This window comes from Nocardia sp. NPDC055165 (assembly GCF_053606985.1).
Map to the genome: position 1 here is coordinate 1 of NZ_JBSGSS010000025.1, position 51878 is coordinate 51878.

Here is a 51878-nt window from a genome sequence, read left to right on the forward strand (position 1 = left end):
AGCTGGCGGAGATGCGACGAAGGAGCGATTCCGCGGCGCCTGACCGGCGGCCCCTCAGGGCCGCGGACACGCGCGCGCCAGCGCGCCAACAAACACAGCGTCAAACCGTCCAGGACTACCTATCCCCTGTCATCCCCACCACTACCACCCCGCACGCCTACCACCCCGCAGCCAGGCAATCACACCCGCAACCGCAACCGCACCAACCTGCACAGCCCCCGACATCCGCACCGCACGCCGCAGATCCGCGGCAGTGGGCGCCGGCCCGTCACCCAGGGTCGGCCGAAGTTCGGTCCCGTGCCGATACTGCGTGCGTCCACCCAACCCGATACCGAGAGCTCCCGCCATAGACGCCTCGACAACCCCCGCATTGGGACTCGGGTGCCCGGCAGCATCACGCCGCCACGCGCGCAACGCACCCGAAGGTCTCCCGCCGACCAACGGAGCGAGGGCCGCCGTGAGCAGCCCGGTGACCCGGGCAGGAACAAGATTGGCAACATCGTCGGTACGAGCAGCAGCCCAGCCGAACCGCTCGTACCGCTCGTTCCGGTACCCGACCATCGCGTCGAGTGTGTTGACCGCGCGGTACCCCAGCACCCCCGGCACACCCGCGACCGCGCCCCACAGCAACGGCGCGACCGCCGCATCCGAGGTGTTCTCAGCGATGGATTCGAGCGCGGCGCGCGCAAGCCCCTCGGCATCGAGCACCGACGGGTCCCGCCCACACAGCGAAGGCAACAGTTCGCGGGCACCGACGAGATCGCCGGCGTCGAGACGATCGGCCATAGCGTGTCCAGCACGAACGAGGCTGCGACCGCCCAACGCGGTCCACGTAGCCAACGCGGTCAGCAGCACAGCACCACCCGCGCCTCTCCTGCGGGTAGCGAGCGCACCGATCCCGACCACCGACCCGACCGCGATCACCTCGTGCACCACCCCGGCACGTCGATCGTCGGCATAGGTCTCGGCTTCCAATGCCACTGCCGCCGAACCGAACCCGGCTACCGGATGCCACCGCCGTGGATCGCCGAAGACCCGATCGAGCACAAATCCCAGCACCAGCCCGACCGCCGTCGGTGTCCCGTTCCGCACCGGCCGAGGGTAACCCTCGACCCGAATGTCACACCCGCGACCACTGCTTCGTCATCACTGTGACGGCACTTCTAGACTCGCCGGGACCGAGCAAGATCAACCGAACGGGCGCACACCATGACCGCATCGCAGCCTCTCGATCAGGCCGAACTGGCCCGCCGCTTCGAGGAACACCGCCCGTACCTGCGGCGTCTCGCGTACAGCACGCTCGGCAGCATCAGCGACGCCGAAGACGTGGTGCAGGACGCGTGGCTGCGCCTGCAACGGCAGTTCGACGCGGGCAAGGCGGGCGAGATCGACAACCTGCGTGCCTGGCTCACCACCGTCATCGGCCGCCTCGCCCTGGACCAGCTCGGGTCCGCGCGCGCTCGCCGCGAACAGTACGTCGGCGAGTGGCTGCCCGAACCCGAGGTCACTTCCTGGGACGATCCGGCCGACCGCATCTCCCAGGACGAACGCGTCACGACCGCGCTGCTGGTCGTGCTCGAGTCGCTCTCGCCCGCCGAACGCACCGCGTTCGTGCTGCAAGACGTGTTCGGCATGACCGGCCCCGAGGTCGCCGAGGTGGTCGGGCGTACGCCTGCCGCGGTCCGGCAGCTCGCCTCCCGTGCCCGCAAGCACGTCGAGAACGGCACTCCACGTTTTCCCGCTTCGCCCGCCGAACAGGAGAAGGTCGTCTCGGCGTTCTCGCTGGCCTGGCGCTCGGGTGATCTGAGTTCGCTGCTCGGCATTCTCGACGAGAACGTGGTCCTCACCGCCGACGGCGGCGGCAAGGTGCCCGCCATCCGCCAGCCGGTGCGCGGCGCGGAGCTCATCGCGAAGATGCTGCTCGGCTGGTACACCGCCGCGAACGGCTGGGGTCGTGCGGTGCTGGTCAACGGCATGCCGGGCCTGGTCGTCTTCGACGGCACCAACTTGGGCGTCTTCTCGTTCGTCATCGACGCCGGTCGCGTCGTCGCCATCAATGTGGTGCGCAATCCCGACAAGCTGCGCGACCTGCCCATCGACGGCGACCCGGACTGGTACCTGGGCGGCGGCCGGTAGCCGCGACGCGGCCCGGTTACGCGCCGAGGGAATATCCGTGCGCGGCCGCGACTTCGGCGGACAGCAGCTTGCCGTCGACGGCCGTGAGTCCAGCGGCCAGGCCGGGGTCGGCGGCGCAGGCTCCGCGCCAGCCCTTGTCGGCGATCACCGAGGCGAACGGCAGGGTGGCGTTGGTGAGCGCCACCGTCGAGGTGTGCGGCACCGCGCCCGGCATGTTCGCCACGCAGTAGAACAGGGAATCGGCCACGGCGAAGGTCGGATTCGCGTGGGTGGTCGGCCGGGTCGAGGCGAAACAACCGCCCTGGTCGACGGCGATATCGACGAGCACCGAGCCGGGCCGCATGCGCGCGACGAGTTCGTCGGACACGAGTTTCGGCGCTTTGGCCCCCGGCACCAGCACCGACCCGATCACCAGATCCGCGGCGACAACGGCTTTTTCGATCTCGAGCGCATGCGAGGCGAGGGTGCCGACCCGACCGGCGAAGCGAGCGTCGAGCTCACGCAGGCGCGCCAGGTTCGTATCGAGCACGCTCACCACGGCACCCATCCCGACCGCGATACTCGCGGCGTTCGTCCCCGCGACACCGCCGCCGAGCACCACCACATCGGCCGGTCGCACCCCGGGCACACCGCCGAGCAGCACGCCACCGCCCCCCATCGGCGCCATCAGGTGGTAGGCCCCGACCTGCGCGCTGAGCTTGCCCGCCACCTCACTCATCGGTGCGAGCAACGGCAGCGACCCGTCGGGCCCGCGCACCGTCTCGTACGCGATGGCGACAACTCCCGCGGACAGGATCGCGTCGGTGCACTCCTTCGATGCCGCCAGGTGCAAGAAGGTGAACAGCACCTGATCGCGGCGCATCAGTGAGTATTCCCGCGCGATAGGCTCTTTCACCTTCACCACCAGATCCGCTCGTGCCCAGACCTGATCGGCGTCGGCCACGATCCACGCACCCGTGGCGCGGTAGTCGTCGTCAGCGAAGCCGGACCCGGCACCCGAACCGGCCTGCACGAGCACCTCGTGCCCGTGCGCGACCAGTTCGGCGGCGCCCGCTGGGGTGAGCGCCACCCGGAACTCCTGCGGCTTGACCTCCGTCGGCACCCCGACGACTACGCCCGTTCGCGTCATCGGGCAAGCCTAGGACCTGGGCCGGAGCTCAGCCGTCGGCTCGATCGCGTGTCGCGGCAGCGCCGATTACGCCGGGGCTGGAGCCGGCGGGCTGGACGTCGTTTCCGGGGCCGTCGCCGGAACGGTAGTGGTGGTCGGCGGTGCTGTTGTCTGCGTGGTCGTCACCGCGGGTGGCGTGGTGGTCGGGGCGAGGGTCGTCGTGACCGGCGGGACCGTTTCACCACACTCGTTGTGGCCGCAGGAGTCTGTTCCGCAATCCGGGCCGGGCACACAGTTGTACCCGGGCGGGATACCGCATTCGTTGTGACCGCAGGAGTCCGTTCCACACTCCGGCCCCGGTACACAGGTGTACCCGGGCGGGATCTCGCCTTGCGCGGGCGACCCCGGCGCGGCCTGCGTGGGTGAGTGGTAATACGACGACTCCGGCGTCGATCCACCACCCGAACCTCCCGGAACAGTGGATGCCGCGGGCGAACTCGTCGGCGTCACCGACGGCGTCGCGGTGACCGACGTCTTCGAAACCGAAGTCGATCCGGAATCACCGGAGTCACCACCGTCCGACGAACAGGCACCGACAGCGAACACCACCACAGCCATCAGCACACCGAGCGCAATCCGGAACAGGTTGCCCCTCAGTAACTTCCGCAACATGTCTTCTCCTCAGCCCGCGGACCCGCACCTGGCAGGAGCAGGTGCGGGTCGCATGAAAGATGTTAGATAGCAGAACTATTCGTTGAATCGCCGCTCACACGGAAAACATTTCACCTCGCACCGGCACGATCAGCTGATGCGCCCGATCGGCGTAGGCGAAGGTGCGCTCGAGATAGTCCAGCGACTCACTGAAGTGACCCCATCCCTCCGCGTGCACGGCGACGATCACGGCATCGCCGAGCGCCGCGGCGGCCGCGACGGCGGTACGGGCGTTCAACGTGACGTCACTGTCGCCGAAGCGCCCCACATTGGCCCCGCCGATGTTCAGCACCGCGGCATCGATGCGCCCGACCCGCTCGACGATCCGCTCCACCAACTCCACCGAGGCGTTGTCGCCGGACACGTACACCGTGGGCTCGCCCGGCGCGCGCAGCACGAATCCGGTGACCACACCGCTGAGCGGCTCGCATCCCGGCGGCCCGTGCAGTGCGGGCACCGCGGTGACCTCCACCGCGCCGACGGTCACCGTCTCCCACGGCGCCAGGCCGCGCACACCCTCGATCCGGCTCGCGGCATCCGGTGTCGAGAGGACCGTGTCGACCTCGGCGAGAAGCGCACGGCCCGCGGTGTCGAGGTTGTCGGCGTGCTGGTCGTGCGACAGGAGCACGATGTCGATCGTCCCGATCTCCTCGACCGGTACGGCCGGGCCGCTGAGTTTGTGCAGGGTGATCGGACCCGGGTAGTCGCCGGGCTCGTCGAACGTCGGATCGGTGAGCCAGGTCAGTCCGCCGTAGCGGAAACGCAGGGTCGGGCCGCCGATGTGCAGGGCGGCTGCCAGGGCGGGGCGGGTGATCATCTCGGTCATGCCGATAACTTTCGCCGAGCGGGCCACCGCCCGACAGTGGCCTGCAGGCCGTACAACGCTAAGATCGGGCCATGACCTCGGTGGCCGTGATCGCGTTCGACGGAATCAGCCCGTTCCACCTGTCGGTGCCGAGCCTGGTGTTCGGCCGATCCGGTACCGGCGTCGACGACACGTCGCCCTATGACGTGCGGGTCTGCGCCGAGGAACCCGGAACACTGTCCACCGCAGCCGGTTTCGACATCACCGTCCGATACGGCCTCGATACCGTGAGCAGCGCCGACCTGGTGGTCTTTCCCGGATGGGTCCGTGACCAAGGGATTTCGCCCGCGCTGAACGAGGCGGTCCACACCGCCCACGCCCACGGCGCCCGGCTGGTCGGCCTGTGCCTCGGCTCCTGGGCGATCGCGGCGACCGGGCTCGCCGACGGCCGCGAGGTGACCACCCATTGGGCCGCCGCCGACGCACTGGCTCTGGCCTACCCCGACGTCCACGTACGCGCCGACACCCTGTGGAGCGACCTGGGCGACGTGATCACCTCCGCGGGCGTCGCCGCCGCGCTGGACTGCTGCCTGCACATCGTCCGCACCGACCTCGGCGTCCGCGCTGCCACCGAATTGGCACGATCATTGGTCACCGCACCGCACCGCCACGGCTCGCAGGCGCAGTACATCCCGATCGCGGTGCCCGACGACGACCCCGACGACCCGATCGAATGCGCGATGGCCTGGGCTCGCGCCCGCCTCGACACCGCCGTCGACCTCGACCACTGGTCACGCGAGGCGCTGATGTCGCGGCGTACCTTCACCCGCCGCTTCCGCGATCGCACCGGCACCAGTCCCCAGCAGTGGCTCCTGCAGCAGCGCATCGACCATGCCCGGCTGCTGCTGGAATCGACCGACGACACTGTCGACCGGGTCGCCCGCGACACCGGCTTCGGCAGCACGGTGAGTCTGCGCCACCACTTCCACCGGGTGCTCGGCACGTCTCCGGCGGCCCACCGTGCGCAGTTCCGCGGTGCGGCGCAATAATGACGTTCATGATCATCAAGGTGAGCGGGTTCACTCCCGAGATCGACGACACTGCCTGGATCGCGCCGAACGCGACCGTGATCGGGCGGGTGCGTCTGGGCGCCGAGGTCGGCGTCTGGTACTCGGCGGTGCTGCGCGGCGACCTCGAACAGATCAGCATTGGCGCGCGCACCAATATCCAGGACGGCTGCGTACTGCACGCCGACCCCGGTTTCGCGCTCACTGTCGGCACCGGGGTCTCGGTGGGACACAACGCGATTCTGCACGGCTGCACCATCGGCGACGATGTTCTCGTCGGCATGGGCGCGACCGTGCTCAACGGCGCGGTGATCGGCGCGGGCAGCCTGATCGCGGCCAATGCCCTGATTCCCGAGGGCGCGCAGATTCCGCCCGGCTCACTCGTGGCAGGAGTGCCGGGCAAGGTGCGCCGCGAACTCACCCCGGCACAGCAGGACGGCATCAAGCTGAACGCGGCGGTGTATCTGCACAATCTGACCAACCATCGCGACGCCGAGGTGTTGTGACCCGTCACACTGAGCAAGTGACCAGTAGGGAACCCTGATAGCATTTCTCCTGCGTATTGCGTCCGATCATAAGAGTGGCGATCGGCACCGGATACGCGAGGCAGGAGGTATCACGGTGGCTTACGTGCATTCCGGTGTGCGCCGAGCGGCGGGACGGCTCAGCGTGGCCGATATCGCGGCCCAGCCCGGCGGGGTCGAGGCACTCCAATCCCGTGTTCACGAGCTCCGTTCTCGCGGAGTACATTTCGCGGCCAATGCGATCGAGCAGGAGATGGCCGCCTTGGATCTGCCGCCGCGGGGATAATGGGGTAATGCCTACCGTTACGTCGATCCTCGCGCGGATACTCGAAAAGCCTGTCACCGACGGGGAGAAGCTGCTCGACAGCGCGCTGTCGGCATTTCTGGACTTCGGGATCAAGCGCACGAGCATGGGCGAGATCGCGCGGCGGGCCGGCATCAGCCCGGCCACCCTCTATCGGCGGTACGAATCCAAGAACGAGCTGGTCGAAGCCGTCGGCGTGCGCGAGGCGCAGCGCTATGTGGCCGAGATCGACGAGCGGGTGCGCGCGGTGACCGAACCCGGCGAGCAGCTCGTCGAGATCTTCGTCGCCTTCGTCACCACCATCGCCGGCAATGAACTGCTACGCCGGTTGCTCAGCACCGAGCCGGAGATCATCCTGCCCCGGCTCACCACCGACGCAGGGCCCATCCTCGCCGTCGGGCGCGCGTATCTGGCCGAGAAGCTGCGCGAGCTCCAGGTCAGCGCGCCGGTGCCCGAATTCGATCCCGATCTGGTCGCCGAGATCATGGCGCGGCTCGCGCTGTCGCTGGCGCTGACCCCCGACGGACTCATTCCACTCGACGACGCCGAAGCCGGGCGCGAGTTCGCGCGGCGCACGCTGCTACCGATGGTCGGTCTGCGCGACATCCACTGAGACGCCGAAGGCCGCCGCCACCACCTCGTCGATGCCCGAATCAGCCACCGGTACACCGTCTTCCAGCAGGGCACGCACCCTTCGCACGACCTCACCCGCCGCCGGACAGCCAGGATCGGGCACCGGCAGTCGCGCCACGTACTGGGTGATCCAGCGGCGCCTGCCCGAGTACAGCCGGTTGCCGCAGACGGCGTCGTAGAACCGCAGTCCCAGTGCCGAATTCGCCACGCCCATCAGCAGGTACGCCAGATCGATGGCCGCGCGGCCCGCACCGAGATCGGTGAGCGAGATCCAGTAGCAGTCACCGTTGACCACCGCACCCGATCGGTCGAGGGCGAATCGCGGACGTTCACTGATGTCGGGAAACACCAATTTCGGTGCGCCCCAGAGATGCGGACGCTGTGGAACCCAGATCTCGAACCACTTCCGGCCGCCGTCGAGTACGTAACGTCTGCCCGACAGAGCTTGTTCGTGTGATTGTAAATATGCTGCTGCACAAGGGAATTCGGAAAGGTCGATCGGGGTGCGGCGCGGCTGCAGCAGATCGTAGGGATAGAGCACCTTCGTGCCGCGTGCCATCGCGACTCGCCAGGGTTGCAGATCATGGTGAGTGATCAACTCCCGCAGCAGTTCCGGCTCCGGCGTCGGGTCCATCTGATCCCAGCGGTCGGAGATGAACACCCGATCGGCCGTCGTCTTGATCCCCACCCGGATCCGCGCGGCCTCCCCGAACGAGCGCCAGGTGCGATCGGCGATCCGGCCGAGCCAGTGATCGACAGCGGGGCGCGACATGCGCCACGCGGCGTCACCGTGACGGCCGGATCGGATCCCGCCTCGCGGGGCGAGCAGCCCTGCCGGCTCCGCACCCACTGTCGGCGGGGCAGTCACCGTGGCCGACGGCTGCGGCGACCGCACGTCTGTCACAGGCGCACGGGCCACCACGTCGCCAGTCGCCAGCACGCCGACCTCCACCGCGAACACCCGCCCCCCGGCGCCGACTCGGCAGGCATCGTCGCCCGCCAGCGCGTCGAAAAGCTCGGTGGTGCAGTCGGGTTCGATCCCTGATTCCTCATAGACCGAGACATAGCGGCAGTCGGGTGGTCCGGTGGCACGCAGGGCGACGGTGATCGCGGGCAGCACCGCGGCGGCGAAGAGTTTGGTGTCACCGAGGTCGTAGAGCTCGACCGGGGTCAGTTCATCGGTGAGAATTCGGCGCAGGTTCGATCCGGCCCGCGTGGTGAGAAAGCGGTTGGCACAGAGCAATCCGAGCACGCCCCCGGCCCTCAGCAGCCGCGGCGCGACCGCGACGAAGGGATGGGTGAGGTCGATCCGCCCGCGCAGGCCGAACTGTTTGCTCAGCAGCTGAGCGGTCGCTCCGCCCAGCTGCTGGGTCCGGACGTACGGCGGATTGCTGATGATCAAGTCGAAGGAGCCGTCGGCCAGTTGAGCGGAGGCTGCCAGGAAATCACCTGCACGGCAGTCTATTTCGACACCGAGCGCGTCGGCCCGCCCGGCGGTTTCGGCGACCGCCTGTCGATCCAGGTCATATCCGGTGAGGTGAACCGTCACATCCGGTGCGTTCGAAGCGATTTCCCGATGCACCGCCAGCAGCAGCTCGCCATCCCCGCAGGCCGGGTCGAGCACACGCAGCGTCGTGGCGCGTGGCGCGTGGCGCAGCGCCCGTCGCGCCAGGAACCGCGCGAGTTCCGGTGGCGTGTAGTGCCTGCCGTGCCGTTTGCGCTCCTGCGCGTCGCGGGCCTGCAAAGCCATGCGGTCGATTGTGCCCCGGAACTGCCCCGATTCGCCGCAGGCGCGAGCCGCCCCCGAGCGCAACGTCCTCACCTGCCCAAACGTGACCGATGTTTTCAAACGGTGGGCTGCACCACTTCAGCAGGGGTGGAGCGACCACCGAGCGATCGGTAACGTCTGTCCGGTTTCACCCCGCGACACCGAATCTAGGACGATGCCGAGAATCAGCACGCTGACCGCCGCACTCACCGCAGTAGCCCTCACCGTGCTGCCCGCATCGTTACCGGCCATGGCGCAGGCCGACCCCGCACAATACGCGCCGACCATGCTCATCCTCGATGCTTCCGGCTCGATGGAACGGCCCGATCAGGGCGGCACCATGATGGACTCCGCGAAGCGGGCCGTCCGCTCGTTCGTCGCCTCCGCACCCACCGAATCCTCGGTCGGACTCACGACCTACGGCACCGGCACGAGCAATTCCGAGGCGGACAAGGCGGCCGGTTGCCGCGACGTCCAAGTGCTGCAGCAGCCGAAGATCATCGACAAGCCCGCCCTCACCACCGCTGTCGACAGCATCCACGCGCGCGGCTGGACCCCGATGGGCACCGCGCTGCGCCGAGCCGCCGACGCACTGCCCGATTCCGGTCCGCGCTCGATCGTGCTCGTCTCCGACGGTGACGACACCTGTTCCCCGCCCGACCCGTGTGAGGTCGCCAAGGAGTTGAAGCAGCAGGGCGTCGACCTGATCGTGCATTCGATCGGCTTCGCCGTCGACGACAAGGCGCGCGCCCAGCTCACCTGTATGGCGCAGGCCACCGGCGGCACCTACAGCGATGCGGCCGACGGCGCCGCGCTGGAACGCATTCTGCCGCGGGTGAGTACGGCCGCACTGCGCGATTACCAGGCCACCGGCACGCCCATCACCGGCACCGGCAGCATCGGCACCGCACCGCTCGCGAAGCCCGGCCAGTACCTCGACACCCTCGGCCAGCGGGAGAAGCGGTACTACGCGGTCGACGTGCCCGAGGGCGCCACGGCCTACTTCACCGGGATCGTCTCGTTCCCCCGCGGGCGAAGCACCTCGACGACCGAAGACATGAACGCACTCGACCTTCGCCTCTTCGGACGCGAGAGCGTGGAGTGCGGCATTCGCGAGCGTGAACTCGAGACCAGATCGAGCGACGGCGCAACCCTCACCATCGCCAAGGCCTTCGACGGCGCGGCCAAACCGCTGTTCGAGTCCGACAAGTGCACCGGCGCCGGTCGCTACACCTTCGAGCTGACCTGGGATCTGGTGTCGGAGGGCTCCTCCGATCGGTTGCCCGTGGAGATTCTCGTCGGCATCGAACCCGGCGTCACCGATCCCGGCCCGGCGGCCTCGACCACCAAGACCGCGTTCGCCGAACCGACGTCGCCTGCCCGGCCGGTCGGCGGCAGTGGCTCGTTCACGACCGCCGCCACGCTGCCCGGCGGCGGCAGCTACACCGACACCGTGCAGTCGGGCGAGTACGTCTTCTACCGTGTTCGGCTCGAGTGGGGACAGGGCCTGGCCTACCGGGTGCGTTTCGCCGAGACCGGCGGCGCCAATCGCATCGCGGCCTCGAACGTGACGACCACGCTGTACTCCCCGCTCGGCACCGAAATCGGCTCCGACACCAACGCCTATACCGGCCGATCGGGCGCCGAACTTCGCCTGGCATCGGTGCCGGTCCGCTACGCCAACCGCGACAGCTACGACGTTCGCGCGCAGTCGGTGGCAGGTTGGTATTACCTCGCGGTGAAGGTCGGCATACCGACCGGCGCCGACGCTCTGCCCCCGACGCCGGTACAGCTCGACGTCACCGTGGCCGGTGCGGCGGAGCCCGGCCCGACCTATATCGGTGCCAGTGCGCAGCAGGCAGCGGAACAGCCTGTCGCCGTGAGCGGTCCGGCGACGATCGCCCGGCCGTGGGCCTGGTACGTCCTGATCGGGGCGGGTGTAGCGCTGGTCGCCGGCATCGGTATCGCGATCCTGGTCGTCGGCCGCCGACGCGGCTGATCCGCGCCCGCCGGCACCCGAACTCGTGGTGCCGGCGGGTTCCGCGGCAGCGGCGGAACTGCTAGATTCAGTCTCGAAATGAGACCAGTTCTCCGTACCCGAGGGAGCCACGCGATGGCGCAGACCGACCACGACAGCAGCGATTTCGCCACCCTCCAGCGGCTGGCCGACGAACGCTGGAGCTGCCGTCAGTTCACCGCCGAACAGGTCGACCGCGCGACCATCGAACAGCTGCTGACCCTCGCCCAGCGCACGCCGTCGTGGTGCAATACCCAGCCCTGGCAGGTCGTGGTCACCGCGGGCGAGGGCACCCAGCGGTTCCGCAAGGAACTCCTCGACCACATCCAAACCGCAGGCAGCACACCCGATTTCGAGTTCCCCGCCGCCTACGAGGGCATCTACCGGGACCGTCGCCGGGCCTGCGGGTTCCAGCTCTACGACAGCGTCGGCATCGTCAAGGGCGACCACGAGAAGACCATGCGCCAGATGGTGCGCAACTTCGAGTTCTTCGACGCCCCGCACGTCGCCATCGTCACCTCCGAAGCCGACCTGGGCATCTACGGCGCCGTCGACTGCGGCCTCTGGCTCGAGAACTTCCTCCTCGGCGCCCAAGCTCTCGGCCTGGGCGCCGCCCCCCAAGCCGCCCTGGCCTCCTACGCCCCCTTCATCCGCGACTACTTCGCCATCCCCGACACCCGCAAGGTCGTCTTCGGCATCTCCTTCGGCCACCCCGACACCACCCACCCGATCAACGCCTTCCGCACCGCCCGCGCCCCCCTCGACGACCAGGTCACCTGGCACACGTCCTGACCCACCCCGCGGATCAAGATCACCACGCGCTGGTGGCGGCCGGCTCTCGACCGATGCTCGCGTCAGAGCGTGGTGATCAATTGTCCAGCGTGCGCGCGGTCATTCCGGGGCCCGCTTCGGGCTCGATGTCGCGGGCGGTGACGTCGGCCGCGCAGGTGTCGCAGGTCAGGTGGGTGTGGGCTTCGCCGGCGCACCCTCGGTGCCGGTATTCCACCGGTGGTCCGTCTGGTGCCATGTATGTGTCGCCCCAGTCGCGGACAGCCATCAGGATCGGATAGATGGCGTGGCCTTTCTCGGTGAGGCGGTATTCCTCGTAGACGCCGTCATCGGCCGGACGTTTCACCAGGATCTCGTGTTCGACCAGACGATCGAGGCGGTCACGCAGCCGGCTTCGCGAAATACCGAGCGCGCTCTGGAACGCATTGAAACGGCGCACACCGGCGAAACTGTACTTCAGGATCAGCAAGGTCCAGCGATCACCGAAGATCACCAGCGGCCGCGTGATCGAGCACGGGACATCTGCGAGTTCCTCATAGCGCACCCTGCCATTATCCCCCGAACGAGCACGACAGCGGCGCGGTAGACCAGGTTCGACCCCGCACCGACTGCCACCCAGCACGACTTCGGGCCCCGGGATCGATCTCCCAGGGCCCGAAATTGCTGCGTCAGTTCAGATCACAGCGGGATGTTCTTGTGGTGGCTCTTGCGGGCCGGAGCCGCCGCGAGGGCCGCGGCGATGATGCTGCGGGTCTTGGCGGGGTCGATGACCTCGTCGACGACGCCGATGGCGACGGCGCGTTCGACGCCGCCCGCGAGCTGCTCGTGCTCGGCGGTGAGACGCTCGTGGAGCGCTTCGCGTTCGGATTCGGGGGCGGCGGCGAGCGCCTTCTTGTGCAGGATGCCGACGGCGGCCTTGGCGCCCATGACGGCGACTTCGGAGCCGGGCCAGGCGTAGACGGCGGTGGCGCCGAGGGCGCGGGCGTTCATCGCGATATAGGCGCCGCCGTAGATCTTGCGGGTCACCAGGGTGACGCGCGGAACGCGGGCTTCGGCGAAAGCGTGCAGCAGCTTCGCGCCACGTCGAACCACGCCCTCGAGTTCCTGGCCGACACCGGGGAGGTAGCCGGGAACGTCGGTGACCACGACCAGCGGGATGCCGAACGCGTCGCACAGTCGCACGAAACGTGAAGCCTTCTCGGCACTTTCGGAGTTGAGGCAGCCGCCGAGGCGCAGCGGGTTGTTGGCCAGGACGCCGACGGTGCGACCGCCGAGACGACCGAGACCGGTGACCATGCTGCGGGCGTAACCACCCTGGAGTTCCTCGAAGGAGGACTCACCGTCGACGTTGTCGAGCAGCTCGTGCACGATCGGCTTCACGTCGTAGGCGCGCTTGGCCGACTCCGGCAGCATCGCCTTGAGATCGACATCGCCGTGCTCGGCCGCGACCAGGTCGAACTCGCCCTGCTCGGCGAACATCGACACCAGCCGGCGCGCGCGGTGCATGGCGTCGGCCTCGTCATCGGCGGCGATATGGCAGACGCCGGACTTCTTGAAGTGTGTGGTGGGACCACCGAGGGTCGCCATGTCGACGTTCTCGCCGGTCACCGAGCGCACCACGTCGGGTCCGGTGACGAACACGCGGCCCTCCGGCGCCATGATCACCACATCGGTCAGCGCGGGACCATAGGCGGCACCACCGGCGGCGAAGCCGAGGACCACCGAAATCTGGGGAACGAGACCGGACGCGCGAACCATGGCCTCGAAGACCAGGCCTACCGCGTGCAGCGCCTCGACACCCTCGGCCAGGCGCGCACCACCGGAGTGCCACAGCCCGACGACGGGGATGGAGGATTCGATCGCGGTGTCGATCGCGTCGACGATGTGCTTGCAGCCCTCGACGCCCATCGCGCCGCCCATGACGGTCGCGTCGGAGCAATAGGCCACGGTGCGGACCCCGTCGACCTCGCCGATCGCGGCGAGCACGCCGGAGCGGTCACGCGGATGCAGCGGCAGGACGGTGCCGGGGTCGAAGAAGCGCTGGAGCCGACCCAGTGGGTCGCGCGGATCGGTGGTGGTGTCTTGAAACGCGGGAGCAATGATGGTCATCGCGCTCACTCCTTCGTAAAGATTGCCGCGGCGGCGGCTGCTGTGGCGAACCGCCGGTGGGAGTCGAACCATTCAGTTGGCACGACCCCCACCGGGGATCGGAATGCAGTCGGCGGCTTATGCCCGACCGAAGGCGAGCGCGACGTTGTGCCCACCGAAACCGAAGGAATTGTTGATCGCGTACTCGATTTCCTGGCGACGGGCTTCCCCGTGCACCACATCGAGATCGATCTCCGGATCCTGGTTGTCCAGGTTCAGTGTCGGCGGAACAATGCCGTCCCGGATCGCGAGCACGGTGAGGATCGACTCCAGGGCGCCCACGGCGCCGATCGAGTGACCCAGTGCCGACTTCGGCGCGTACACCGAAGCGTGCTTACCGATCGCCTTGTGGATCGCGTTCGCCTCGGCGGAGTCACCGATGGGCGTCGCGGTCGCGTGGGCGTTGATGTGGGTGATGTCGCTCTTGGTCAGACCAGCGGTCTGCATCGCGCGAGTCATCGCCCTGGCCGCACCGGTGCCCTCGGGATCGGGAGCGACCAGGTGGAACCCGTCGGAGGTGATACCGGCACCCAGCAGACGAGCGTGGATGGTGGCACCGCGCGCCTTGGCGTGCTCTTCGGTCTCGATGACCATGAGCGCGCCGGCCTCACCGAAGACGAAACCGTCGCGATCCTTGTCGAAGGGACGCGAAGCACCCTTCGGATCGTCGTTGCGGGTACTCATCGCGCGCATCATGGAGAACGCCGCGATCGGCACCGAGTCGATGAAGCCCTCGACACCACCGGTGACGACGATGTCGGCGTCACCCATCACGATCATCCGCCACGCGTTGGCGATGGCCTCCGAACCCGACGAGCACGCCGAGACCGGAGTGACCACTCCCGCCCTGGCCTTCAGCTCGAGACCGACGACCGCCGACGGACCGTTCGGCATGACCATCTGAACAGCCAGCGGCGAGATCTTGCGATAGCCGCCGTTCTTCAGCTTGTCGACCGAGTCGATCAGGGCGTCGCCGCCGCCGAGTCCGGTGCCGATCGCGACGCCGAGACGGTCGTTGTCGACCTCAGGGCTGCCCGCGTTCTTCCACACCTCACGACCGAGAACGGTCGCCAGGCGCTCGACATACGCCATACGGCGGATCTCGACCCGGCTCAACAGGGTGTCGGGGCTGACCTTCAGGTGACCGCCGATTCGCACCGGCAGGTCGTATTCCTCGATGAAGGAATCCTCGAGAACGTCGATTCCGCTCTCACCGTTGAGGAGTCCCTTCCACGTCGCATCGACATCACCAGCGATCGACGTGGTCGCCGCCATCGACGTGACGACGACGTTGGGGAAGTTCCCGTTCAAAGTACTGGGAGCAGGAGTGGTCAAAGTTCGGCCCTACTCGCCGGCGCTGTCGAACTTGGCCTTGAGCTCGGCGGCGACGTCGGCGTTCTCGGCCTCGAGCTTCTGGACGTAAGCGACGGAGTCACCGACAGTCTTCAGGCTGGCCAGATCCTCATCGGGGATCTTGACGCCGTACTTGTCTTCCATCTGCACAGCGATCTCGACCATGGACAGCGAGTCGATGTCCAGGTCGTCGACGAAGGACTTCTCGAGGGTCACCTCGGAGGGTTCGATACCCGTAACCTCTTCGATGATCTTGCCGAGTTCTTCGACGATCTGTTCCTGGGTCAGAGCGGCCACTTTGGTGGCTCCCTTCTTGTTGCTATTTGTAGGGTTCGTGAACGGCCTGCACTTCGCTGTGCACAACCGCCGGGGGAAAGCTAGCCCGAGGTGGTCAGTTCGGCCAACGCGGGGAGGTCTTCTGGGGTCTTCAGGGCCAGATTGGGCGTGCCCTTCAGTTCCCGTTTGGCGATGCCGACCAGCGTGCCCGCCGGCGGCAACTCGACCACGGCCGAGACGGCCGCGGCGCGAATGGTCTCGTTGCACAAGTCCCAGCGCACCGGGCGAGTGACCTGAGCGGCAAGTTTTTCGATCGCGTCGGCGCCCGAGGTGACCGGTTGTCCGTCGAAGTTCGACAGCAGCGTCCGGATCGGGTCGCTCGGCGAGATCTGGGCGATGGCATCGGCGACAGCTTCCTGTGCCGGGGCCATGAAGACGGTGTGGAACGCACCGGCGACGGGCAACGCGCGGACCCGTGCCTTCTCCGGCGGGTTCGCGGCGAGCTCCGCCAGAGCTTCCAGGCGGCCCGCTGCGACGATCTGGCCTACCGCGTTGCGGTTGGCCGGGACGAGATCGAGTTCGGCGAGCCGTGCGAGCACGGTGGCCTCATCGCCACCGAGCACTGCGGACATGCCGGTCGGCTCCAGCGCACAGGCCTTGGCCATCTCCCGGCCGCGGATGGCGGCGAGGGCGACTGCCTCGTCGGCGGTGATGACACCGGCGACAGCGGCTGCGGCGAATTCGCCGACCGAGTGTCCGGCGACGACTGTATCCGCCGGAATCGACCCGGGGGCGATTTCGGCGAACGCGAGAAGGGCGGCGGCGACCACGAGCGGCTGCGTCACCGCGGTGTCGACGATCTCCTCGGCCGTCGCGGTGGTACCGAGACGGACCAGATCGAGGCCTGCGGCCTTCGACCAGAGCTCGAGGCGATCAGTCGCACCGGGAAGTGCGAGCCACGGCGTGAGCATGCCGGGTGTCTGGGACCCCTGTCCAGGGGTGAGCAACGCGATCACCCCCTAAGACAACACTGTGACCCCCGCCGCATGAGATGTCGGCGCGAATGAAGCTTTCCGATCGCTTTTGTAGGGGTCCCACAAAATCCGAGGTGGGGTGTCGGGATCGACCGATTCCCCAATCCCGTTACAGGGGGTCGTGAGCCAATGGGGCAGACGGGGTTTCTGTGACAGAAGGAGACGATTCGTTATGCGTTCGTGTCAAACGGCCCACTGTTGCTGCGATTCGGAGCACATAGGCGTCCCGGGGATTCATCGGATCGCGGCCGGTGACCTCGCCGATTCGTTTGAGTCGGTACCGAACGGTATTTGGATGGACGTACAGCTGCCGAGCGCAAGTTTCTACTGCTCCGCCACAATCCAGGTAGGCGTCGAGTGTGTCGGATAACGAAGATCCGGCAGCAGCCAACGGGAGCACAAGATACTCGTTCAACGCCTCTATCGCAGCTCTATCGCCCAGCAACGCGCGCTCGGGCAACAACTCCGTGGCGTGAACGGGCCTTGGCGCCGCGCGCCAGCCCACCACGGCCTCCATTCCCGCCAGCGCCTCGATCGCCGACGCGTGCGCCGCCCCGAGGGTGCGCATCGTCGGACCGATCACCACCGGGCCGTCGGAGAACACCTCAGCCAGCAGATCGGTGAGGAACGGCGAGCCCATGCCCGACTCCCCCAGGTGCCCGCTGACCACCATCACCAGCCGCGCACCCTGCACCACCGCCAGCGCGGCCCTGCCGTGTTTGGTCGCGATGGTGTGCACCGCGCCGACCGTCGACACGCCCTGATCCAGCGGCGGTGTGCCGACCAGCACCGTGGCGGGCGCCGTGGCGTCCCAGTTCAACGTGGCGGCCCGGGAAAGCATGTCGGGACCCGTGTCGCCGCGGACCACCGCGTCGACCACCAGGGCCTCCAGGCGGGTATCCCACGCACCACGCGACTCGGCGGCGCTGGCGTACACCGAGGCGGCCGCGAAGCCGAGCTCACGCCCGTACCGCAGCACCGCCTCGGTGAGCGCCACCAGCTGCCGATCGTTGCGCGCCAGCGCGGGCAGCCACTGCTCGAAGAAGTCCATGGCCACCCGCACCATGTCCACGGTCTGGCGCAGCGTGAGCCGCCGCGCCAGATCCTGTGGAATCACCTGGAACGCGTCCAGGCTGAAACGGATATCGGAATCGGGATCCTGCAACCACTCCAGGAAGTTCACGACCGCCGTCTGCACCAGCATCTGCACGCCCGCTCGCTGCGCGGCGTCCAGATCGGCGAAGAACGGCAGCCGATCCTGCATCGACCCCACCGCCTCGGTGGACAGCCGGCCCGAAAACTGCTTGACCCGCTTGAGCAGCGTGTCGGGCAGCGGATCACGGGTCTGCCGATTCGGGGACAGAGCCCCCGTCGGCAGATAGACCTCGTGTTCGCTGGTGCCCTCGGTGATCCGACGGGGCCGCGGCGGTTTGCGCTCCACAGTCCAATAGTCCGCTACGCGAGTTCCTCTGCCGCGTCCGCACTCGGCTTCGGCGCGGCGGCCACGCTGTCGATGCCGTATTTCGCGGCCGCTTCCACCGCCTTGGCCTTGTCGAACGTGCCGTCCCGGACGAGACCCTCGAGCACCGCGACCACGATCGACTGCGCGTCGACGTTGAACACCCGGCGCGCGGCCGTGCGGGTGTCGGAGAAGCCGAACCCGTCGGTGCCGAGGGTGATGTAGTCGCCGGGCACCCACTGCCGGATCTGATCGGGCACCGCGCGCATCCAGTCCGTCGCAGCGACCACCGGTCCCCGCGCGGCCGAGAGCGCCTGGGTGACATATGGCGAGCCCGAATCCGCATCGGGGTGCTTGAGCGCCGCGATCTCCTTGTCGAGCGCCTCCCGGCGGAGCTCGCCGAACGAGGTCACCGACCACACGTCCGCGGCCACACCCCACTCCTGCGCCAGCACCTCCTGCGCGCGCAGCCCGTCGGGCACGGTCACGCCGGAGACGAGGATCTGGGCACGAACCTCGCCCTCACCGCCGCCCTGGTACAGATACAGACCTTTGAGCAGACCCGCGACGTCGAGGTCGTCGGGCTCGGCCGGCTGCTGATAGGGCTCGTTGTACAAGGTGATGTAGTAGAAGATGTTCTCCCCGCCGAACGTGCCGACCGCGGGCACCTCGGTGCCGGGCAGCTGACTGGCCGGGGCCTCGCCGCCGCCGTACATCCGGCGCAGACCGTCGCGCACGATGTGCGCGATCTCGAACGAGAACGCCGGATCGTAGGTCACCACGGCGGGATTCGACGATGCCAGCAGCAGCGACTGCCCGTCGTTGTGCTGCAGACCCTCACCGGTGAGGGTGGTGCGGCCCGCGGTGGCGCCGAGGACGAATCCGCGCGCGAGCTGGTCGGCCGCGGCCCAGAAGCTGTCGCCGGTGCGCTGGAATCCGAACATCGAATAGAAGATGTAGAGCGGGATCATCGGCTCGCCGTGGGTGGCGTAGGAAGTGGCGACCGCGGTGAACGAGGCGGTGGAACCGGCTTCGTTGATGCCCTCGTGCAGGATCTGGCCGACCGCGCTCTCCTTGTAGGCGAGCATCAGTTCCGCGTCGACCGAGGTGTAGAGCTGGCCGTTGCGGTTGTAGATCTTCAGCGTCGGGAACCACGAGTCCATGCCGAAGGTGCGGGCCTCGTCCGGGATGATCGGCACGATGCGCTTGCCGATCTCCTTGTCGCGCAACAGTTCCTTGACCAGGCGCACCAGCGCCATCGTCGTGGCGACCTTCTGCTTGCCCGAACCCTTGCGCACCGAGCGGTAGGCCTCGTCGCCCGGCAGCTTCAGCGCCTTGGCGGGCGAGCGACGCTCCGGCACGAAACCGCCGAGCGACGTGCGGCGGGCCAGCATGTACTCGATGGCCGGATCGTCCATGCCGGGGTGGTAGTACGGCGGCAGGTACGGGTCCTTCTCCAGCTCGGCGTCGCTGATCGGGATGCGCTGCAGATCGCGGAAGTCCTTGAGGTCCTGCAGCGCCAGCTTCTTCATCTGGTGGGTGGCGTTGCGGCCCTCGAAGTGCTTGCCGAGGGTGTAGCCCTTGATCGTCTTGGCCAGGATCACCGTCGGCTGGCCCTTGTGCGCCATCGCCGCCGAATACGCCGCGTAGACCTTGCGGTAGTCGTGTCCGCCGCGCTTGAGATTCCAGATCTCGCTGTCGGACATGTTCTGCACCAGCGCTTTGGTGCGCGGGTCGCGGCCGAAGAAGTGGTCGCGCACGTACGCGCCGTCATTGGCCTTGTAGGTCTGGTAGTCACCGTCGGGGGTGGAGTTCATCAGGTTCACGAGTGCGCCGTCGCGGTCGGCGCCGAGCAGCGCGTCCCACTCGCGACCCCAGACCACCTTGATCACGTTCCAGCCCGCGCCACGGAAGAACGACTCCAGTTCCTGGATGATCTTGCCGTTGCCGCGCACCGGGCCGTCGAGCCGCTGCAGGTTGCAGTTGATCACGAAGGTGAGGTTGTCGAGCGCCTCGTTGGCGGCCACCTGGATCAGGCCGCGCGACTCGGGTTCGTCCATCTCGCCGTCGCCGAGGAAGGCCCAGACGTGCTGGTCGGAGGTGTCCTTGATGCCGCGATCGGTGAGGTAGTGGTTGAACCTGGCCTGGTAGATCGCGTTCATCGGACCGAGGCCCATCGACACCGTCGGGAATTCCCAGAAGTCCGGCATCAGCCGCGGATGCGGGTAGGACGGCAGGCCCTTGCCCAGGCCGCCGTGGCTGTATTCCTGACGGAATCCGTCGAGCCGGTCCGTGCTGAGGCGGCCCTCGAGGAAACCGCGCGCGTAGATGCCCGGCGAGGCGTGGCCCTGGATGTAGACGTGGTCGCCGCCGCCGGGGTGATCCTTGCCGCGGAAGAAGTGGTTGAAGCCCACCTCGTAGAGCGCCGCCGAGGACGCGTAGGTCGAAATATGGCCGCCGACACCGATTCCGGGGCGCTGCGCGCGATGCACCATGATCGCGGCGTTCCACCGGATCCAGGCGCGGAAGCGGCGCTCGACTTCCTCGTCACCGGGGAACCACGGTTCGTTCTCGGTGGGAATGGTGTTGACGTAATCGGTGGAGGTGAGCGCCGGAATCGAGACACGGCGTTCGCCCGCTCGCTCGAGCAGGCGCAACATCAGATAGCGGGCGCGACCCGGGCCTTCCCGGTCGAGCATGTCGTCGAAGGATTCCAGCCATTCACTGGTCTCTTCGGGGTCGATATCCGGTAGATACGACGCCACTCCTTCGCGGATGACCCGTACCCGTTCACCGGTGGGTTTGGTGGTGGATTCACCGCCCCCGGTGGAGGTCGCTACTGGATCGTTGGAAGCTGCAGAGTGGATCAGGTCGGTCAAATCTGCTCCTCGTGATGGGGGCTGAACTGCTTGGTCGGCGTCGCTATCCCCGGGCCTGCCCGCTTGGTGTGCGGACCACCCGTTGCGAAAGGTTCGGGTGCACCCCCCATCCTTACCGAAACGGCTGCCGAGGTCATTACCTCAGCGCGAATACCATTAGGTAGGTTCTGCGGGGAAATACGAGTCACGCACGTGAGTGAGAGGGAACGCCGGACGATGAGGGAGCTGCACGCGCGCCGACTGGGGCTGATCTGTGCCTTTGTCGCCGTGACCGCGGGTTCGGTGGTGGCGGGTTGTGCCGAGCAGATCCCCGGCACACCGACGACCGACGCGGCCGAAGTGGCCGCGTACAAGACCACCGCCGCGGCGTCGTCCTCGGCCGCCGCATCCTCGCGCGCCGCGGCCGCGCGAGAGCGCGCGATCACCGACAACTGCGGCCAGTTCGCCACCACCACCGGCGCCGGCGTCACCGCGTACAACGACTTCGTGTCCGCCCACGACACCAACGCTCCCGACTACGCCGCCAAGCGCGAGTCCGCGGCCACCACCCTCGACAACGCGGCGACCAAAGTGGAGTCCGGCGTCGTCGCCGCGGCGGGCGCGTTGCCGACCGAACTGGCCGACAAATTCACCGCGTATGTCGTCGCGGCACGCGAGCTGGCCGTGCAGACCAGAAAGATGACCTACAACTCACCTGTCGGCAAGCTCAACGAGGCCAGCCGCACCATCAACCAGGCACGTACCGCCGTCCACGACGCCTGTTGAGACGGCCGATTTCGCCCTCCCGACACGCGGCATACGGTCCCAATTCATCCGATCAGCTTGCGCTGCGGCCGATAACCATGTTCGCTTGCACCTATCTTACTGTCGGAAGTTTAGGGAGGACACCACCGTGGTCGCCGCGGCGGACGCGCAGAACTACGCTCAGAAGCTTGGCATTTCTCACGGCTTGGTTGTTCAGGAATTGGGCTGGGACGAGGACACCGACGACGCATTGCGCGCCGAGATCGAGGAGGTCAGCGGCGGCGAAATGGTCGACGAAGACTCCGATGAGGTCGTTGACGCCGTCCTGCTGTGGTGGCGAGAAGGTGACGGCGATCTGGCCGACGAGCTGATGGATGCCATCAGCCCGCTGGCCGATGAAGGCTTCATCTGGGTCCTCACCCCCAAAACCGGTCAACAAGGCCATGTCGATCCGAGCGAGATCGCCGAAGCCGCACCCACGGCCGGCCTGACCCAGACATCCACCATCAGCCTCGGCAGCTGGACGGGCTCACGCCTCGTTCAGCCGAAGGCACCGTCCAAACAGCGCTGAATCCGCCGTTCGCTAGGGTCTCAGTTGGGCTCGCATGCCCGGCTGGGACCCAACACGACGGAGGATTCGTAGTATGCCGCTAGAGGTTGGCACTCTCGCGCCGGATTTCACGCTCAAGGACCAGAACAACCAGCCCGTCACCCTGTCGGATTTCCGCGGCAAGAAGAACGTGCTGCTGGTGTTCTATCCGCTCGCCTTCACCGGCATCTGCCAAGGCGAGCTGTGCAAGGTCCGCGACGAGCTGCCCAAATTCCAGAACGACGACGCCGAGATCATCGCGATCTCCGTCGGACCGCCACCCACCCACAAGATCTGGGCCGCGGAACAGGGCTACCTGTTCCCCCTGCTGTCGGACTTCTGGCCGCACGGCGCCGTCACCCAGTCCTACGACGTCTTCAACGAGAAATCCGGCTACCCCAACCGCGGAACCTTCGTCGTCGACAAGTCCGGCTACATCACTTTCGCGGAGATGAACGGCCCCGGACAGGCCCGTGACCAGGCGGCTTGGGAGAAAGCCCTCGCCGCGCTAGATTCATAACCCGACACCGCCGGTACTCCCCGGCGGTGCCAGGGCGTATAGCTCAGCGGTAGAGCACTGGTTTTACACACCAGCGGTCGGGGGTTCGATCCCCTCTGCGCCCACATTTCACGTTGCAGGTGGCAAGGCAATCGCCCTTGCACCCCTGCTGCCCCAGGATTCGGGGGCGGTTGGAATCTGTTGATCGACCGTACGATTCCGGCATGACTCTCACCAGTCGGGCATTGCGCACCGGCACCGCGGCCCTCGCCATCACCGCCGGACTGATCACCGCCGCCGGGCCCGCCACTGCGGAAGCCCCGCTGGGTTCGGGTAGCGACTCGTCGGGCACCGGCTCTTCCTCCCTGGTGCAGTCCGTGCTCACCGCGATCGGATGTGCCGTCGGTGCCAACTCCTGCGGACCCATCGTCATCCCCCTGTAGATCGGCGAGATCACCGCGTAGCGGCAAGGGGCCTTCTCGTCGAGTGATGACGGGACGCGGCCTTGTCAGGCTTCGGCGGCGGAGGATTTCGGCCGGTGCGGACCTAGTGCTCGCAGTCGTTGTGGATCGGCGGGCAGTAGATGGTCGTGGCGCAGGCCAGGCAGGTGTGCGTTCGGTGGTGTCCGCCGATCCGGACACAGGGCAACACGCTGACGAGCGACCGGCCTGCTCCGAGCCGGTGTCCGTTGGGGCAGAAGCGCGGCGCAGGTTCCGTCCAGCGTCCATTGCGCAGGTAGAGCCGAATCGAGTCGCACATACGTTCGATTATGCACTTCGTCGGATGGACGACACGACTGGGCACACCACCGCCGAGCGAGTCCCGATCAGGCCCGAACGCGGCAGTCAGTAGTCGAGGGCGTGCTCCGGCTGACAGACGTACAGGGGCGATGGCAGGTAGCGGACGACGGCGTCCAGGAGTGGGGCGATGTCGTCGCTCGCGAGGGGTGTGGCGCACAGAATGGGCACGATGTCGCCGTTGCGGGTGCGGCGGCGGATGCGGGTGTGCAGGTCTCCAACGGTGAGCGAGTCCGCGCGGTGTTCGGTCAGGGTCGCCCTGAGTTCGCGATACCACCGCTCAGCGAGTTGCCTTCGGCTTCCCAGGGTTTCGGTTGCCGCATGTTCGAGGGCCGGTAGCGAGACCAGGTCGATGACGTCGAAGCCGACACCGGCGCCGACGGGGACCTGGAGGGCCAACGGCACCGCCCCGCGAGCGTCGGCGATCGTGCGGACACAGCGGTCGAAGTCGGCGGTGGGTTGATCGAGGCCGCCGACCAAGCACAGGCGGGCGACCTGATGATCGTCGGCGACGCGCAACATGGTTTCGAGTCGCGGGGTGGCGTGCGCGGCGGCGTTCACGACCACGATGACCCCGTCGGCGACGCGAATGGATCGCTCCAAGTCGGCGATGAGCGCGTCGCTCGACAGCTCGGTGACGCGAATCGTGTGCTCGATACCGTCCATCGACCAGTGGACCGTGTTCTCGGTGTCGCCGAAACATCGGCGCAGGCGATGAACTACTCGCGCCGTCTCCTCGGCATCGCCGATGATCGTGACGTTGCGGATCGACTGCGGGTCAATAGCTTTGGTGCCCATCGCGCGGTACTCCAGATCGATGTCATCGCATCCTCGATCCGCTCACCGTACCCGCGCCCGAGCAGCGCTGGAACGGAATTCCGCCCCAAAGTAGAACGTGTTCCTATACCGTCGGCCACGTGCAGAAAGAACAACGCCCCGCCGTGGCTGACTGGTTCACTGCGGACGACGGCCAGGTACGCCTCAAAGGAACTCGCTGCAACGACTGCGGCACGCCGTACTTCCCGAAGAACACACTCGCCTGCCGCAACCCCCAGTGCACAGGTACCCACGACGGCTCCGAGCTCGTCGAGTACCTGTTCTCCACGCGCGGCCGGATCTGGTCGTACGCGGACGCCCGGTACAAGCCGCCCGCGCCCTACGTCTCGGCCGATCCCTTCGTGCCCTATGTCGTCGCGGCCGTGGAGCTCGAGGTCGAGCAGATGGTGATTCTCGGGCAGGTCGTGCGCGGTCTCACCGTCGATGATCTGGCCGTCGGCATGCCGGTCGAATTGACCGTCGGGACGCTGTACGAGGACGAGGACGCAGAACACACGGTGTGGATGTGGAGGCCGGTCAATGACTGACACGAATGATCGCGACATCGCCGTCCTCGGCGCGGGCATGCACCCGTGGGGCAAGTGGGGGCGCAACTTCGTCGAATACGGTCTGGTGGCCGCGCGTGCGGCGCTGGCCGATGCCGGGCTGAACCACCGCGACGTCGGCTACATCGCCGGCGCCGACACCATCCGCAACGGCTATCCCGGCTTCGTCTCGGGCGCGACTTTCGCGCAGGCGCTCGGCTGGTCGGGTGCGCAGATCTCGAGCAGCTACGCCGCCTGCGCCTCCGGTGCGCAGGCCATCGCCAACGCGCGCGCCCAGATCCTGGCCGGGCTGTGCGAGGTGGCGCTGGTGGTCGGCGCGGATACCACGCCGAAGGGCTTCTTCCAGCCGGTCGGTGGCGAGCGCCGCGACGACCCCGACTGGTTGCGCTTCCATCTGCTCGGCGCCACCAACCCGATCTATTTCGCGCTCTACGCCCGCCGCCGCATGGCGTTGCACGGCGCCACTCTCGACGACTTCGCCGCGGTCAAGGTGAAGAACTCCCGGCACGGCCTGAACAACCCGAATGCCCGCTACCGCAAGGAAGTCTCGGTCGAGGAGATCTCCGCTTCGGCGATCGTGTCGGATCCGTTGCGGCTGCTCGACATCTGCGCGACCAGCGACGGCGGGGCCGCGCTGGTGCTGACGTCGATGGACTACGCACGCCGCCACGGCATCGCCGATCCGGTGCGCATCTCCGCGCTGTCGACGGTGACGCCGACGTTCCCGAAGACCGTGCTCGATCTGCCGGATTTCTCGACGGATTCCGCCGTGGCCGTCGAGCCTCCGTCACGCACCTTCCGGTCCGCCATCGCGCACGCCGCCTACGAAGAGGCCGGAATCGGCCCCGCCGACCTGTCCTTCGCGGAAGTCTACGACCTCTCCACCGCGCTGGAACTGGACTGGTACGAGGACATCGGGCTCTGCGAGACGGGTGCAGCGGAGGCTCTGCTGCGCAGTGGCGCAACGACATTGGGCGGACGGGTACCGGTGAACCCCAGCGGCGGACTCGCCTGCTTCGGCGAGGCCATCCCCGCACAGGCCATCTCCCAGGTCTGCGAGCTCACCTGGCAGTTGCGCGGCCGGGCCGACGGCCGCCAGGTGGACAACGCCCGCGCGGGCATCGCGGTGAATCAAGGCCTCTTCGGCCATGGTTCGGCGATCATCGCCACTCGCTGACCCTGAATCACTCAGGTCGGTTACCGAAACCCCGGGCCATGTCCGGGGTTTCGGCGTGATAGCCGCTGCTCAGCCCGCCATATCGACAACTTCACGCTCGAGAGTCAGGTCGGCTACCCGGTCGCGGGCGCGTTCGAGGGACCGTTGGAGGCGCTCCCCGCCGAATTCGTCGTTGCCGGTGTACACGAACTCGACCTCGTCGATGCCGATGAAACCCAGAGCCGTGCGCAGGTACGGCTCCACGTGGTTCATGCTCGCCAGCGGACCGCCCGTCTCGTAGCCGGCGTCGCCGGTGCCGACGATGACGAAGGCGCGCTTTCCGGAGGTGAGTGGTGTGTACGGAGCCGCGGCCTCGGGAGCGAAGGAGAAGGTGCGCCCGACCCGGACGATCTGGTCGATGTAGGCCTTCAGCATGGCCGGTACCCCGAAGTTGTACATGGGGACTCCGAGTACCAGCACGTCGGAGGCGAACAGCTCGTCCACCAGCTGGTCGCTGTAGGCGAGGGTGTCGCGCATCTGCGGGGTGCGCGCCCCCGGTGGGGTGAAGGCGGCGGCGATCCACTCCTCGGTGAGGTGCGGGGGCGGTTCGTGGCCGAGATCGCGGCGGATCACCGTGTCACCGGGCCTGCCCTCGCTCCACCGCGCGACGAACTCCCCGACCAGCGTGCGGGTGTGGGAGCGCGATCGGCGCGGGCTGGCATCGAGCTGAAGTAGCTGGGCCATCTCTGAAACTCCTGTCGGGACCGAATCTGCTTGCTGGATCGAGCCTGCCCGACGGGGAATATCCGCGTAAGAACGCGCATTTCTGTTACCCAGTACCCTTTTTCATACCTTTGCCGGTGAGACGAGGATGTGTATGGCCAAACGTAAGCAGGATCTCGATTTCGACTGCCCGGTCGAGGTCACCCTCGATGTGATCGGCGGCAAATGGAAGGGCATGATCGTCTTCCAGCTGAGCGAGGGTACGGCCCGGTTCACCGAGATGCGCCGCGCCATGACGCACGTGACCCAGCGAATGCTGACCGCGCAGCTGCGCGAACTCGAGCGCGACGGCGTGCTCACCCGCACCGTGTATCCGGAGGTCCCGCCCCGGGTCGAGTACGAGCTGACCGAGTTCGGCCGCGGTCTCGTCCCGATCATCGAGCTGATGGAGACCTGGGGCGAGCGGTACCGGGAGCAGCTGCGTCCGGCCGGGTAGACACCTCGCGCGGCTGAGCGCTCGACCGCGACCCGCGCGCGGGGTATCGGTGTAGCGCGGAATTCGGGATACTGTTCGTTACCCCGCAGACCGGGCGCTTCGACATATCGGAGGACTGCCGTGGCCAGAGTGTTGAGCGATCCGTCGACGATCCTGGCCGCCCCGGGCACCGAGGGTGGTGGCGCTGCCCTCGATCAGGTGGCGCTGATGACCGGAGCTGCCGCGGTGGTCGGCGCGGTGCTGCTGTGGGTGGCCTACCTGCACCGGACGCGACGCATCACCTGGCTGCAACGGCTGGCCGACTTCAGCGGCCGCCTCATGAACCGTCCCGGCTGGGTGGCGCTGCCGATCGCGATGTTTCTCGCGACCATCCTGACCGCGTTTCTCGGCTTCATCTGGGACGTGAGTCTGCATGTCGGCAAGGGCCGCGACGACGGGCCGCTGGCCAACCCGGCGCACTATTTCATCCTCGTCGGCCTGTTCTTCCTCTTCATGGCGGGCATGCTCGCGATCATCCTGCCGCTCGACGAGAAGCCGGGCAGGGCCGCGGTGAAGATCACCCGCGACTGGTATGCCCCCGTGGGCGGCATCTTGATCGCCGGTGCCGGTCTGTACGCGCTGATCGGTTTCCCGCTCGACGACATCTGGCACCGGCTGTTCGGCCAGGACGTCACGCTCTGGGGACCCACCCACCTCATGCTCATCGGCGGCGCCGGTCTGTCGCTGATCGGGGTGCTCCTGCTCGAACTCGAGGGCCGCTACAACCGGCCCGACCCCGAACGGACCGACGGGCGGATGCTGTGGGCGATCCAGGCCTTCGCTTTCGGCGGCCTGGTGATCGGGCTGTCGGTGTTCCAGGTGGAGTTCGACTTCGGCGTCGAACAGTTCCGGCTGGTGCTGCAACCGATGTTGATCGTCTTCGCCGCCACGATCGCGCTGATCTCGGCGCGGTTGACGCTCGGCCCACTCAGCACACTGCTGCTCGTGGCCTTCGCCTTCTGCGTGCGGTCCATCGTGGCGGTCCTCGTCGGCACCGGATTCGAGGCGCCACGCAATGTGTTCCCGCTCTACCTCGGTGCCGCGATCGTGGTCGAACTGCTCGCCCTTGTTCCGCTGATTCGCCGACCGCTCTGGTGGGGTGCGCTCACCGGGCTCGGTGTGGCGACGGTGGGCATCTGGCTCGAATCGCTGTGGATCGAGCGGATGTTCGTCAATCCCTGGGTCGGCGGGATGTGGCTGGAACTGCTCGCGATGGCGGTGCCGGTCGGTGTGGCGGGCGGTGTGATCGGCGCGATGCTCGGCACCGTCTTGCGCGGCGAGGCACTGCCCAGACCGGCGGTGCGGCGTGGACTCGTGGTCGCCGCGGTGGTGATCGCGGCAGCGGCGACCGCGAACGGGCTGATCATCCGGGTACCGGAGAACGCGTCGGCGACAGTCGCGCTGACCGACGCCGCTCCCGAGCAGGGTGGGCGGATGGTCACCGCCGACATCCGGCTCTCCCCCGGCGATCTCATCGGTTCCGATCCGGAGTGGGTGGAGATCCTGGCCTGGCAGGGCGGTACCGGCGACGACAGCCCCGGCCACGGCCTAGTCGTGGACAAGCTGCGTCGCGTCACCGACGACCACTTCGTCTCCACCCGGCCCGTACCCGTGCACGGCACCTGGAAGACATTGCTGCGCCTGCAGGACGGGCGCATGCAATCCGCGCTCCCGATCTTCATGCCGCTCGATCGCGGCATCGGCGCCGCGGAGGTGCCCGCGCCCGCGAGCTTCACGCGGCCGTTCGTCGAGGAGATCTCGGTCCTGCAGCGCGAGCGGTCCTTCGATCATCCGTCCTGGCTGATCGGGCTGGCGGGCCTGGTGGTGCTGGCGTGCAGCCTGGCCTTGATCGCGGCGATGGCGTGGGGTGCGGCCCGCGTCAACGACCGGTATCTGGCGGCGGGCAGCACACCGGACCAGCGGGCGACGGTCGGACCATGATCGGCCAGGAGCACGTCGACATCCTCGCCGACCACTCCCTCCTGCTGGCGATCCCGGCCTTCCTGCCCGCGGTGGCACTGGTCGGCCTGGTGCTGTTCATCGCGATGCGTGACCGGCGCGCGGAGAAGCGCGAAAACGAGGCCGCACGAGCACAATCCGTGCCGATCGACCGCACCGAGGAGAATCCGTGACCCCTCGTCGGCTCCGGTACGGCTTTGTCACGGTCGCCGCGGGTTTGCTGCTGGTGGGCTGCTCATCGGGTGCGGAGTCCGAGCAGGCCGGCGAGCCCGCGAGCACGGCCCGCATCATCGACATCCGGATCGCGAACGGCGCGGTGTCCCCGGCCAATACGCGCACCGAAGCCACAGCCGGGCAACGCATCGTGCTGCGGGTCGACAGTGACGCCACCGACGAACTGCATGTCCACTCAGCCCCCGCGCACACCTTTCCCGTCGCCGCGGCGTCCGGCCAGCAGTTCGACTTCACCGTGACGGTGCCGGGCCGAGTGGAGATCGAACTGCACCACCTCGGACGGACGGTGACGACGCTGCTGGTCCGGCAGTGAATTCCCTCGCCCACGGCCTCAACGGCGCCGCTGACCTGCCGATTCCGCTCACCTACGCGTTGATCGGCGCGGCGTGGGCGCTCACCTTCTCGTTCGCCCTGCTGTTCCTCGCCTGGCGTCGACCCCGGCTCGACCCCGACTCACCGGGATTCCCGCTGCCCATGCCGGTTCGCCGGATGATCGACGCCCGCGCGACGCGGACGGTCATCGCCGTGGCGAGCGTGGTGGTCACCGTCTGCCTGCTCGTCATCGCGGTGTTCGGCTCCTCGGATCCGGCCCTGAATCCGGTGCCGGGAGTGCTGTACATCGGCGTCTGGGTCGGGGTGATGGTGGCGTCCCTGCTGATCGGACCGGTCTGGAAGGTCGTTTCGCCGGTCCGGGCGATCCATCGATTCGGCTGCCTCCTGCTGCGGCGCCCGCCGGAGCAGGGACTTCTCCGCTATCGCGAGGAGTGGGGCTACCTCCCGGCCGCCGCGGGCCTGTTCTCCTTCGTGTGGCTGGAATTGGCTTGGCGCGCACCGGGGTCGGTGAGCTCGGTGCTGACCTGGCTGCTCGGCTATCTGGTCGTGACCACGATCGGTCTCACGCTGTTCGGCACCGTCTGGGCAGAGCGGGCCGATCCGCTCGAGGTGTACAGCACGCTGCTGGCGCACCTGAGCGCCTACGGCCGCGACCACGCCGGGCGGCCGGTGTTGCGAATGCCGCTGAACAATCTCGCGGGGACTCCCGGACTCGCCGGATCTGTCGCGGTCGCGGCGACGCTGCTCGGATCCACCGCCTTCGACAGCTTCTCCGCTTTTCCGCGGTGGCGCGAACTGGTCGACGATCTGGCTCCGGTCGTCGACGCGACAGTGGTGTGCACGGCCGGACTGCTGGTCTTCATCGGGGTGGTGGGCGGGTTGTTCTCCGTCGCCGCGCGCGCCACCGGCGGCCTCTCCCACGCCGATCGAGCGCTGCTGCCGCGGCGGCTGGCACTCAGTCTCACCCCGATCGTGGCGGGCTATCTGATCGCCCATTACCTCACGTTCCTCCTCGAGAAGGGGCAGGCGACAGTACTGCTGTTCGCGGACCCACTCGACCGTGGATGGAACATCGCGGGCCTGGCCGATCGAGACGTCGCCTACGTGCTGTCGAGTCATCCGAGTGTGCTCGCCACCTGCAAAGTGCTCGCTGTCCTGATCGGCCACATCCTCGGTGTCGCCGCCGCGCACGATCGCTGCCTAGTTCTTCTCCCACCGCGTCACCGGCTGACCGGCCAGCTGGCATTGATGCTGACCATGGTCGGATTCACGTTCACCGGGCTGTATCTGCTGTTCGGGGGTTAGCCGAGTCAGGGGCACAGGGCTCGGGTCAGGATCGCCATGATGTCCGGCTGTTCGCTGGGCGGCTCGGTCCAGACGATCGTGGCGGCCCGCCCGTCGGTGGTGGCGCCCGCGAAGGTGGCGTACCCGGTGATTCCGCCGGTGTGCCCGATATAGCGGGTGCCGCAGGACAGTTCGGCCGACATCACGCCGAGACCGTATTCGGGCATGCTGTCCACGCCGGTCGGCAAGGTGGCGAGCATCTGCTGCAGTTCCGGTTCCGCCACCACCTTTCCCGCCACCAGGTCGAGGAAGTATCGGTTCAGGTCGTCGCCGGTGGAGACCAGCGCGCCTGCCGCCCACGGCACCGAGGGCTCGATCCGGGTCACATCGGTGCGGGTGCCGTCGATCGGCGCGTAGCCGTGCGGGTGCGGACCGCGGATATCGTGCTCGCCGGTAGCGGGCAGGTAGGTGCCGGTCAAGCCCAGCGGGCGAATGATCCTGTCCTGCAAGGCATCCACATAGGGGCGTCCGGTGACGCGCTCGACGAGCATCGCGGCAACCAGATAGTTCGTGTTCGTATAGGTGAAGCGGGCACCCGGTGCGAACTTCGCCGGCCGCCGCAAGGCGATGGCGAGCTGTTCGGCGGGTGTGAACGTCCGATGGTCGAGAGCGGCGCGGTATTCGTCGATCTCCGGTGCGTCGGCGAACTCCGGTAACCCGCTGCGGTGCTGCAGGATCTGACGCACCGTGATGGCCCGTCCGTCGACGCCGTCACCGACGATCGAGCCGGGCAGATAGGTATCGATCGGCTCGTCGAGTTGTATTCGTCCCTCGGCCACGAGTTGCAGCACGATCGCCGCGACAAAGGATTTCGACACGCTGCCGACCCGAACCCGCTGCGGCGGCTCGACCGGAATCGGCACCCCGGTGGCCTGATCGCCGACACCGGCGGCCAACGTGGTGGTCTTGCCGTTCTCGGTGAGTGTCGCGATCACCCCCGACACCCCCGAGGCCACTGCCGCGTCGATGTCGTCGCGCACCCGCTGCACCCGGCCGGACGATTCCGCGCGGTTCTCGGAGGGCGAGACCTCGGGACCGTCCGCCGGACTCGCACACCCCACCAAGGAGACGACAACCGCCATCGCGGCAACGATCGAGAATCTGCGCATCATCCGACCCTAGGAATCCCCCACCGTCCACACATCCGGAACAACCCTGGACCACACCCGGAGATCACACGGAAGCCGCGCTCGGTCCGGACAGGGGTTCGTACTCTCGGTTCGCCTGCGGCGCTGGGGATTCACTGCCATTGAAAATAGGGTGAGAAGGGTCGGGTCCGCCCCGCAGAATGACTCATGCTCACCGATCACTGGCCGCTGTTCGGACTGCGACTGGCCACACCCCGCCTGGAACTGCGCTTGCCCTCGGATGCCGAGCTCGCCGAGCTGGCCGAGCTCGCGGCCGACGGCGTCCACGACCCTGACCGCATGCCGTTCGCCGTCCCGTGGACCGACCTTCCTCCCCGCGAACGAGCACGCTCGGTGGTCCAATACCACTGGCTCCGACTCGGCAACTGGTCCCCCGGCAACTGGACGCTGAACCTCGCGGTCTTCGAGCACGGCCGAATCGTCGGACAGCAGGCGATCGCCGCCCGCGACTACGCGACGTTGCGTGAGGTCGACACCGGCTCCTGGATCGGCCTTCGACATCAAGGGCGAGGCATCGGCACCGAAATGCGCGCAGCGGTCCTCCACCTGGCCTTCGCAGGGCTCGAAGCCACCGACGCAACGTCCGGCGCCTTCGCCGACAACTCGCCATCGTTGCGAGTCTCCGAGAAGCTCGGCTACGAGCCGGACGGGATCCGGCGCCTCACTGTGCGCGGAAAGGCCACCGTCCAGCGCCGAGTTCGTCTCTCGCGCGCGAAATGGGAGAGCCTGCAGCGAACAACCGTCGAGATCGACGGACTCGCACCGTGCCTGCCCCTGCTCGGCGCGGCGTGAGCTGCTTCGAGCGGTCGGCCGGATCGGCGACCGCTCGAAGCCGTCAGCTCCTAGGGAGCGACTCGGTGGGTGTCGCTGACGGTCAGCGTGCACTGGCCGCCGTCGCAGGAGCGCTGGAGCCGACCCCGCGAGAGGGTCTGCATCAGTCCGATCGCCCAGCACGTCGGACACCCGCGTAGTGCGATCAAACCCACGGGCAGCAGCAACAAGCTGATCGGCCCGACCACCGGGATCAGCGCCACCGACCCGATCAGCGCGCCGAACCCCACCCCGCCGCGCACCAGGTGCTCGACCATGGACTTACTCGCGAAATCATCGCTCATCATTTCCTCCGGCAGCCTCATCAGGCGTGGCCTGTAGCGCGTGTTGAACTGTCGCCCGGGCCCGGTGCAGCCGTGATTTCATCGCCGCCGTACTGAGCCCGAGCGCATCGGCGACCATCCGCCCGCTGTAGCCCTGGATATCGCGCATGATCAGCACGCTGCGTTGGTCGGCGGGCAGATCGGCGACCGCGGCCGCCACCCTGCCCGCTTCCAGACGTCGCAGTACTTCGTCCTCGGCCGAAGCAGCCGCGACGGTGTCCTGCACGAGGACTCGTCCCGGCAGACCCGTCCGCGCCCGACGCAGGCACTCGTTGCGAACGATCCGGAACATCCACGACGCCAGCGCACCCGAGGCCCGCAACATCCCGATCTTGCGATACAGGATGATCAGCGCCTCCTGCGCCGCATCCTCGGCGTCTTCCGGTGTGGCGCACAGGGAATGGGCGAAGCGCTGGATATGTGGATGCGAACCCGCCACCAGCGCCGCGATCGAATCCACGTCACCACCCTGCGCGGCGACGATCAATCGATCATCGGGCCACCGCGACTCACCCACGCCCAGCTCGTTTGCGCTTAACGACCACCATGCACGTGCAGAGCAACACCAGACCGACGACAACACCGATACCGATGACCACAACAAACCTCCGTGTCCTGTCCCGACGTCCGTCGCGACACACATAAGAGGCACCGGCGCCCCGAAAGGATTCACCCGCCCCAAACTCGTCGGCAACCGATACGCACCTCGGTATCGTCCGAATTCCGTGCTGTCCGGCTCCTTCCTCGGGCTGCGGTTCGTCCGTCGCCGCTGCGGCCGCCGCGGACCTGCGAGCAAGGATCCCCGAAGGCCCCCTCAAGGACGACGAGCGGTGATGAGCCACGAGCGTGAGTCGAAATACACACCGGTTTCTGTCTCATGGTCGGCCAGGATCTCGCGCAACCGTGTGCGGGCTCGGTCGGCTTTCGTGGGCTCGAGCGCGGTGAGGAAGGCTGTGAAACCTGTCAGGCGGAGGAGGTTGTCGTAGGCGTCCGCGCTGTCGGGACCGTAGTAGACGGGGTCGTCGATCTCGGTGAAGTCGATGTCGGTGAAACCCGCTGACGTCAGCATGGATTCGGTCGCGGTCGGGTCGGCCAGCGAGAAGGGTCCGCGGCCGGGCGTGGCGATCGATGCGGCGAGGACGTCGCTGAACACCGTCGCCCATTCGTTGCGGTCGTGGCTTTGCCAGACCAGCCACGCGAGACGACCGCCCGGACGCAATGCGCGTGCGATGTTGGTGAACGCGGCGACCGGATCGGCGAAGAACATCACTCCGAACCTGCTGATACAGAGGTCGAAGTACAGGGGCGGAAAGGTGTTCTCCTGCGCATCGGCCAGCTCGAAACTGACATTCGACGGCCCTTCGTCGGCGCTGATGCGACGGGCCTGTTCGAGCATCACCTCCGAGATATCGACCCCCACCGCACTCCCGTCGACGGCCGCGCGAGCCGCCTCGCGCGTGGTCTGCCCTGTGCCACAACCGATGTCGAGCACACGATCACCGGCTCCGACCCTCGCGGCCGCGAAGAAGTGAGCAGTGTGCAGACGTAGTTCGGCGTCGTAGTCGAACAGATCCATCGTCGTCCTCCGGAAGCTGTGTCATCGGTACGGGCCTCGGCGGGCGGCACGCACTCGGTCCATCTCACCATCACCTTCCTCCGCGCACCCGGTCGTCGCGTCCGACATTCGAATCGACGTGACACCGACACGGCGACCCGCCAGGATGGGTCGATGTCGACACGAGAACTCGTCGTCCTCGGCACAGCCGGGGCTGTGCCCACCCGCCGTCGCAACCACAACGGCTACCTGCTGCGCTGGGACGGGCAGGGCGTGCTGTTCGATCCCGGCGAAGGCACGCAACGTCAGATGGCGCACGCGGGCGCCTCCGCGACCGAACTGAATTGGTTGTGTATCACCCATTTTCACGGTGACCACTCGCTGGGCGTTCCAGGCATCGTGCAGCGGCTCGGACGCGACGGGGTGCCCCACGGCGTGCATGCCGTCTACCCCGGCGAGAACGCCGAGTACTGGGAACGGCTGCGGTACGCGACGAGCTACTACGGCTCTCCCACGCTGATCGAGCACCCGGTGAGCGGTCCCGGCGAAACATTGCAGGGCAACGGTTTCACCCTCACCGCGCTTTCCCTCGCCCACAGCATCCCCACGTACGGCTATCGCCTCGCCGAACCGGACAGCCGAACGCTTCTGCCCGAGAAGTTGCGTGAGCACGGCATTTCCGGCGCCGCGATCCGCGAGCTGTCCGGACCGCTGCTGGAGGAATGCTCGGCGCCGAGGCCGGGGCAGAAGGTCGCGTTCGTCATGGATACGCGCCTGTGCGACAACGTCTTCGAGCTCGCTGATGGCGTCGACATGCTGATCATCGAGTCCACCTTCCTCGACTCGGAGACGGATCAGGCGCACGAACGCGGCCATCTCACGGCGCGTCAGGCGGGCGAGGTCGCGCGTTCCTGCGGTGTGAAAACCCTTGTTCTGACTCATTTCTCGGAGCGCTACACCGAACGCGAGGACCACCTGTTCATCGAGCAGGCCGACTTCCCCGGCGCCGTCCTCGCCCACGATCTCGACCGTGTCGCCCTCCCGCCGCGACGCACAGGCGAGTGAGGACAGCCGCGGCACACCGGCCGCGGCTGTCAGCGAACCTAGAAGCCGAAACTTCCGGTCGAGGGCGTCGCGGCCGGTACGGTGACCGTGACCAACTCGGAGAACGCGAACTCGGCGCCGTTGACGCAGCCACCGCGGGCGGTGATCGTGGTGCCGGGCTCGAGACCGTCGAGCGAGGTCACGACCGTCTTGCCGGGGTCGGCCAGCGATTCCGGGGCGCTGTCACCGAAGAACACGTGGTTGTTCTCGGGACCGACGCCCGCTTCGGCCCAGCACTGGCCCCGGTCGTTCGGGTTGCGCAGGGTGGCGGTGACGGTGCCCGCCGCGGTACCGGCGAAGCTGATCTCGGGCGCTACGAACGGGGTCGCCGCGCTTGCGGGCGCGCCGGGACCGAAGGCGACAGCCGCGGCTGACGCGGCGAGGATGGCTCCAGAAATTCGTCTGTTCATCACATGTTTGATGCTGCACCACAGAGGATTTCGAAACAAGGACGGCGGTGCCCCAGCAATCGGGGGCTGGCGCCTCAGCGCGAAGCTCGGCGCGCTTCGAGCCCATCCAGGATCAGATCCAGACCGAACCCGAACTCGCTCGAGTAGTCGTACCCCGGTCGCAGTGCGTGGTCGACGATCATCTCGGTGAGATACGGCAACTCGCCTGCCGGAAGGTTCGCGAGGATGTCGCCCGCGACTTCCTCGACGTCGGCAGGCACAGACACGGGCAGGTTCGCCTCTTGCAGGACGAACCCGCCGACGTAGCTGTCGATCAGCGAGACCGCGTGCGCGGCCATCGGCAGCGAGAACCCGGCCTCGCGAAGAACTCCGAGAACAGCGTCGTGATGACGCAGCGTCGCCGATCCGGGATTCCGGCGGGAATCCATCAGCCCGAGCGCCCAGCTGTGTCGCGCCAGTACCGAACGCGCCGAACAGGCCCTGTCGCGGATCGCCTCCCGCCACTGCGCACTGTCCGCCTTCGGCAACTCGATCGCCGCGAACACCGCGTCGACGACCCCGTCGAGCATCGCGTCCTTGTTCGGCACGTGGTTGTAGAGCGACATCGCCTCCACGCCCAGCTCCTGCGCCACCCGCCGCATCGTGATGGCCTCCACTCCCCCACGATCGGCGACCCGAATCGCGGCCTCCAGCACACGATCGCGGCTGAGCGGTTGCCGTACGGGCATGGGACCTCCTCGGTGACGAAGTGTTGACAACCTTACAGGTGTAAGTCAGCCTTACAGGTGTAAGTCACACCGGCCCGAACAAGGGAGCACCTCATGCCTATGCCGATTTGGTGGGGCCACATCAACAAGCGCGTCTTCAACCCCCGCGCTGTCGCAGGCGGAAAATGGCCGGTCCTCACCCACACCGGCCGCTCCTCGGGAAAGACCTACCGCACCCCACTCGACGCCCACCCCGTCGACGGCGGCTACCTGTTCGTCCTCGTCTACGGATCAGCCTCGGACTGGGTGCAGAACATCCTGGCCGCAGGCACCGCGCAACTCCGCACGGACGGCCGGGAAGTAGCCCTCACCGCACCCCGCGTCGTCGGCAGAGACGAAGCGTTCCAGGCACTTCCCCCGGAAATCCCCCGCCCACCGAAACTCCTCCGCATCACCGAGTTCCTCCGCATGGACCTCGCCGACTGACCTCGACCGGCCGGTCACGATGGACGCCGCGGCGCCCGGATCAGGTGTCAGCCCACATCCCGTCGCAGCCAGGTGACTTCCGCGCCGACGTTGTCGGTCCCTTGACGGAATGCCTCGAGATCCTCGTCCCAGGGTGCGCCCAGTGCTCGGTCGAGTTCGGTGGAGAGGTCGAAGGTTCCGTGGACGTCCAGTTCTTTGGCGGCTTGGAGTAAGGCGCGTAATCGCATCTCGCCCAGCATCACGTCACCGTTGGCGCCGGTGGATCCGTGCCAGAGGCCGAGGGCGGGGACGAAGCTGTAGCGTTCGCCGTCGACGCCTTCGCTGGGGTCCTCGGTGACTTCGAAACGGAGTACAGGCCAGGTGCGCAATGATTGGGCTATCCGGGCCGCGGTGCCGACGGGGCCGACCCAGTCGCTGCTGGCGCGGAGTTGTCCGTCGGCGGGTTGGGTGTTCCAGCGCAATTTCGCGGGGGACGACAGCGCGGTGGACAGCGCCCATTCCACGTGAGGGCACAACGCGGCGGGCGATGAGTGGATGTAGACCACACCCGCCGTCGCGTCAGCGAACTGACTCGATGCGCGCACTTACCAACACCTCCAGCCTCGACAAGGAACGTCTTCCCCAACGGCCCGTCGTGGTCTGGCGTGGCACGAGTGTACTGAAGTGTGCGGTGTTGCGCGTGTTACTTTACTGCGTGTTATGTGTCTCTGCGATAACGGAATCGCTGAATTTCGGCCACGCCGCTCTGGCCCAGTCCCCGAAATTCTCGTCGCTCAACGCGATTGTCGCCACTCCGATTTCCGGATCGACCCAGAGGAACGTGCCGGACTGCCCGAAGTGCCCGTAGGTGCGGGCGGAATTGGTTGCCCCCGTCCAATGCGGGGTTTTCCCGTCGCGGATTTCGAATCCCAATCCCCAGTCGTTGGGGCGCTGGGAGCCGTATCCGGGCAGGACTCCGTTGCGGTCGGGGAATTGCACCGAGGTCGCGTCGTCCAGAGTTTGCTGAGATATCAATTGAGGTGTCAGCAACTCGGCGGCGAATAGCGTGAGGTCGGCGAGGGAAGCACTGCCCGCATGGCCGGCGGAACCGTCGAGGACCGCCGTGCGCATACCGAGCGGCTCGAAAACCGCCTCGCGCAGATACTGCGGGAATTCGATCCCGGTGTGCTCGGTGAGGAAATCGGCGAGCAGTTCGAAGCCCGCGCTCGAGTAGATACGCCGGGCCCCTGGTGCGGCGAGAACTTCGGGAGTGGCGAACGCGACGCCCGAGGTGTGGGCCAGCAGATGCCGCACGGTCGAACCGGGCGGACCCGCCGGTTGGTCGAGTTCGACCGCGCCTTCCTCGAGCGCCACGAGGGTGGCATAGGCGACGAGCGGTTTGGTGACCGAGGCCAGCCGGAACACCCGTTCGGTGTCGCCGATGCTCGACACCGTGCCTGCGGTGACGACGGCGGCGGCGGCGTTCTCGACCGGCCAGTGCTGAACCTGCTGCAACGATCGCATATCGGCAGCGTACGAGACGCGGCTACGATCGTGGACACCATGAGTCCCGCACCATCGATCCACGGCGACGTGGCGGCCGGTTTCGGCCCCGTCGCCGACGCCTTCCGCCGCAACTTCACCGAGCACGGCGAGATCGGCGCCGCCGTCGCCGTCTACTCCGGTGACCAACCCCTGGTCGACCTGTGGGCAGGCCATCGCGACCGCAAGCGCGAGGTGGCCTGGGAGCGCGACACGATCGTGCCGGTGTTCTCCTCGTCGAAGGGAATGTCGGCGTTCACCCTCGCGACGGCGGTATCGCGGGGGCTGCTCGACTACGAGGCCCCGGTGGCGAAGTACTGGCCGGAGTTCGCCGCGCACGGCAAAGAGCGCATCACGGTGCGTCAGCTGATCGACCATCAGGCCGGGCTGTCGGGACTGGACCGGATCGTGAAACTGCGCGAACTGGTCGACCGCGATGCCCTCGGCGAGCTGCTGGCCGCGCAGAAGCCGGCCTGGGAGCCGGGCACTCGGCACGGTTATCACGCGCTCACGCTGGGGCTGTATCAGAGCGAACTGCTGCGGCGGGTGGATCCGGCGGGCCGAAGTCTCGGGCGATTCTTCGCCGAGGAGATCGCCGCCCCGGTCGGCGCCGATCTGTTCATCGGACTGCCCGAGACCGAGTCGATGGACCGGGTCGCCCAGCTCTCGGCGACCAAGGGCTGGGACATCTGGCGCTATGAGTGGCGCGATCTGCCGCTGCGCATCGGCGGTGAGGTCTATGCCAAGCGCGGATACTCCTACGCGGCCCTGACCAATCCGCGCCCCGGCGCCCCCGCCCGCGCCGCGCGACGGGAGTTCCTAGACATCGAATGGCCCGGCATGAACGGCGTCGGTAATGCCCGCGCGCTGGCGAAGGTCTACGGCGCCGCCGCGGGCCGCACCGGTGTGCTGCCGATCAGCGAGGACGTTCTCGACCTGCTGGCCGCCGCCGACACCGCCGACGATGTGCCCGCCGACGATCTGGTGCTGCACACCAAGAGCCGCTACCACCTCGGTTTCCGCAAGTCGCGCGGCACGTTCCGCTTCGGCTCGGACAAACGCGCGTACGGCACCACCGGTCTGGGCGGCTCCTTCGGATTCGCCGACCCGGCAACCGGAGTGGGCTTCGGCTACAGCATGAATCGCCTCGGGATGGCGATTCTCGACGATGTGCGCAGCCGCAACCTGCGCGAGGTCGTCGTGCGGTGCGCCGCCTGAGTCAGCGATCCGAACCGACGAGCACCACGCTCCCCCTGTATTCGGCGAGGCGAACACAGGGGGAAACGTGGTGATCTCGCTCAGTGGGCGGTGACGCCGGTCAGCTCGTTCGGCGTGGCGGCCAGACTGGTGCTGGCGGTGATGTTTCCGGCGGCCAGGTCGACACGGTGCACCTGCTTGGACGCGGGGTCGCTCACGTAGGCGACGCCGTCGCGAACGAACAGGTTCGGGCGGGCGACCTGCCAGTCGAGCGGCTCCTGCCAGCTGCCGATCACGGGAATGGTGCGAACCACCGCACCCGCGACGGGGTCGATGACGTGGATCTTGCCGTCGGTGCCCAGCACCAGCGCCTCACCCTGCGGGCCGCGGGCCAGCGAACGGAAGGTGTAGCTGGTGCCGATGTCGACCAGTCGCAGCGTGCCGTCGACGGTGTTCACCAGCGAAATCTGCTGCGGGCGTTCGAGTTCGGCGTCTTTGTCCTGCTTGTAGTCACCGAGCACGATCGGCGACGCGTCGGTGCCGGACATGTTGCCGATCCGCCCGTAGGTGGTGGGGCTGGTGACCTTGGTGATCTTGCCGTCGCGGTAGACGACGGCGCCGGTCTGGCAGCCGATCACGACCGCCTCGCCCTGGGCCGCCGCTTCGCCGTGCACACCGGGGCAGTCCTCGTTGCGGGTGAGCTCCTTGCGGTCCTTGTCGAGCGCGACGACGCCGACCCGCTTGTCCTCGGTGCCGAGGGTGAGCACCATGTTCCCGTTGCTCAACTCGATCGCGACACCGTGGTGCGGGGCGGCGGCCTTGTAGACCTCCGTCGGCTTACCGCTGTCGACCTGCGCGGTGTCGAGGACGGTGACCTCACCGGAGCCGTCGGCGAACAGCACCGTCTTACCCGCGTGCCGGACGACGTGGCCCGGCTTGGCTGCCGGGAACTGGGTTCCGGTGAACGCGGCCTCATAGGCGTCGAGGACGCGGAAGCCGTCCTTGGTCGACACCATCAGATGGTCGTCGTCCCCGACCGGGTTGAGCCGGTTGTAGCCGTCGATCTTCACCTCGCCCCGCTGGGCCAGTGACGCGCCGTCGAGGACGTAGATTCCGCCGTCATAGGTGAGGGCGATCGGTTCGGCACCGGGCGTGTGCGGGTGGTCGTGACCGGAATCCGCTGTGCCGCAACCGCTCAGCGCCATCGCCGAGGCGAGTGCCGCGGACAGGGCCACCATGGTGGTGGTCCGTGACCTGTTCATGTAGTGCTCCATCTCTTGTGCGTGCATTACGTGCTTGGCCCGGATAGACCACGGGCGATGGCCTCGGTGTTGGCGCGAGCCATCTCCAGATAGGTGGCCGCGCCGTCACCGGGCGCGGTGAGCGACTCGGTGTGCAGGGCGATCACCTGCACCTGTAGCCCGGTGTGTTCGGCGAGGACGCGCGACAGCCGATCGGGCTGTGCGGAGTCGGCGAAGATCGCGCGCACGCCCGCGGTCCTGATCGCGGTCGCGAGGTCGTCGAGATCGGAGGCGCTCGGCGAGGCCAGGGTGGTGCCGCTGGGGATCACTGCGCCGATCACCCGGAATCCGAATCGCTGTGCGAGATACCCGAAGACGTGATGGTCGGTCACCAGCTGCCTGCGCTCGGCCGGGACGGCGGCGAACCGATCGGTCATCCACCGGTCCAGCTCGTCGACCTGGTCGAGGTAACGCTGCGTGTTCGCCCGCACCGCGTCGGCGTCGATGCCGTCGACCCGGGCGAGCACCTCGGTACTGATCACCTCGACAGCCGTGCGCACCCGGCGCGGATCGGTCCAGAAGTGCGGATCGGGTTGTCCCGCTGACTCATCGGAGGTGTAGGTGATCGGATCCACCCGCTCGGCCACGGCGAGGGTGGGGACCCCGGCACCGGCGGCAGCCCCCACGTGCCGGGCCACACCTTCCTCGAGCCCGAGCCCGTTGTGCACCACCAGCGCCGCTCGCTCGATCTCGGCTGCTTGACGTGCGGAAATACCGAACGAATGCGGATCGGCCCCCGCCTGCATCAGCACCGTCACCGGCACCGTGTCACCGACGACGGCCCGGGTCAGATCGCCGAGGATATTGGTGGTCACCACGATCCCGGACCGCTCGGCTCCGCTGCTGCACGCACTCACCAGCGGCACGAGCAGGGCAGCCGCGAACAGGAGCGGGACTGCGCGGCGGATCGTCTCCGTAATCCGACGAATGTCGTAGCGGTGCAACGGTATCGATGACACGGCAGTTGCCCGCCGTCGGCTCGAGGGGAGCACGTGAGAGATGTGCGCGCGCTTCACAGGCCGGTCTCCACCATCAGCGAGGGCGCGATGTCCAGCGAGAACGTGCGCGCGACGCGAAGATTGTCGTTGTAGGCGATCTCGTGGACGGTGCGCGCCCGAGAGTCGTTGATGTAGGCGCGCTCCGGGTCGACACTGATCACCGGGTCTCCTTCGACGGGTCCGGCGATGAGCGCGGTCCGCGTCGTCTCCGTGCCGGTGCCGGGGTCGATGCCGTGCAGCACGCCATCGCGGGTGAGCACCAGCAGCGGCGATCCCTCACCGGCGGTGTTCACCGCGACCGCGCCGGAGATCGCGACACGAGCCCAGGTCTTCTTCCTGATGTCGAGCGTCCACACACCATCGCGGCCCGCGAGCGCGGTCAGGGTGGTGCTGCCGGGGCGGTGGGTGAAGGCGCTCGCCCGGTCCGAGGTCGGCGCCGGATAGGGAATCTTCTCGGCGACGACCTCGCCCTCGCGCTGTGCCACCACGACCGCGCCGTCGGCACAGCCGAAAACTACTCCGCGCCTGGTCACGGCCTGCCCTTTCGGCTGCGGACACGTGGCAGCCTGCACTCGCCCGGCCGCGCCGTCACGCCCGCGCACCTCGACTCGACCCGAGCTGTCAGCCACCACGATCCGCTCGGCATACGGCACCGCGATGCCCTCGATGCGGCGTTGCGTCTGGACGACGCCGCCGTCCAGCGCCGGACGGTCGAACAAGATCGACGCACCGGAGTCCAGCACCACCGACGCGACGGCAGCATCGCTGTACGCCCCGACAACCCCGCGGACGCCTTCCGGTGCGGGAGAAACACTTGCGGCGCCAGGCCCGGTAGTCGCACCACTGTCGGTCGCGGCAATCGCACCGATCTCCCGCACGGGGGCCTTGTAGTAGTGCCGGTGGTCGCCGTGGTCGACGGTCCACGCTCCGCTGTCCACGACCTGGATAGACCCACCTGAACTCAGGTACGCGAAACGCCCGTCCCCCACCGCTCCTACAGTCGACACCTTCTGGTCGCCACTGCTCGGTGACGGTGCAGCACCACCCGGTGCGCTCGAATGCGGTTGCGCTCGATCACTTTCCGGCGAACCGGCGGCGACTGTCGTGACCTCCCCACTCGACAGATCGATCACCCGTACAGCCCCGGCCCCGTCGGCGACAACCACGCGTGTCTGAGCCTCGCTCATCTCCTCCGCGCCCGCGACGAACCCGTGCGGCGCCGCCTCCTCGACGACCGGAACCTCCGTTGCCCCGCAGCCGACCAACGGCACCGCGGCGAGCGCGACCACGCCCACCCGGCCGACCCGTTCCCGCACCGCGGAAACGAGCGCGGACACGAAGAACGCGCCGACGGCCACCGCCGCGATGGTGGCCCCCGCCGCGGTTCCCGCGTGCCACGAAATGACCAGTCCCCCCACGGTGGACAGCCCACCGATCAACGCGGCAACCGCCATCACCACCGGCACCCGGTTCGACCAGAACACCGCGGCGGCGGGCGGTGCGATCAGCAATCCGAAGACCAGCAGCGTCCCCACGACATGAAACGACGCCACGATCGCCAGGGTGACCAACCCCACCAGCGCCGCGTGCGCCGGCTTCGGACGCAGGCCGAGGGTGTGTGCCTTACGTGCATCGAAGGTCAGCGCGACGAACGCGCGATGTCCGAGCACCGCCACCACCAGCGCGACGCCAAGGGCCGCAACGAGATACCACAGGTCGACGGCACGCACGGCGAGCACATCACCGAACAGGAACCCGGTCAGATCCACCGCGAAGGACTGCGACCGCGACACGATGATCACCCCGGTCGCGAGCATCCCGACGAACAACAGCCCGATCGCGGTATCCGGCGCGAACCGCTTGCCACGGCTGAGCAGCGACACTCCGGCGGCCATCGCGGTGCAACTGATCGCGGCGCCGATCATCAGGTTCCCGCCGAGCAAGGCGGCGACCGCGACGCCGGGCAGCATCCCGTGCGCCATCGCGTCGCCGAGAAATGCCATGCCGCGCACCACCACCCAGGTCCCGGCGAGGGCGCACACGCACGACACGAGCAGCCCACCCCACAGCGCGCGTTGCACGAAAGCCACCTCGAACGGGGCGAACAGCCAATCCATAGCGCGAGACGATATACTGAAAATGATTATCGTTTCAATTGAGGTGAGATGCAGCACACAGATGACGCAGCAATCCGGATCGAGCGGCTGACCGCCGGTTACGCCCGGCGGCCCGTACTCCACGAGGTGACGGCCACGATCCCGCGGGGGCAGGTGACCGCGATCGTCGGACCCAACGGCTCGGGGAAATCGACCCTGCTCGGCGTTCTCGCCGGCACCGTGGCGGCACAGGAGGGGACGGTGCACCGGTCCACCACCCGGCGACCCGCCTTCGTGGTGCAACACACGGCGATTCCGCCGACGCTGCCGATCACGGTGCGAGAAGTGGTCGCGATGGGGCGCTGGGCGCACCGCGGACCGTGGCGGCGTCTCACCCGTGCGGATCGCGAGATCGCGCGCACCTGTCTGGAACGCATGGAGCTCGCCGACCTGGCGACCCGGCGGCTCGACACCCTCTCGGGCGGTCAGCGCCAACGTGCACTGCTCGCACAGGCTTTGGCGCAGGAGTCCGATCTACTGCTGCTGGACGAGCCGGCGGCGGGCTTGGACGAGGCGTCTCAGACCGAGATCTCCCGGGTTCTGACGCAGATCAGCACGGAAGGTGTGACTGTCGTCCAGGCCACCCACGACCTGGACGAGGCGAGCCGGGCAGACCACTGTCTGCTGCTGCGGGACGGGCGACTGAAGGCCGCGGGTCATCCGGAGAAAGTGCTGGTCAGAGCCTAGAGTCGAGGACATGACCGAGAAACCCGACTCCGTCGACGCCTATCTGGCGGCCCAACCGCCGTCGGAGCGCGCTGTCCTGCAGCGGATCCGCGAAACGATCCACCGCGCGGTGCCCGACACGGGCGAAAAGATCAGCTACGCCATCCCGGCCGCCACCATCGACGGCCGGGTGTTCATCTTCTTCGCGGGCTGGAAGTCCCACGTGAGCGTGTACCCCGTCCCCGAGGGGGACGAGGCGCTCGAGCAAGCCGTCGAGCCCTACAACTCGGGCCGTGGCACCTTGAAATTCCCACTCGGCGAACCGATTCCGTACGACCTGATCGCCCAGGTCGCGGTCCGCCTCGCCGAGCGGGCGGGCAAGAGCTGACTACCAGTCGGCTTCGGTGAAGCGGATGATGCCGCGGATGTTCTTGCCGTCCAGCATGTCCTGGTAGCCCTGGTTGATCTCTTCGAGCGAGTAGGTGCGCGTGACCATGTCGTCGAGATTGAGCTGGCCCGCCTTGTAGAGCGAGAGCAGGCGCGGCGCGTCCTGGCGAGCGTTGCCGCCGCCGAAGATCGTGCCCTTCACCGTCTTCTGCAACATCGACAGCAGGAAGCTGTTCATCTTGACGTCGCCGGCGTCCATGCGCCCCATCGAGGTGACGACGAGAGTGCCCGCCTTGCCGGTGAGGATCAGGCCCTCTTCGACGTAGTCGCCGTGCATCTCACCCATGGTGAGGATGACCTTCTCGGCCATCCGCCCCTCGGTGGCCTCGATCATCGGCATGATCGCGGCGGCCATGCTCTCGTAGGTGTGGGTGGCGCCGAACTTCTGCGCCTGTTCACGCTTCCACGGATTCGGGTCGATGGCGATGACCTTCGACGCACCGGAGAGCACAGCCCCTTGCAGCGCGCTCATGCCGACGCCGCCGATACCCGCGATCACCACGGTCTCACCCGGCTGCACCTGTGCCACATGGGTCGACGATCCGAACCCGGTCGGTACGCCGCAGCCGACGAGGCACGCCACCTCGAACGGGATGGTGGGATCGATCTTCACCACGGACGTGTGGTGCACCGTCATGTACGGGGAGAACGTGCCGAGCAGGCACATCGGGATGACATTCTCACCACGCGCCTGGATGCGGTACGTGCCGTCCGAAATGGCCTGCCCCATCAGCAGTCCGGCGCCCAGGTCGCACAGCGCCATGTTGCCGGCGACGCACGAGGGACAGCGGCCGCACGCGGGGATGAACGACAGGATGACGTGGTCACCCACGGCCAGGTCGGCCGGACAGTTCGGGCCGAGCTTGGTGATCACACCCGCGCCCTCGTGCCCACCCATTACCGGGTAGGCCGGCATCGGCGTCGCGCCGGTGACGATGTGATGGTCGGAGTGGCACATGCCCGCCGTTTCCATCCGGATCTGCACTTCACCGGCGACGGGGTCGCCGACCTCGATCTCCTCGACCGACCATTCCTGGTCGGTGCCCCACAGGATCGCGCCCTTCGTCTTCATGCCGGTAGACCTCTCGCCAAGCTCGTGCCTCGTTGTGACTGCACTCACCCTAGCCACAAATCACCGGTTTCTGAAACACGTTCTAGAAAATATTCGAGAGATTTCTATCCGCGCACGTCATGGACGTGGTGCACGACGTCGTGCACGAAGTACCGGCCCAGCGAGGTGACCGTGAACAGTGAACCGTCACTGCGCGCGCCCCGCAGATCGAGGCGATCGACGGGCACCGCGCCGAACGCGGCAGCCACCCGATCGGCGGCGAGCGCCAGCTCCCGGGCGACTACGGCGGGGTCCTGCCGGTCGTAGCGATCGGCGACGGCGGTCGCGTCCTGATCCCAGTTCTCGAACCGCGGCGCCTCGACCCCGTCACCGTCGAGCATCAGCGCGAGCCTGGTATCGAAGATCCGGCACACATCGCGCACGTGAGCGCCGTATTCGAGGACCGACCAGGTCAGCTCGTCGGGACGCACTCGTGCGTCGTCGCGTTCGAGCGCCGCACCGATGCGGGTGGCACTGTCGAGCACGAGCTCGGGGACGGCCGAGTACGCGGTGGCCTCGGCATCGAATCCGCACTCGGAGCAGGCGCGTTCGAGGACCCAGGTCCAGTTCTTGGTGTCGGGGACGATCATGGAAGTCAGCCTAAATTGTCCTCTTTTTATGCTCCATCAATATTCAGCCAACTATCGGCGAGATCCGGCATTATTCGGCGAGCTGATTCGCTTGCTCGAAGAGTTCCAGCGTCACCGCGTGCAGGAAGTCGCCGACCGGCTTGGGCGCCTTGCCCGCGAAGGCCCGCGCGTACGTGCCCTCGAGGACGATGCCCAGCTTGAAGCAGGCCAGCACGGTGTACCAGGTGACGGCACTGAGATCGCGATCGGAGAACTTGCCGTAGTGCTCGATCATCTCCGCCTCGGTCGGCAGACCGCCGACGGTGCCGAGGGTGCCCATCAGACCCGCCCCGACGGTGCCGGGCTCGGGCCTGGTCGCCAGCTGCCAGCCCAGGTCGAGCAGCGGATCGCCGATCGTCGACATCTCCCAGTCGACCATCGCCGCCACCTCGGGGCCGTCGTAGTCGAACATCATGTTCGCCAGGTGACAGTCGCCGTGCATGATGCCGGGCAGCCAGTCCGCCGGCCGGTGCCGCTCGAGCCAGTCACCGATCCGCTCGAGACCGGGGATCTGCGGGCCGGGGTAGCCCTCGTTGGCGTTGTAGGAGTCGAGTTCGCGCAGCCAGCGCGGGACCTGCCGCTCGAGGAAACCCGCGGGACGTCCGTAGTCGCCGAGGCCGAGCGCCTGATAGTCGAGGGAGCCGAGCCGGGCGATGGCCTCGACCGCGGACAGACCCATCTGGCGCCGGACCTCGGGATCACCGGCGTGCAGTTCGGGCAGTTCCGTCTGCGGGTTGAAGCCGCGGATGGGCTCCATCAGATAGAACACCGCACCGATCACCGACTCGTCGTCGCAGGCCGCGATCACCCGGGGCGAGCGCACCTCGGTGCCGGCGATCGCGCGCAGCAGTCGTGATTCCCGGCCGATCACCTCATTGCTCTTGGCACGCAGATGCTTGGGCCCGCGCCGCAGCACGTACTCGCGCCCGCCCCGGGTGAAGCGCAGCATCACGTTCTGCGTGCCGCCGCCCAGAGCGGTGACCGCATCGAATTCCGTCCCGGGCAAGCCCTGTTCGTCCATCCACCGCCCGATCGCCGCGAAATCGGCGATCGCCGGGTCAACATCGACAGGTTGAGAAACAGCCATGCCGCACATTGTGCCCGGAGATCGGCGGGGACTGCGCGGGAATGCGCACGCGCACGCCCGGCGTAATGTTTCTGCCACGATGCGCACGCTCTTGATCGACAACTACGACTCGTTCACCTACAACCTCTATCAGCTGATCAGCGAGGTCAACGGGAGCGAGCCGACCGTCGTGCGCAACGACGAGGCCGACAGCTCCCTCGACCTCGATCAGTTCGACAATGTGGTGATCTCGCCCGGACCCGGCCGCCCGGACCGCGCCCGCGACATGGGGGCGTCGACAGCGCTGATCGCGCAGACCGATCTGCCGCTGCTGGGCGTATGCCTGGGCCATCAGGGAATCGTGCTCGGCGCGGGCGGAACGGTGGAGCGCGCGCCACAGGCCAGGCACGGTTTCCTCGATCAGGTGACCCACGACGATCGGGATCTGTTCGCCGGTCTACCGCAGGGCTTCACCGTGGTGCGCTACCACTCGCTCGCGGCGCGGGAGCCGCTGCCCGCCTCGCTCGAGGTGACCGCGTCGACCAGCGATGGGGTGATCATGGGGGTGCGCCATCGCGAGCGGCCGCAGTGGGGTGTGCAGTTCCACCCCGAGTCGGTGTCGAGCGAATTCGGCGCCGCGCTGCTGCGCAACTTCGCCGATCTCACCAAAGCGCGCACACGGGTAGCCGCACCGGTGGTGGTGCGCGGACCCAGTGTCGTGGCGCCCGTTTCCCATGAACGCTCATTCAGCCTGCGGCACAAGGTGATCGAACGCGCGATCGATACCGAAGCGATCTTCCTGCGCCGTTGCGCCGACGCTCCGAACGCGTTCTGGCTCGACAGCGAGCACGTCGAACCCGGCCTGGACCGGTTCTCCTTCCTCGGCGACGCGAGCGGGCCGCATGCCGAAATCGTCGACTATCGGGTCGGCGACGCCCGCGTCACCGTGACGGACATCGAAGGCACCCGTACCGTCGCGGGCACGGTCCTGGACTATCTCGATCGCGAACTCCGGGCGCGGCACTGCGAAACCCCGCCGCTGCCTTTCGATTTCGCAGGAGGCTACGTCGGCTATCTCGGTTACGAGGTGAAGGCCGACTGTGGTGCGAACATCGCGCACCGCTCTCCCACCCCCGATGCCCAGTGGATCTTCGCCGACCGGCTGATCGTCGTCGACCACGAGGCCGGGCGAACCCACCTGCTCGCCCTGTGCGAACCCGCCACCGCGAGCGACGCCGAGCAGTGGCTGCGCGAGACTTCCGACTCCCTCGACGATCTCCCCACCTGGGTCAATCCCGCCGACCTGCCCGTGGCCGCCGATCCCGGCGCCGTGCAGGCGCATCTGGTGCGTGGCCGCGACCGCTACCTCGCCGACATCGCGGTGTGTCAGGACCGGCTGCACGCGGGCGAGTCCTACGAGATCTGCCTGACCGACGCGGTCGCCGTCGCCGCGGCGCCCGGGGACGGATTCGCCTTCTACCGGCGACTGCGCCGCTGCAATCCGGCACCGTACGCCGCCTACCTGCGCTTCGACGGTCTGGACGTGGCGTGTTCCTCGCCGGAACGGTTCCTGAAGATCGACCGGGATCGGGTGGTCGAGAGCAAGCCGATCAAGGGCACCGCCCCGCGCGGACGGACCACCGACGAGGACGAGCGCCTGCGTCGCGCACTGGCCGACGACCCGAAGACCCGGGCCGAGAACCTGATGATCGTCGACCTGCTGCGCAACGACCTCGGCCGCGTCTGCGAAGTGGGTTCGGTGCACGTCCCGAAGCTGATGGACACCGAAACCTACTCCACCCTGCATCAATTGGTGTCGACCGTGCGTGGCACGCTGCTCCCCGACGCCGGGGTGATCGACTGCCTGCGCGCCTGCTTCCCCGGCGGTTCGATGACCGGCGCGCCGAAGCTGCGGACCATGGAAATCCTCGACGAACTGGAAACCCAAGCGCGCGGCATCTATTCGGGCACCATCGGTTTCCTCGGCCTGAACGGCACCGCCGACCTCAACATCGTCATCCGCACCGCCGTCCGCTACGACGACGAGTGGCGGATCGGCGCGGGCGGCGCGATCGTCCTCGATTCCGATCCCGAGGACGAGTACGCGGAGATGGTGCTCAAGGCGGCGGCGACATTCCGGGCGCTGACTCCCGAAAGGTGAGTTCGACGCGCACGCGGCAACACCGGTCGGGCCACCTCGCCGCCGGAGCGGACGGCGTTCGAGGAATCAGCGCCGCCGACGGCCGCGCTTGTCCGGCTCCGGTTCCGGTGCGGGTTCCTCGCCCCCACGCCCCGTGATCCGCCCGAGCAATCCGACACCGGGCAGCTTCGCCACCGCACCGAACACGTCCTCGCCCAGGGAGATCATCGCCTCGAGCCGTGGCAGCAGCCGGTCATAGGTCGCGAACACCGGATCGGCCAGCGCCAACGTCCGATCGAGCCGATCGATCGTGCTGTTGAGCCGATCGACCGCGATCGACAGGTTCTCCACCAGATCCGGCAACTGCGCGGCCAGCTGCGCCGACGCGGGCGGCAACCGAACCGCCGCGTCGAAGGCGTACCCCGCAGTCTGCTGAGCAGCATCGATAGCCTGTCCCGCCGCAGTCTGCGCCGCCCCCACCGCCGCCTGAGCCGCCGACAGCAGTTCCGCCCCCGGCACCTTCCGCGCCTGCGCCGGAGCAGGTTCCTCCGCGCGCCCCCGCTTCCTCGGGTTCGTCATGACACCACTGTGCCGCAACCACGCCGCCTACGCAGGGAACCGCACCCTCGCTCACCTCCGTGTCCGGCGACCGAACACTCCCAGCCCCGCACGACCCGACCTCGAGGAGGGTCCGCCGCGCAGCGGCGGTTCGCGGCCGTCCCGCTGTTCAGGTGCCGTTGCGTAGGCGACGAAGGAGCAAGCAACGGCACCTGAAC

Annotated in this window: 53 protein-coding genes and 1 tRNA gene; 26 read left to right on the top strand and 28 right to left on the bottom strand. The window is 67.7% G+C overall.

The window, feature by feature from the left end; translation table 11 throughout:
- Window positions 1-141 precede the first annotated feature (141 nt).
- Window positions 142-1092 (bottom strand): cobalamin biosynthesis protein, encoded by a 951-nt coding sequence (locus ACWFRF_RS32825; protein ID WP_378996258.1) that lies wholly within the window; start codon window positions 1090-1092, stop codon window positions 142-144.
- Window positions 1093-1209: 117 nt separating this feature from the next.
- On the opposite strand from ACWFRF_RS32825, the gene sigJ reads away from it, so the two are divergent.
- Window positions 1210-2136, top strand: a complete 927-nt coding sequence (sigJ, locus tag ACWFRF_RS32830) for an RNA polymerase sigma factor SigJ (protein ID WP_452453996.1) — start codon at window positions 1210-1212, stop codon at window positions 2134-2136.
- A 16-nt stretch (window positions 2137-2152) separates the two neighbouring features.
- On the opposite strand, the gene ald is transcribed toward sigJ, so the two are convergent.
- The gene (gene ald / locus ACWFRF_RS32835) at window positions 2153-3265 is read right to left on the bottom strand and encodes an alanine dehydrogenase (protein WP_379313216.1); all 1113 of its coding nucleotides are present in this window, start codon (window positions 3263-3265) and stop codon (window positions 2153-2155) included.
- Window positions 3266-4010: 745 nt separating this feature from the next.
- Window positions 4011-4781 (bottom strand): MBL fold metallo-hydrolase, encoded by a 771-nt coding sequence (locus tag ACWFRF_RS32840; protein WP_379313215.1) that lies wholly within the window; start codon window positions 4779-4781, stop codon window positions 4011-4013.
- A gap of 71 nt (window positions 4782-4852) precedes the next feature.
- Here ACWFRF_RS32840 and ACWFRF_RS32845 point away from each other — a divergent pair, with 71 nt between their 5' ends.
- From ACWFRF_RS32845 to ACWFRF_RS32860, 4 genes are all read left to right on the top strand, one after another.
- Entirely contained in the window at window positions 4853-5809 is a 957-nt protein-coding gene (locus ACWFRF_RS32845) for a GlxA family transcriptional regulator (protein WP_452453998.1), read from the top strand.
- Between the two features lie 8 nt (window positions 5810-5817).
- Window positions 5818-6333: a gamma carbonic anhydrase family protein gene (locus ACWFRF_RS32850; RefSeq protein WP_101469311.1), complete on the top strand. Its 516-nt coding sequence runs from the start codon at window positions 5818-5820 to the stop codon at window positions 6331-6333.
- A gap of 115 nt (window positions 6334-6448) precedes the next feature.
- Window positions 6449-6637 (top strand): hypothetical protein, encoded by a 189-nt coding sequence (locus ACWFRF_RS32855; RefSeq protein WP_378639113.1) that lies wholly within the window; start codon window positions 6449-6451, stop codon window positions 6635-6637.
- A 7-nt stretch (window positions 6638-6644) separates the two neighbouring features.
- Entirely contained in the window at window positions 6645-7268 is a 624-nt protein-coding gene (locus ACWFRF_RS32860) for a TetR/AcrR family transcriptional regulator (protein WP_379313214.1), read from the top strand.
- Here ACWFRF_RS32860 and ACWFRF_RS32865 read toward each other — a convergent pair.
- A complete protein-coding gene (locus ACWFRF_RS32865) occupies window positions 7236-9137 on the bottom strand; it encodes an Eco57I restriction-modification methylase domain-containing protein (protein ID WP_452454001.1) in 1902 nt (633 codons plus the stop codon). The genes ACWFRF_RS32860 and ACWFRF_RS32865 overlap by 33 nt on opposite strands.
- Window positions 9138-9231: 94 nt before the next feature.
- Between ACWFRF_RS32865 and ACWFRF_RS32870 the strand changes: the two genes are divergently transcribed.
- Together ACWFRF_RS32870 and ACWFRF_RS32875 are read left to right on the top strand one after the other, a co-directional pair.
- Entirely contained in the window at window positions 9232-11055 is a 1824-nt protein-coding gene (locus ACWFRF_RS32870) for a vWA domain-containing protein (protein WP_452454003.1), read from the top strand.
- Window positions 11056-11169: 114 nt separating this feature from the next.
- Complete coding sequence (locus tag ACWFRF_RS32875) at window positions 11170-11865, top strand: nitroreductase (protein WP_449968721.1); 696 nt, start codon at window positions 11170-11172, stop codon at window positions 11863-11865.
- Window positions 11866-11941: 76 nt separating this feature from the next.
- Here ACWFRF_RS32875 and ACWFRF_RS32880 read toward each other — a convergent pair whose 3' ends face one another.
- The 7 genes from ACWFRF_RS32880 to aceE form a co-directional block, all read right to left on the bottom strand.
- Window positions 11942-12406, bottom strand: coding sequence for a winged helix-turn-helix transcriptional regulator (locus ACWFRF_RS32880; RefSeq protein WP_379318687.1), 465 nt, complete (start codon window positions 12404-12406; stop codon window positions 11942-11944).
- A 134-nt stretch (window positions 12407-12540) separates the two neighbouring features.
- Window positions 12541-13971: an acyl-CoA carboxylase subunit beta gene (locus tag ACWFRF_RS32885; protein WP_378996281.1), complete on the bottom strand. Its 1431-nt coding sequence runs from the start codon at window positions 13969-13971 to the stop codon at window positions 12541-12543.
- Between the two features lie 117 nt (window positions 13972-14088).
- Window positions 14089-15345 (bottom strand): KasA/KasB family beta-ketoacyl-ACP synthase, encoded by a 1257-nt coding sequence (locus ACWFRF_RS32890; RefSeq protein WP_266299014.1) that lies wholly within the window; start codon window positions 15343-15345, stop codon window positions 14089-14091.
- 9 nt (window positions 15346-15354) lie between these two features.
- Window positions 15355-15660 carry a meromycolate extension acyl carrier protein AcpM gene (gene acpM / locus ACWFRF_RS32895; RefSeq protein WP_056821158.1) on the bottom strand — a complete coding sequence of 102 codons (306 nt, stop codon included), beginning with the start codon at window positions 15658-15660 and terminating at the stop codon, window positions 15355-15357.
- 80 nt (window positions 15661-15740) lie between these two features.
- Window positions 15741-16655: an ACP S-malonyltransferase gene (locus ACWFRF_RS32900; RefSeq protein WP_101469200.1), complete on the bottom strand. Its 915-nt coding sequence runs from the start codon at window positions 16653-16655 to the stop codon at window positions 15741-15743.
- 127 nt (window positions 16656-16782) lie between these two features.
- Complete coding sequence (locus ACWFRF_RS32905; protein ID WP_378996361.1) at window positions 16783-18084, bottom strand: PucR family transcriptional regulator; 1302 nt, start codon at window positions 18082-18084, stop codon at window positions 16783-16785.
- Between the two features lie 44 nt (window positions 18085-18128).
- Window positions 18129-21011 (bottom strand): pyruvate dehydrogenase (acetyl-transferring), homodimeric type, encoded by a 2883-nt coding sequence (aceE, locus tag ACWFRF_RS32910; RefSeq protein ID WP_379314724.1) that lies wholly within the window; start codon window positions 21009-21011, stop codon window positions 18129-18131.
- Between the two features lie 216 nt (window positions 21012-21227).
- Here aceE and ACWFRF_RS32915 point away from each other — a divergent pair, with 216 nt between their 5' ends.
- The 5 genes from ACWFRF_RS32915 (at window position 21228) to ACWFRF_RS32935 (ending at window position 23286) form a co-directional block, all read left to right on the top strand.
- Window positions 21228-21776, top strand: a complete 549-nt coding sequence (locus tag ACWFRF_RS32915; RefSeq protein WP_378996285.1) for a hypothetical protein — start codon at window positions 21228-21230, stop codon at window positions 21774-21776.
- 127 nt (window positions 21777-21903) lie between these two features.
- Complete coding sequence (locus ACWFRF_RS32920) at window positions 21904-22326, top strand: DUF3052 domain-containing protein (protein WP_101469203.1); 423 nt, start codon at window positions 21904-21906, stop codon at window positions 22324-22326.
- A gap of 73 nt (window positions 22327-22399) precedes the next feature.
- A complete protein-coding gene (locus ACWFRF_RS32925) occupies window positions 22400-22864 on the top strand; it encodes a peroxiredoxin (RefSeq protein WP_067456651.1) in 465 nt (154 codons plus the stop codon).
- Between the two features lie 32 nt (window positions 22865-22896).
- Window positions 22897-22968: transfer RNA gene (locus ACWFRF_RS32930), tRNA-Val, on the top strand.
- Window positions 22969-23067: 99 nt separating this feature from the next.
- Window positions 23068-23286, top strand: a complete 219-nt coding sequence (locus ACWFRF_RS32935; RefSeq protein ID WP_452454008.1) for a hypothetical protein — start codon at window positions 23068-23070, stop codon at window positions 23284-23286.
- 402 nt (window positions 23287-23688) lie between these two features.
- Here the strand turns inward: ACWFRF_RS32935 and ACWFRF_RS32940 are convergent, their stop codons facing one another.
- Window positions 23689-24438: a GTP-binding protein gene (locus tag ACWFRF_RS32940; RefSeq protein ID WP_452454010.1), complete on the bottom strand. Its 750-nt coding sequence runs from the start codon at window positions 24436-24438 to the stop codon at window positions 23689-23691.
- Between the two features lie 119 nt (window positions 24439-24557).
- On the opposite strand from ACWFRF_RS32940, the gene ACWFRF_RS32945 reads away from it, so the two are divergent.
- Together ACWFRF_RS32945 and ACWFRF_RS32950 are read left to right on the top strand one after the other, a co-directional pair.
- A complete protein-coding gene (locus tag ACWFRF_RS32945; protein WP_378996296.1) occupies window positions 24558-25004 on the top strand; it encodes a Zn-ribbon domain-containing OB-fold protein in 447 nt (148 codons plus the stop codon).
- Window positions 24997-26199: a lipid-transfer protein gene (locus ACWFRF_RS32950; RefSeq protein WP_378996298.1), complete on the top strand. Its 1203-nt coding sequence runs from the start codon at window positions 24997-24999 to the stop codon at window positions 26197-26199. The genes ACWFRF_RS32945 and ACWFRF_RS32950 overlap by 8 nt, the downstream gene beginning before the upstream one ends.
- Before the next feature lie 69 nt (window positions 26200-26268).
- Here ACWFRF_RS32950 and ACWFRF_RS32955 read toward each other — a convergent pair whose 3' ends face one another.
- Window positions 26269-26922, bottom strand: coding sequence for an FMN-dependent NADH-azoreductase (locus tag ACWFRF_RS32955; protein WP_452454013.1), 654 nt, complete (start codon window positions 26920-26922; stop codon window positions 26269-26271).
- 133 nt (window positions 26923-27055) lie between these two features.
- Here ACWFRF_RS32955 and ACWFRF_RS32960 point away from each other — a divergent pair, with 133 nt between their 5' ends.
- The 5 genes from ACWFRF_RS32960 to ACWFRF_RS32980 all read left to right on the top strand — a co-directional run bounded on the left by ACWFRF_RS32960 (window position 27056) and on the right by ACWFRF_RS32980 (window position 31267).
- The gene (locus tag ACWFRF_RS32960; protein ID WP_452454015.1) at window positions 27056-27397 is read left to right on the top strand and encodes a winged helix-turn-helix transcriptional regulator; all 342 of its coding nucleotides are present in this window, start codon (window positions 27056-27058) and stop codon (window positions 27395-27397) included.
- 120 nt (window positions 27398-27517) lie between these two features.
- Window positions 27518-29377, top strand: a complete 1860-nt coding sequence (locus tag ACWFRF_RS32965) for a hypothetical protein (RefSeq protein ID WP_452454016.1) — start codon at window positions 27518-27520, stop codon at window positions 29375-29377.
- On the top strand, window positions 29374-29568 hold the full coding sequence (locus tag ACWFRF_RS32970; RefSeq protein ID WP_452454018.1) for a hypothetical protein: 195 nt from the start codon (window positions 29374-29376) through the stop codon (window positions 29566-29568). Before ACWFRF_RS32965 ends, ACWFRF_RS32970 begins: the two co-directional genes overlap by 4 nt.
- A complete protein-coding gene (locus tag ACWFRF_RS32975; RefSeq protein ID WP_452454020.1) occupies window positions 29565-29942 on the top strand; it encodes a hypothetical protein in 378 nt (125 codons plus the stop codon). The genes ACWFRF_RS32970 and ACWFRF_RS32975 overlap by 4 nt, the downstream gene beginning before the upstream one ends.
- A complete protein-coding gene (locus ACWFRF_RS32980; RefSeq protein WP_452454022.1) occupies window positions 29939-31267 on the top strand; it encodes a hypothetical protein in 1329 nt (442 codons plus the stop codon). The genes ACWFRF_RS32975 and ACWFRF_RS32980 overlap by 4 nt, the downstream gene beginning before the upstream one ends.
- Before the next feature lie 5 nt (window positions 31268-31272).
- On the opposite strand, the gene ACWFRF_RS32985 is transcribed toward ACWFRF_RS32980, so the two are convergent.
- Window positions 31273-32415, bottom strand: coding sequence for a serine hydrolase domain-containing protein (locus tag ACWFRF_RS32985; RefSeq protein WP_452454023.1), 1143 nt, complete (start codon window positions 32413-32415; stop codon window positions 31273-31275).
- Window positions 32416-32601: 186 nt separating this feature from the next.
- Here ACWFRF_RS32985 and ACWFRF_RS32990 point away from each other — a divergent pair, with 186 nt between their 5' ends.
- Entirely contained in the window at window positions 32602-33246 is a 645-nt protein-coding gene (locus tag ACWFRF_RS32990; protein ID WP_452454025.1) for a GNAT family N-acetyltransferase, read from the top strand.
- Window positions 33247-33296: 50 nt separating this feature from the next.
- On the opposite strand, the gene ACWFRF_RS32995 is transcribed toward ACWFRF_RS32990, so the two are convergent.
- The 3 genes from ACWFRF_RS32995 to ACWFRF_RS33005 all read right to left on the bottom strand — a co-directional run bounded on the left by ACWFRF_RS32995 (window position 33297) and on the right by ACWFRF_RS33005 (window position 35184).
- The gene (locus ACWFRF_RS32995; protein WP_452454027.1) at window positions 33297-33569 is read right to left on the bottom strand and encodes a hypothetical protein; all 273 of its coding nucleotides are present in this window, start codon (window positions 33567-33569) and stop codon (window positions 33297-33299) included.
- Window positions 33559-34125 (bottom strand): RNA polymerase sigma factor, encoded by a 567-nt coding sequence (locus tag ACWFRF_RS33000; protein ID WP_452454029.1) that lies wholly within the window; start codon window positions 34123-34125, stop codon window positions 33559-33561. Before ACWFRF_RS33000 ends, ACWFRF_RS32995 begins: the two co-directional genes overlap by 11 nt.
- 297 nt (window positions 34126-34422) lie before the next feature.
- Window positions 34423-35184, bottom strand: a complete 762-nt coding sequence (locus ACWFRF_RS33005) for a class I SAM-dependent methyltransferase (RefSeq protein ID WP_452454031.1) — start codon at window positions 35182-35184, stop codon at window positions 34423-34425.
- Window positions 35185-35337: 153 nt separating this feature from the next.
- On the opposite strand from ACWFRF_RS33005, the gene ACWFRF_RS33010 reads away from it, so the two are divergent.
- Window positions 35338-36228, top strand: coding sequence for a ribonuclease Z (locus tag ACWFRF_RS33010; protein ID WP_452454033.1), 891 nt, complete (start codon window positions 35338-35340; stop codon window positions 36226-36228).
- Window positions 36229-36266: 38 nt separating this feature from the next.
- Here the strand turns inward: ACWFRF_RS33010 and ACWFRF_RS33015 are convergent, their stop codons facing one another.
- Window positions 36267-36677, bottom strand: coding sequence for a hypothetical protein (locus ACWFRF_RS33015; RefSeq protein ID WP_378996324.1), 411 nt, complete (start codon window positions 36675-36677; stop codon window positions 36267-36269).
- A gap of 74 nt (window positions 36678-36751) precedes the next feature.
- The gene (locus tag ACWFRF_RS33020) at window positions 36752-37405 is read right to left on the bottom strand and encodes a TetR/AcrR family transcriptional regulator (RefSeq protein WP_378996326.1); all 654 of its coding nucleotides are present in this window, start codon (window positions 37403-37405) and stop codon (window positions 36752-36754) included.
- Window positions 37406-37498: 93 nt separating this feature from the next.
- Between ACWFRF_RS33020 and ACWFRF_RS33025 the strand changes: the two genes are divergently transcribed.
- Window positions 37499-37870 (top strand): nitroreductase family deazaflavin-dependent oxidoreductase, encoded by a 372-nt coding sequence (locus ACWFRF_RS33025; RefSeq protein ID WP_378996329.1) that lies wholly within the window; start codon window positions 37499-37501, stop codon window positions 37868-37870.
- A 47-nt stretch (window positions 37871-37917) separates the two neighbouring features.
- On the opposite strand, the gene ACWFRF_RS33030 is transcribed toward ACWFRF_RS33025, so the two are convergent.
- Together ACWFRF_RS33030 and ACWFRF_RS33035 are read right to left on the bottom strand one after the other, a co-directional pair.
- On the bottom strand, window positions 37918-38454 hold the full coding sequence (locus ACWFRF_RS33030; protein WP_378996331.1) for a DUF3145 domain-containing protein: 537 nt from the start codon (window positions 38452-38454) through the stop codon (window positions 37918-37920).
- A 103-nt stretch (window positions 38455-38557) separates the two neighbouring features.
- Window positions 38558-39373 carry a serine hydrolase domain-containing protein gene (locus ACWFRF_RS33035; protein WP_378996333.1) on the bottom strand — a complete coding sequence of 272 codons (816 nt, stop codon included), beginning with the start codon at window positions 39371-39373 and terminating at the stop codon, window positions 38558-38560.
- A 39-nt stretch (window positions 39374-39412) separates the two neighbouring features.
- Here ACWFRF_RS33035 and ACWFRF_RS33040 point away from each other — a divergent pair, with 39 nt between their 5' ends.
- The gene (locus tag ACWFRF_RS33040) at window positions 39413-40609 is read left to right on the top strand and encodes a serine hydrolase domain-containing protein (protein ID WP_387449225.1); all 1197 of its coding nucleotides are present in this window, start codon (window positions 39413-39415) and stop codon (window positions 40607-40609) included.
- 80 nt (window positions 40610-40689) lie between these two features.
- On the opposite strand, the gene aztD is transcribed toward ACWFRF_RS33040, so the two are convergent.
- The 3 genes from aztD to aztB all read right to left on the bottom strand — a co-directional run bounded on the left by aztD (window position 40690) and on the right by aztB (window position 45004).
- Window positions 40690-41850: a zinc metallochaperone AztD gene (gene aztD, locus ACWFRF_RS33045; RefSeq protein WP_452454037.1), complete on the bottom strand. Its 1161-nt coding sequence runs from the start codon at window positions 41848-41850 to the stop codon at window positions 40690-40692.
- A gap of 26 nt (window positions 41851-41876) precedes the next feature.
- Window positions 41877-42749: a zinc ABC transporter substrate-binding protein AztC gene (gene aztC, locus ACWFRF_RS33050; RefSeq protein ID WP_452454045.1), complete on the bottom strand. Its 873-nt coding sequence runs from the start codon at window positions 42747-42749 to the stop codon at window positions 41877-41879.
- A gap of 152 nt (window positions 42750-42901) precedes the next feature.
- Window positions 42902-45004, bottom strand: a complete 2103-nt coding sequence (gene aztB, locus ACWFRF_RS33055) for a zinc ABC transporter permease AztB (RefSeq protein WP_452454039.1) — start codon at window positions 45002-45004, stop codon at window positions 42902-42904.
- Between the two features lie 48 nt (window positions 45005-45052).
- Here aztB and aztA point away from each other — a divergent pair, with 48 nt between their 5' ends.
- Both aztA and ACWFRF_RS33065 read left to right on the top strand, forming a co-directional pair.
- Window positions 45053-45730, top strand: a complete 678-nt coding sequence (gene aztA / locus ACWFRF_RS33060; RefSeq protein WP_452454041.1) for a zinc ABC transporter ATP-binding protein AztA — start codon at window positions 45053-45055, stop codon at window positions 45728-45730.
- A gap of 10 nt (window positions 45731-45740) precedes the next feature.
- The gene (locus ACWFRF_RS33065; protein WP_378996347.1) at window positions 45741-46097 is read left to right on the top strand and encodes an iron chaperone; all 357 of its coding nucleotides are present in this window, start codon (window positions 45741-45743) and stop codon (window positions 46095-46097) included.
- Here ACWFRF_RS33065 and ACWFRF_RS33070 read toward each other — a convergent pair whose 3' ends face one another.
- The 3 genes from ACWFRF_RS33070 to ACWFRF_RS33080 form a co-directional block, all read right to left on the bottom strand.
- On the bottom strand, window positions 46098-47228 hold the full coding sequence (locus ACWFRF_RS33070; RefSeq protein ID WP_378996349.1) for an NDMA-dependent alcohol dehydrogenase: 1131 nt from the start codon (window positions 47226-47228) through the stop codon (window positions 46098-46100). It lies immediately after the preceding gene.
- 104 nt (window positions 47229-47332) lie between these two features.
- Window positions 47333-47857: a DinB family protein gene (locus tag ACWFRF_RS33075; protein ID WP_378996351.1), complete on the bottom strand. Its 525-nt coding sequence runs from the start codon at window positions 47855-47857 to the stop codon at window positions 47333-47335.
- Window positions 47858-47927: 70 nt separating this feature from the next.
- A complete protein-coding gene (locus tag ACWFRF_RS33080) occupies window positions 47928-48992 on the bottom strand; it encodes a phosphotransferase family protein (protein ID WP_378996354.1) in 1065 nt (354 codons plus the stop codon).
- A gap of 70 nt (window positions 48993-49062) precedes the next feature.
- Here ACWFRF_RS33080 and pabB point away from each other — a divergent pair, with 70 nt between their 5' ends.
- On the top strand, window positions 49063-51123 hold the full coding sequence (gene pabB / locus ACWFRF_RS33085) for an aminodeoxychorismate synthase component I (RefSeq protein ID WP_452454043.1): 2061 nt from the start codon (window positions 49063-49065) through the stop codon (window positions 51121-51123).
- A gap of 66 nt (window positions 51124-51189) precedes the next feature.
- Here pabB and ACWFRF_RS33090 read toward each other — a convergent pair whose 3' ends face one another.
- On the bottom strand, window positions 51190-51681 hold the full coding sequence (locus ACWFRF_RS33090) for a hypothetical protein (protein WP_378996359.1): 492 nt from the start codon (window positions 51679-51681) through the stop codon (window positions 51190-51192).
- Between the last annotated feature and the right edge of the window lie 197 nt (window positions 51682-51878).

Excerpts from the sequence above, each read along its gene's own strand:
- ACWFRF_RS32915 (WP_378996285.1), top strand. The coding sequence starts at position 21,228 with ATGAGGGAGCTGCACGCGCGCCGACTGGGGCTGATCTGTGCCTTTGTC.
- ACWFRF_RS33080 (WP_378996354.1), bottom strand. The coding sequence starts at position 48,992 with ATGTGCGGCATGGCTGTTTCTCAACCTGTCGATGTTGACCCGGCGATC.
- ACWFRF_RS33005 (WP_452454031.1), bottom strand. The coding sequence starts at position 35,184 with ATGGATCTGTTCGACTACGACGCCGAACTACGTCTGCACACTGCTCAC.
- ACWFRF_RS32860 (WP_379313214.1), top strand. The coding sequence starts at position 6,645 with ATGCCTACCGTTACGTCGATCCTCGCGCGGATACTCGAAAAGCCTGTC.
- ACWFRF_RS32870 (WP_452454003.1), top strand. The coding sequence starts at position 9,232 with ATGCCGAGAATCAGCACGCTGACCGCCGCACTCACCGCAGTAGCCCTC.
- ACWFRF_RS33010 (WP_452454033.1), top strand. The coding sequence starts at position 35,338 with ATGTCGACACGAGAACTCGTCGTCCTCGGCACAGCCGGGGCTGTGCCC.
- ACWFRF_RS32885 (WP_378996281.1), bottom strand. The coding sequence starts at position 13,971 with ATGACCATCATTGCTCCCGCGTTTCAAGACACCACCACCGATCCGCGC.
- ACWFRF_RS32875 (WP_449968721.1), top strand. The coding sequence starts at position 11,170 with ATGGCGCAGACCGACCACGACAGCAGCGATTTCGCCACCCTCCAGCGG.
- ACWFRF_RS32925 (WP_067456651.1), top strand. The coding sequence starts at position 22,400 with ATGCCGCTAGAGGTTGGCACTCTCGCGCCGGATTTCACGCTCAAGGAC.
- ACWFRF_RS33070 (WP_378996349.1), bottom strand. The coding sequence starts at position 47,228 with ATGAAGACGAAGGGCGCGATCCTGTGGGGCACCGACCAGGAATGGTCG.
- ACWFRF_RS33025 (WP_378996329.1), top strand. The coding sequence starts at position 37,499 with ATGCCTATGCCGATTTGGTGGGGCCACATCAACAAGCGCGTCTTCAAC.
- ACWFRF_RS32970 (WP_452454018.1), top strand. The coding sequence starts at position 29,374 with ATGATCGGCCAGGAGCACGTCGACATCCTCGCCGACCACTCCCTCCTG.
- sigJ (WP_452453996.1), top strand. The coding sequence starts at position 1,210 with ATGACCGCATCGCAGCCTCTCGATCAGGCCGAACTGGCCCGCCGCTTC.
- ACWFRF_RS33040 (WP_387449225.1), top strand. The coding sequence starts at position 39,413 with ATGAGTCCCGCACCATCGATCCACGGCGACGTGGCGGCCGGTTTCGGC.
- aztB (WP_452454039.1), bottom strand. The coding sequence starts at position 45,004 with ATGGATTGGCTGTTCGCCCCGTTCGAGGTGGCTTTCGTGCAACGCGCG.
- ACWFRF_RS32960 (WP_452454015.1), top strand. The coding sequence starts at position 27,056 with ATGGCCAAACGTAAGCAGGATCTCGATTTCGACTGCCCGGTCGAGGTC.
- aztD (WP_452454037.1), bottom strand. The coding sequence starts at position 41,850 with ATGAACAGGTCACGGACCACCACCATGGTGGCCCTGTCCGCGGCACTC.
- ACWFRF_RS32990 (WP_452454025.1), top strand. The coding sequence starts at position 32,602 with ATGCTCACCGATCACTGGCCGCTGTTCGGACTGCGACTGGCCACACCC.
- ald (WP_379313216.1), bottom strand. The coding sequence starts at position 3,265 with ATGACGCGAACGGGCGTAGTCGTCGGGGTGCCGACGGAGGTCAAGCCG.
- ACWFRF_RS32955 (WP_452454013.1), bottom strand. The coding sequence starts at position 26,922 with ATGGCCCAGCTACTTCAGCTCGATGCCAGCCCGCGCCGATCGCGCTCC.
- ACWFRF_RS32940 (WP_452454010.1), bottom strand. The coding sequence starts at position 24,438 with ATGGGCACCAAAGCTATTGACCCGCAGTCGATCCGCAACGTCACGATC.
- aztA (WP_452454041.1), top strand. The coding sequence starts at position 45,053 with ATGCAGCACACAGATGACGCAGCAATCCGGATCGAGCGGCTGACCGCC.
- ACWFRF_RS32935 (WP_452454008.1), top strand. The coding sequence starts at position 23,068 with ATGACTCTCACCAGTCGGGCATTGCGCACCGGCACCGCGGCCCTCGCC.
- ACWFRF_RS32850 (WP_101469311.1), top strand. The coding sequence starts at position 5,818 with ATGATCATCAAGGTGAGCGGGTTCACTCCCGAGATCGACGACACTGCC.
- ACWFRF_RS32985 (WP_452454023.1), bottom strand. The coding sequence starts at position 32,415 with ATGCGCAGATTCTCGATCGTTGCCGCGATGGCGGTTGTCGTCTCCTTG.
- ACWFRF_RS33065 (WP_378996347.1), top strand. The coding sequence starts at position 45,741 with ATGACCGAGAAACCCGACTCCGTCGACGCCTATCTGGCGGCCCAACCG.
- ACWFRF_RS32845 (WP_452453998.1), top strand. The coding sequence starts at position 4,853 with ATGACCTCGGTGGCCGTGATCGCGTTCGACGGAATCAGCCCGTTCCAC.
- ACWFRF_RS33090 (WP_378996359.1), bottom strand. The coding sequence starts at position 51,681 with ATGACGAACCCGAGGAAGCGGGGGCGCGCGGAGGAACCTGCTCCGGCG.
- ACWFRF_RS32840 (WP_379313215.1), bottom strand. The coding sequence starts at position 4,781 with ATGACCGAGATGATCACCCGCCCCGCCCTGGCAGCCGCCCTGCACATC.
- ACWFRF_RS32995 (WP_452454027.1), bottom strand. The coding sequence starts at position 33,569 with ATGAGCGATGATTTCGCGAGTAAGTCCATGGTCGAGCACCTGGTGCGC.
- ACWFRF_RS33035 (WP_378996333.1), bottom strand. The coding sequence starts at position 39,373 with ATGCGATCGTTGCAGCAGGTTCAGCACTGGCCGGTCGAGAACGCCGCC.
- pabB (WP_452454043.1), top strand. The coding sequence starts at position 49,063 with ATGCGCACGCTCTTGATCGACAACTACGACTCGTTCACCTACAACCTC.
- ACWFRF_RS33075 (WP_378996351.1), bottom strand. The coding sequence starts at position 47,857 with ATGATCGTCCCCGACACCAAGAACTGGACCTGGGTCCTCGAACGCGCC.
- ACWFRF_RS32950 (WP_378996298.1), top strand. The coding sequence starts at position 24,997 with ATGACTGACACGAATGATCGCGACATCGCCGTCCTCGGCGCGGGCATG.
- ACWFRF_RS33015 (WP_378996324.1), bottom strand. The coding sequence starts at position 36,677 with ATGAACAGACGAATTTCTGGAGCCATCCTCGCCGCGTCAGCCGCGGCT.
- ACWFRF_RS33020 (WP_378996326.1), bottom strand. The coding sequence starts at position 37,405 with ATGCCCGTACGGCAACCGCTCAGCCGCGATCGTGTGCTGGAGGCCGCG.